53 protein-coding genes, 1 tRNA gene and 1 pseudogene are annotated in these 57671 nt (G+C 39.1%); 26 read left to right on the top strand and 29 right to left on the bottom strand.

What is annotated here, in order from left to right:
- Positions 1–80 precede the first annotated feature (80 nt).
- Entirely contained in the window at positions 81–488 is a 408-nt protein-coding gene (locus PR767_RS03065) for a DUF2628 domain-containing protein (RefSeq protein ID WP_272519869.1), read from the bottom strand.
- Between the two features lie 177 nt (positions 489–665).
- Entirely contained in the window at positions 666–1046 is a 381-nt protein-coding gene (locus tag PR767_RS03060) for a DUF1992 domain-containing protein (protein WP_004907989.1), read from the bottom strand.
- Between the two features lie 457 nt (positions 1047–1503).
- On the opposite strand from PR767_RS03060, the gene PR767_RS03055 reads away from it, so the two are divergent.
- A complete protein-coding gene (locus PR767_RS03055; RefSeq protein ID WP_004907990.1) occupies positions 1504–3075 on the top strand; it encodes an AbgT family transporter in 1572 nt (523 codons plus the stop codon).
- 95 nt (positions 3076–3170) lie between these two features.
- Here PR767_RS03055 and PR767_RS03050 read toward each other — a convergent pair whose 3' ends face one another.
- On the bottom strand, positions 3171–3377 hold the full coding sequence (locus PR767_RS03050; RefSeq protein WP_004907993.1) for a DUF2628 domain-containing protein: 207 nt from the start codon (positions 3375–3377) through the stop codon (positions 3171–3173).
- 760 nt (positions 3378–4137) lie between these two features.
- Here PR767_RS03050 and PR767_RS03045 point away from each other — a divergent pair.
- The 6 genes from PR767_RS03045 to PR767_RS03020 all read left to right on the top strand — a co-directional run bounded on the left by PR767_RS03045 (position 4138) and on the right by PR767_RS03020 (position 10237).
- Positions 4138–4440, top strand: a complete 303-nt coding sequence (locus PR767_RS03045) for a helix-turn-helix domain-containing protein (RefSeq protein ID WP_109912636.1) — start codon at positions 4138–4140, stop codon at positions 4438–4440.
- Between the two features lie 209 nt (positions 4441–4649).
- Positions 4650–5183 carry a fimbrial protein gene (locus PR767_RS03040; protein ID WP_004907996.1) on the top strand — a complete coding sequence of 178 codons (534 nt, stop codon included), beginning with the start codon at positions 4650–4652 and terminating at the stop codon, positions 5181–5183.
- Positions 5184–5314: 131 nt separating this feature from the next.
- Positions 5315–7795 carry a fimbria/pilus outer membrane usher protein gene (locus tag PR767_RS03035; protein WP_272519868.1) on the top strand — a complete coding sequence of 827 codons (2481 nt, stop codon included), beginning with the start codon at positions 5315–5317 and terminating at the stop codon, positions 7793–7795.
- Between the two features lie 6 nt (positions 7796–7801).
- Positions 7802–8527: a fimbrial biogenesis chaperone gene (locus PR767_RS03030; protein ID WP_117162577.1), complete on the top strand. Its 726-nt coding sequence runs from the start codon at positions 7802–7804 to the stop codon at positions 8525–8527.
- A 3-nt stretch (positions 8528–8530) separates the two neighbouring features.
- Complete coding sequence (locus PR767_RS03025) at positions 8531–9514, top strand: fimbrial protein (RefSeq protein WP_109912633.1); 984 nt, start codon at positions 8531–8533, stop codon at positions 9512–9514.
- A gap of 69 nt (positions 9515–9583) precedes the next feature.
- Positions 9584–10237: a response regulator transcription factor gene (locus PR767_RS03020; RefSeq protein WP_004908004.1), complete on the top strand. Its 654-nt coding sequence runs from the start codon at positions 9584–9586 to the stop codon at positions 10235–10237.
- Here the strand turns inward: PR767_RS03020 and PR767_RS03015 are convergent.
- The 7 genes from PR767_RS03015 to aspA form a co-directional block, all read right to left on the bottom strand.
- Positions 10215–13418 carry an ATP-binding protein gene (locus tag PR767_RS03015; protein ID WP_272519867.1) on the bottom strand — a complete coding sequence of 1068 codons (3204 nt, stop codon included), beginning with the start codon at positions 13416–13418 and terminating at the stop codon, positions 10215–10217. The two genes, PR767_RS03020 and PR767_RS03015, sit on opposite strands and share 23 nt — an antisense overlap.
- Before the next feature lie 90 nt (positions 13419–13508).
- The gene (locus PR767_RS03010) at positions 13509–13850 is read right to left on the bottom strand and encodes a helix-turn-helix domain-containing protein (protein WP_241016812.1); all 342 of its coding nucleotides are present in this window, start codon (positions 13848–13850) and stop codon (positions 13509–13511) included.
- Positions 13851–14630: 780 nt separating this feature from the next.
- Positions 14631–14706 (bottom strand) — tRNA-Phe (locus PR767_RS03005).
- 126 nt (positions 14707–14832) lie between these two features.
- A complete protein-coding gene (gene dicD / locus PR767_RS03000; RefSeq protein WP_410479550.1) occupies positions 14833–15405 on the bottom strand; it encodes a division control transcriptional repressor DicD in 573 nt (190 codons plus the stop codon).
- Between the two features lie 220 nt (positions 15406–15625).
- Complete coding sequence (locus tag PR767_RS02995) at positions 15626–15919, bottom strand: helix-turn-helix domain-containing protein (protein ID WP_004908080.1); 294 nt, start codon at positions 15917–15919, stop codon at positions 15626–15628.
- Positions 15920–16553: 634 nt separating this feature from the next.
- A complete protein-coding gene (locus tag PR767_RS02990; protein WP_004258703.1) occupies positions 16554–17876 on the bottom strand; it encodes an anaerobic C4-dicarboxylate transporter in 1323 nt (440 codons plus the stop codon).
- A 144-nt stretch (positions 17877–18020) separates the two neighbouring features.
- Positions 18021–19445, bottom strand: coding sequence for an aspartate ammonia-lyase (aspA, locus tag PR767_RS02985; protein WP_004908081.1), 1425 nt, complete (start codon positions 19443–19445; stop codon positions 18021–18023).
- Positions 19446–19881: 436 nt separating this feature from the next.
- Between aspA and PR767_RS02980 the strand changes: the two genes are divergently transcribed.
- From PR767_RS02980 to PR767_RS02965, 4 genes are all read left to right on the top strand, one after another.
- Positions 19882–20397 carry an FxsA family protein gene (locus PR767_RS02980; protein ID WP_004908083.1) on the top strand — a complete coding sequence of 172 codons (516 nt, stop codon included), beginning with the start codon at positions 19882–19884 and terminating at the stop codon, positions 20395–20397.
- Between the two features lie 163 nt (positions 20398–20560).
- Positions 20561–20854, top strand: a complete 294-nt coding sequence (locus PR767_RS02975) for a co-chaperone GroES (protein WP_004908085.1) — start codon at positions 20561–20563, stop codon at positions 20852–20854.
- A 51-nt stretch (positions 20855–20905) separates the two neighbouring features.
- Positions 20906–22549: a chaperonin GroEL gene (gene groL, locus PR767_RS02970; protein WP_109911639.1), complete on the top strand. Its 1644-nt coding sequence runs from the start codon at positions 20906–20908 to the stop codon at positions 22547–22549.
- A 418-nt stretch (positions 22550–22967) separates the two neighbouring features.
- A complete protein-coding gene (locus PR767_RS02965) occupies positions 22968–23312 on the top strand; it encodes a DUF4156 domain-containing protein (RefSeq protein WP_004908089.1) in 345 nt (114 codons plus the stop codon).
- Between the two features lie 44 nt (positions 23313–23356).
- Here the strand turns inward: PR767_RS02965 and epmB are convergent, their stop codons facing one another.
- On the bottom strand, positions 23357–24385 hold the full coding sequence (epmB, locus tag PR767_RS02960) for an EF-P beta-lysylation protein EpmB (protein WP_004908091.1): 1029 nt from the start codon (positions 24383–24385) through the stop codon (positions 23357–23359).
- A 43-nt stretch (positions 24386–24428) separates the two neighbouring features.
- Here epmB and efp point away from each other — a divergent pair, with 43 nt between their 5' ends.
- Positions 24429–24995: an elongation factor P gene (gene efp, locus PR767_RS02955; protein WP_004258667.1), complete on the top strand. Its 567-nt coding sequence runs from the start codon at positions 24429–24431 to the stop codon at positions 24993–24995.
- Between the two features lie 78 nt (positions 24996–25073).
- On the opposite strand, the gene PR767_RS02950 is transcribed toward efp, so the two are convergent.
- The 3 genes from PR767_RS02950 to PR767_RS02940 form a co-directional block, all read right to left on the bottom strand.
- Positions 25074–25271: a YbdD/YjiX family protein gene (locus PR767_RS02950; protein WP_004908094.1), complete on the bottom strand. Its 198-nt coding sequence runs from the start codon at positions 25269–25271 to the stop codon at positions 25074–25076.
- A gap of 248 nt (positions 25272–25519) precedes the next feature.
- Positions 25520–27613, bottom strand: coding sequence for a pyruvate/proton symporter CstA (gene cstA, locus PR767_RS02945; protein WP_004908095.1), 2094 nt, complete (start codon positions 27611–27613; stop codon positions 25520–25522).
- A gap of 339 nt (positions 27614–27952) precedes the next feature.
- Positions 27953–28861, bottom strand: coding sequence for an EamA family transporter (locus PR767_RS02940; RefSeq protein WP_109911641.1), 909 nt, complete (start codon positions 28859–28861; stop codon positions 27953–27955).
- A 269-nt stretch (positions 28862–29130) separates the two neighbouring features.
- On the opposite strand from PR767_RS02940, the gene sugE reads away from it, so the two are divergent.
- Positions 29131–29445, top strand: coding sequence for a quaternary ammonium compound efflux SMR transporter SugE (sugE, locus tag PR767_RS02935; RefSeq protein WP_110731655.1), 315 nt, complete (start codon positions 29131–29133; stop codon positions 29443–29445).
- A 111-nt stretch (positions 29446–29556) separates the two neighbouring features.
- Here the strand turns inward: sugE and PR767_RS02930 are convergent, their stop codons facing one another.
- Positions 29557–29766, bottom strand: a complete 210-nt coding sequence (locus PR767_RS02930; RefSeq protein ID WP_004908101.1) for a helix-turn-helix domain-containing protein — start codon at positions 29764–29766, stop codon at positions 29557–29559.
- A 206-nt stretch (positions 29767–29972) separates the two neighbouring features.
- Between PR767_RS02930 and PR767_RS02925 the strand changes: the two genes are divergently transcribed.
- From PR767_RS02925 to PR767_RS02905, 5 genes are all read left to right on the top strand, one after another.
- Positions 29973–30734, top strand: coding sequence for a hypothetical protein (locus PR767_RS02925; RefSeq protein WP_272519866.1), 762 nt, complete (start codon positions 29973–29975; stop codon positions 30732–30734).
- A gap of 39 nt (positions 30735–30773) precedes the next feature.
- A complete protein-coding gene (locus tag PR767_RS02920; RefSeq protein ID WP_272519865.1) occupies positions 30774–31967 on the top strand; it encodes an MFS transporter in 1194 nt (397 codons plus the stop codon).
- Between the two features lie 15 nt (positions 31968–31982).
- Positions 31983–32747: a helix-turn-helix transcriptional regulator gene (locus PR767_RS02915; protein ID WP_109911644.1), complete on the top strand. Its 765-nt coding sequence runs from the start codon at positions 31983–31985 to the stop codon at positions 32745–32747.
- A gap of 162 nt (positions 32748–32909) precedes the next feature.
- A complete protein-coding gene (locus PR767_RS02910) occupies positions 32910–33692 on the top strand; it encodes a helix-turn-helix transcriptional regulator (protein WP_272519864.1) in 783 nt (260 codons plus the stop codon).
- Between the two features lie 51 nt (positions 33693–33743).
- Positions 33744–34928, top strand: a complete 1185-nt coding sequence (locus PR767_RS02905) for an MFS transporter (RefSeq protein ID WP_272519863.1) — start codon at positions 33744–33746, stop codon at positions 34926–34928.
- Between the two features lie 139 nt (positions 34929–35067).
- Here PR767_RS02905 and PR767_RS02900 read toward each other — a convergent pair whose 3' ends face one another.
- The gene (locus tag PR767_RS02900) at positions 35068–35649 is read right to left on the bottom strand and encodes a TetR/AcrR family transcriptional regulator (protein WP_272519862.1); all 582 of its coding nucleotides are present in this window, start codon (positions 35647–35649) and stop codon (positions 35068–35070) included.
- 77 nt (positions 35650–35726) lie between these two features.
- Positions 35727–36923 carry a Tet(A)/Tet(B)/Tet(C) family tetracycline efflux MFS transporter gene (tet, locus tag PR767_RS02895; RefSeq protein WP_123382255.1) on the bottom strand — a complete coding sequence of 399 codons (1197 nt, stop codon included), beginning with the start codon at positions 36921–36923 and terminating at the stop codon, positions 35727–35729.
- Between the two features lie 81 nt (positions 36924–37004).
- Between tet and tetR the strand changes: the two genes are divergently transcribed.
- Entirely contained in the window at positions 37005–37604 is a 600-nt protein-coding gene (gene tetR / locus PR767_RS02890) for a tetracycline resistance transcriptional repressor TetR (RefSeq protein ID WP_210845093.1), read from the top strand.
- A gap of 63 nt (positions 37605–37667) precedes the next feature.
- On the opposite strand, the gene frdD is transcribed toward tetR, so the two are convergent.
- The 4 genes from frdD to frdA are packed head-to-tail and all read right to left on the bottom strand — an operon-like array spanning position 37668 to position 40970.
- Positions 37668–38021, bottom strand: a complete 354-nt coding sequence (gene frdD / locus PR767_RS02885) for a fumarate reductase subunit FrdD (RefSeq protein ID WP_004258620.1) — start codon at positions 38019–38021, stop codon at positions 37668–37670.
- Positions 38022–38036: 15 nt separating this feature from the next.
- A complete protein-coding gene (frdC, locus tag PR767_RS02880) occupies positions 38037–38432 on the bottom strand; it encodes a fumarate reductase subunit FrdC (RefSeq protein ID WP_109911650.1) in 396 nt (131 codons plus the stop codon).
- A 14-nt stretch (positions 38433–38446) separates the two neighbouring features.
- A complete protein-coding gene (locus PR767_RS02875) occupies positions 38447–39181 on the bottom strand; it encodes a succinate dehydrogenase/fumarate reductase iron-sulfur subunit (RefSeq protein WP_272519861.1) in 735 nt (244 codons plus the stop codon).
- A complete protein-coding gene (gene frdA, locus PR767_RS02870) occupies positions 39174–40970 on the bottom strand; it encodes a fumarate reductase (quinol) flavoprotein subunit (protein ID WP_004258614.1) in 1797 nt (598 codons plus the stop codon). The genes PR767_RS02875 and frdA overlap by 8 nt, the downstream gene beginning before the upstream one ends.
- 803 nt (positions 40971–41773) lie before the next feature.
- Here frdA and epmA point away from each other — a divergent pair.
- Complete coding sequence (gene epmA, locus PR767_RS02865) at positions 41774–42751, top strand: elongation factor P--(R)-beta-lysine ligase (protein WP_004908119.1); 978 nt, start codon at positions 41774–41776, stop codon at positions 42749–42751.
- 99 nt (positions 42752–42850) lie between these two features.
- Here the strand turns inward: epmA and glpQ are convergent, their stop codons facing one another.
- The gene (gene glpQ, locus PR767_RS02860; RefSeq protein WP_004908121.1) at positions 42851–43924 is read right to left on the bottom strand and encodes a glycerophosphodiester phosphodiesterase; all 1074 of its coding nucleotides are present in this window, start codon (positions 43922–43924) and stop codon (positions 42851–42853) included.
- Between the two features lie 103 nt (positions 43925–44027).
- Positions 44028–45377, bottom strand: coding sequence for a glycerol-3-phosphate transporter (glpT, locus tag PR767_RS02855; protein ID WP_109911651.1), 1350 nt, complete (start codon positions 45375–45377; stop codon positions 44028–44030).
- Between the two features lie 438 nt (positions 45378–45815).
- Here glpT and glpA point away from each other — a divergent pair, with 438 nt between their 5' ends.
- Genes glpA through glpC form a run of 3 tightly spaced genes read left to right on the top strand, consistent with a single transcriptional unit; the run spans position 45816 to position 49946 of the window.
- Entirely contained in the window at positions 45816–47471 is a 1656-nt protein-coding gene (gene glpA / locus PR767_RS02850) for an anaerobic glycerol-3-phosphate dehydrogenase subunit A (protein WP_109911652.1), read from the top strand.
- Positions 47461–48756 (top strand): glycerol-3-phosphate dehydrogenase subunit GlpB, encoded by a 1296-nt coding sequence (gene glpB / locus PR767_RS02845; protein ID WP_272519860.1) that lies wholly within the window; start codon positions 47461–47463, stop codon positions 48754–48756. The genes glpA and glpB overlap by 11 nt, the downstream gene beginning before the upstream one ends.
- Entirely contained in the window at positions 48753–49946 is a 1194-nt protein-coding gene (gene glpC, locus PR767_RS02840; protein WP_109911654.1) for an anaerobic glycerol-3-phosphate dehydrogenase subunit GlpC, read from the top strand. The genes glpB and glpC overlap by 4 nt, the downstream gene beginning before the upstream one ends.
- A 91-nt stretch (positions 49947–50037) precedes the next feature.
- On the opposite strand, the gene PR767_RS02835 is transcribed toward glpC, so the two are convergent.
- Positions 50038–50706 carry a 7-cyano-7-deazaguanine/7-aminomethyl-7-deazaguanine transporter gene (locus PR767_RS02835; protein ID WP_004908130.1) on the bottom strand — a complete coding sequence of 223 codons (669 nt, stop codon included), beginning with the start codon at positions 50704–50706 and terminating at the stop codon, positions 50038–50040.
- Positions 50707–50874: 168 nt separating this feature from the next.
- Between PR767_RS02835 and tusA the strand changes: the two genes are divergently transcribed.
- Entirely contained in the window at positions 50875–51123 is a 249-nt protein-coding gene (gene tusA, locus PR767_RS02830) for a sulfurtransferase TusA (protein ID WP_004908132.1), read from the top strand.
- Positions 51124–51173: 50 nt separating this feature from the next.
- Here the strand turns inward: tusA and PR767_RS02825 are convergent, their stop codons facing one another.
- The 3 genes from PR767_RS02825 to PR767_RS02815 form a co-directional block, all read right to left on the bottom strand.
- The gene (locus PR767_RS02825; RefSeq protein WP_117162569.1) at positions 51174–52100 is read right to left on the bottom strand and encodes an Rpn family recombination-promoting nuclease/putative transposase; all 927 of its coding nucleotides are present in this window, start codon (positions 52098–52100) and stop codon (positions 51174–51176) included.
- A 198-nt stretch (positions 52101–52298) separates the two neighbouring features.
- The gene (locus PR767_RS02820; protein ID WP_272519859.1) at positions 52299–54698 is read right to left on the bottom strand and encodes a zinc/cadmium/mercury/lead-transporting ATPase; all 2400 of its coding nucleotides are present in this window, start codon (positions 54696–54698) and stop codon (positions 52299–52301) included.
- A 158-nt stretch (positions 54699–54856) separates the two neighbouring features.
- The gene (locus PR767_RS02815) at positions 54857–55486 is read right to left on the bottom strand and encodes a lysoplasmalogenase (protein ID WP_004908138.1); all 630 of its coding nucleotides are present in this window, start codon (positions 55484–55486) and stop codon (positions 54857–54859) included.
- A 121-nt stretch (positions 55487–55607) separates the two neighbouring features.
- Here PR767_RS02815 and PR767_RS02810 point away from each other — a divergent pair, with 121 nt between their 5' ends.
- Positions 55608–55961 (top strand): DUF2500 domain-containing protein, encoded by a 354-nt coding sequence (locus PR767_RS02810; protein ID WP_109911656.1) that lies wholly within the window; start codon positions 55608–55610, stop codon positions 55959–55961.
- A gap of 5 nt (positions 55962–55966) precedes the next feature.
- On the opposite strand, the gene PR767_RS02805 is transcribed toward PR767_RS02810, so the two are convergent.
- Both PR767_RS02805 and rsmD read right to left on the bottom strand, forming a co-directional pair.
- A complete protein-coding gene (locus tag PR767_RS02805; protein ID WP_004908141.1) occupies positions 55967–56263 on the bottom strand; it encodes a DUF1145 family protein in 297 nt (98 codons plus the stop codon).
- 10 nt (positions 56264–56273) lie between these two features.
- Positions 56274–56855 carry a 16S rRNA (guanine(966)-N(2))-methyltransferase gene (gene rsmD / locus PR767_RS02800; protein WP_164529175.1) on the bottom strand — a complete coding sequence of 194 codons (582 nt, stop codon included), beginning with the start codon at positions 56853–56855 and terminating at the stop codon, positions 56274–56276.
- 276 nt (positions 56856–57131) lie between these two features.
- On the opposite strand from rsmD, the pseudogene PR767_RS02795 reads away from it, so the two are divergent.
- A pseudogene (locus PR767_RS02795) lies at positions 57132–57671 on the top strand (signal recognition particle-docking protein FtsY); the annotation flags it as partial.

Below are 57671 nucleotides of genomic sequence, written 5' to 3'. Positions count from 1 at the left end.
TTATTCAGGGGGACGTTTGCTATCAGATAAAAATTAGCCGCCTTGCCAACAGCCAATTTTTATCATCTTACTACTTAGAGTTAGAGCATGCGGATCCCTTCAAATGGGTTCCAATTATCCAATCCTTTGGTTTCTTTAATATAATAAGCATAGTTGGCAATCATGGCCCACATTGCTGACATACCGACAGATACCCCGGTATAAACTGCATTTGGGATAGTTCCACCAATCATAAAATCAATAATATTCAAAACCAGACCAATCCCAATAGTGATACCAAGCATCACTAACCCTTTTTTCCAAAGTCCTAAAATCAGGAAATAAATAATACCGAAGAAGAAAGCAAAAATGTTCATATTAATGAGAATACGCTCACCGAAAGAGGCGGCTTTTAACGCAGCTTTGAATTCAGGTGTATTAGGTGCACCATGCTTATCAAAGAAATCAAAACGTTTTTGCCATTTACTAGAATATTGTTTCTGTTCCATCTTTATCCCTTGTCTATTAATAATAAAGTCGAGGTTGATAATACTGAGATGTTCACATAAATATAGGGGGAAATAGTCTTAATATGATTATTGCGGAGCTTTCTTAAAAAAGTGTTAAGAAACTATAGAAAATGGCAAATTACTCGTATATTTACTCGGTTACTATTTGATATAAGTTTATTTGCTATTTGGTTTATTATTTATTTGCTCAGAAATTGAATCTGCATAATTACCATGTAAAAAATCGGTATTGACATTGGCTTGCTTGAGCTTTAATTCAAGCAAAGCCAGCTGTTTACTCATTGATGTATAATTTGGGTCATCCACTGATAGGCTTTGTAACATGTGGCTAAGTGTCAGTGCATCTTTTCTTTGCTGTAATTCTGCGGGTAAATAACCTGAATTTTTCAATATCCGATACCCAGCCCTGAGTTCAGGCGGAACCAGGCTATCATCTTCAAGCTGCAAAGCTTTACCTTCCCCTGCTAAATTTGTAAGTTCTCCTCTGCTTAGTGCTTCTTGTATGTGGCGTTCAGCCCAAAGGTCGATAACTGACATTATAGAGGCTCCATGAGTTAATTTTCTGACATTATAACCTTCCATGACAGTGTAAATAAAGTTGGCATATTATGCTTTATTAGGCTTGTTATTCCGAGTTATAAGTAAGGTTTTATCGAGTATTGATAAATAAGGGTTTTCCGATTTATATAAAATAAAACTGCTAAAAAATGATATTTAATTAGTGATAAATGACGAAAAAAAGCCATAGATAATATGAAAATTGTTATGTTGACCACACTTATCGAAATTAATTTACCAAAATTATTTTGGTTGTAATTATCCTCTTTGGCTAAATTAATAATATTAATAGCTAATAAAAATAAGTTAGTCCTAATTATGTTGAATTTTATGTCTGATTTGTGTCGATTTTGTTGATTTGGAATTATCTATTTGTAAATAGCTAAAAGCAAAAACATTGTGTAATGTCCGTTTTTCTTGTTTATAAGGAGAAAATATGGAACAAAAAAAGCAAGAGGGAAGCCGTTTTTTAAGAACGGTTGAGTGGCTAGGCAATGCTCTACCACATCCTGTTATTTTATTTATTATTTTAATTGCGATTTTATTAGTTTCCTCAGCAATTGGTCAGTACTTCGGTGTAAGTGTGCCAGACCCTCGTCCAGAAGGTGCAAAAGGGCGCGCAGAAGATGGTATTATTCATATTGTGAGTTTATTGGATGCCGAAGGGATCCGAAAAATTATTGCGAATGTCGTCACCAATTTTACAGGCTTTGCACCGTTAGGAACGGTACTCGTCGCATTATTAGGGGTAGGGATTGCTGAACGAGCAGGTTTACTTTCCGCTGCCATGCGTTTGGTTGTCACCAAAGCCCCTCGAAAATTAACCACAATGGCGATCGTGTTTGCTGGGATCATGTCAAATACCGCGGCAGAGTTAGGTTATGTGGTACTTATTCCGCTCGCAGCTATCATTTTTCATTCATTAGGTCGTCACCCTTTAGCCGGCCTTGCTGCGGCATTTGCTGGTGTTTCCGGAGGTTATTCAGCAAACTTATTATTAGGCACGGTTGACCCGTTATTGTCGGGTATCACTCAACAAGCCGCACAAATCATTGATCCAACTTATATCGTGGGCGCAGAAGCAAACTGGTACTTTATGTTTGCCAGTACGTTTTTAATCACTATTTTAGGTTATTTGATCACTGAAAAAATTGTTGAGCCACAACTTGGCCCATACACCGGCGGTGCAGTAGATGATGATGAAAATAGCCTCTATGCCTCGGCAAATGTCACTCCGTTAGAGAAAAAAGCCTTATTTTGGGCATCTGTGACTTTTTGGGGATTGGCAGCACTTTTGGCGTTAATGGTAGTACCAGAAAATGGAATATTACGTAACCAAGACACTGGGTTAGTGAGTAACTCACCGTTCTTAAAAGGGATAGTGGTCTTTATTTTTGTCTTCTTTGCTGTCCCCGGTATTGTGTATGGCTATATTGCTAAAACCATGCGCTCTGATAAGGATATCGTGGATGCAATGGCTGGCGCAATGAGCACGCTTGGCTTATATTTGGTTATTATTTTCTTTGCTGCGCAATTTGTGGCTTTCTTTGGTTGGACAAACATCGGGCAAGTTATTGCGGTTAAAGGTGCCAACTTCTTAAATAGTATTGACCTTCATGGTGGTGTACTGTTTATTGGCTTTATTCTTATCTGCGCATTTATTAACTTAATGATTGGCTCTGCATCCGCACAATGGGCTGTCACAGCACCTATCTTCGTACCTATGTTGATGTTGGCGGGCTACGCGCCAGAAACTATTCAAGCCGCGTATCGTATCGGTGACTCGGTCACGAACATTATTACGCCGATGATGAGTTACTTTGGCTTAATTATGGCGATTGTTGTGAAATATAAGAAGGATGCAGGAATAGGAACATTAGTTTCAATGATGTTGCCATATTCAATCATTTTCCTGATCGGCTGGTCATTATTCTTTATTGTCTGGGTATTTGTGTTGGGCATCCCTGTCGGCCCTGGCTCACCAATTTATTTCACGCCAGGAAGTTAAGTACAGTTTATTTTCTTTATATAAAACTACAAAAGCTGCTTATTAAGGCAGCTTTTTCTATGCAAAAAATTGAGTAAAAAATTAGTGTTACCAGCTTATATCATACGTATCCCTTTAAATGGGTTCCAGCCACCTAATCCTTTGGTTTCTTTTAAATAATATGTGTAGTTAGCGGCCATTGACCAAATCACCGAAATACCGACAGATAATCCAGTAAATGCCCCATCAGGAATTAAGCCTCCAGTCATAGCATCAATAATGGAGAGAAGTCCGCCAAAACCAATCGTTATACCTAATAACACTAAGCTTTTTTCCAAAGTCCCAGAATTAAAAAATAGATAATGCCAAAAAGAAAGCAAAGAAGTTCATATTAACTAAGAAGCGCCCACCAAAAGGCTCTGCTTTTAATGCTGCTTCAAATTCAGGTGTACTTGGCGCACCATGTTTGTCAAAGAATTCAAAACGTTTCTGCTATTTTTGCGAATATCGTTTTTGTTCCATTTTTTTATCCCACTATGAGTAACTAATAAAAACGCTGTGGATAGTAACGAAATATTAAAAGAATATAGGTATGAATAATCTTAATAATTTCAATAGGTAGGGCATATTAGTTAAGGGCTTAATAAAACCTCAAGAAAGTTTATAGTCTTAAAGTTTCTTATTTTTCAGGTACGGTATCACTAAATCTTGGTGATATAAAATGCCATCAAAAAGAAAATGTTAACGTTTGGTTAATCGATAACATTTCACATTGAAGATTTGTTAGATAAAAAAACTGTATTTTTAGGATGTGTGAGATAAGTAACTATATTTAGTGATGGTGTTTACCCGAAAAATGACGAGTTCGCTAGATAATGTTTCATAAACCTTACTTATATTAAGGGTAAATCATATATTAATAGTCAAAAATCAGAGATTTTAATAAATAAAATTAATGTTTGGTTTTATTTATTACTCGTATGTGAGTTTGTTATTTTTATTTTATTTAATTAGTATTGCTCGCAGTTAGTTATTCTTATGTTATTCAGTATCTACTTTGTATTTTTCAGAAAGGAAATAAAAATGGCAGCTAGATATCCTATTGCCAAAATAGTAGGGAGCAGAATAAAGAAGCTTAGAAGGGAGTATGGGCTAACGGGAACTGAAGTGGCAATGGCTTTGAATGTTAGTCAACAACAGTTTTCTCGCTATGAACGAGGTATTAACAGAATAGATATCGATTCATTAGTTATGATTGCAGACTTCCTTAAAGTCAGTGTTCATTATTTCCTTGAAGATATAGAACAATCAAATAGCTGGACCTCTGAATATAATTCATTATTGAGTCATGGTTTTTATTCAAAAAATAAAAAAAACGAAGGTTAGTGCTTGTTTTAAGGATCTCCTTATATTTACGGTTCATGTTAGTAGTTATATTACTTCACATGTTATCGGACATCTCAAGTCATTAAAATAATGATACGAATAAAGTTAACTGAATTCTAGTTATATCAATAATACTATTGGTATGGCTGTGTACCAACTAAGGTATTTCCTTAGTATATATTAATAATATCATGAAATAAGGGTTTAAAATGAAAAAGACGCTATTAGCATCTTCAATTATCGCATTAACATTCACTGCTGCATCAACTTCATTCGCTGCGGATGTAGGAAGTGGTACTATTGAATTTAATGGTACAGTGAATACTGGTGCTTGTACTATTGCACCTTCTTCTGTTAATAAAGAAGTTCAATTAGGTTCTGTTCCAGCGGCATCATTACAAACAGCTGGTTCACAAGGTCCAAATGTTGATTTTACATTAGAATTAACAGATTGTATTTTGGACCCTACTGCAAGTGGTACTGATTATTCTAAAGTAACAGTTAAATTCACGGGCCAAATGGATGCTGCAGGCACCTTATGGGCAAATACTGGTACTGCTACCAATGTTGGTGTGTTATTCCAAAATGCAAGTGGAACAAATCTAAAAACAAATGATACTGTTGAGCAAAGCTTAAATGCAGGGACAAATGTTATTAATTTATCTGCTCGTATGCAGGCATTAGGTGCAGCTACAGCCGGTTCTGTTAAATCTACAGTCGCTTACGTTTTAGATTACCAATAAGTATTAATATAAAAATATTAAAAAAACAATAAATCTTATATTTGCTGATTATGCTGTGTATAGCAATTGCTTCACAGCATTTTCAGTTATATGAGTTCATTCAATAAATCCATTATAGAATATTGCGGCTAATGAAAAAGAACAATTTTAATAAAAACATAGTGACTAGTTTAATATCTAGTTTATTGTTTTACACTTACTATGTTAATGCGGATTCTGTTCAATTTAATGAAGACGCATTATCTATTTTGGGTAATACTAATATAGATCTAAGTGCATTTGAGAAAAATAAAATTAGTGAAGGTTCTTATTTTTCTAATGTATCGGTAAATGGTCGAAGAATTAATTATTTTGATCAAATAAATTTTTTAAAAAAAGATGAAAAGATACAACCTTGTATTTCTAGAAGCTTAGTAGAAGTTATTGGGTTAAAAGAAGATTTTATTAAAGAAGTGCCTACATGGGAAAATGGTCAGTGTTATGATCTTACATCACAGGATCAAAACATTCAGGCTAGATTCGATGATGAAAAGCAAGAGTTAATGCTTTCAATACCTCAAGCTTACTTTCAGTATTCTGATGACAATTGGGTTCCACCTATGCAGCGGGAAGTTGGGGTTAATGCGCTCGTCTTGGATTACAACCTTGTTGAAAACTATATTAAATATAAGAATACTCGAGATATTAATAATTTTAGCTCATTCGGTTCTGTTGGTGCGAATGTAGGGCGTTGGCGTGTCCGCAGTAATTATCAATACCAAAAAGATTTTAATGATAATAAAAATGATAATTTTAAATGGGTACAAACTTATTTATTTACAGATTTACCTAGCTTATCTGCAAAATTTTTTGCGGGTAAATATTATACAGTAAGCAATGTATTTGATTCTGTACGTTTTAACGGTATTAGTGTCTTTACTGATGAGAACATGTTACCGGCTTCTCTAAGAGGGTATGCACCGAGTGTCACAGGAACCGCGACAAGTAATGCGACGGTTACTATCTCGCAAAATGGACGTATCTTGAATCAAATGAAAGTAGCACCAGGGCCTTTTTCAATTGATAATTTAAGTTCCTCTTTATCGGGGGCTCTTGATGTTAAAATTACAGAGGAAGACGGCTCTGTACGTGAGTACCAAGTTTCCTCGACTAATATTCCATTTTTAACACGCCCAGGCATGGTGCAATATAAACTAAATGCAGGTCGGTTAGACCCAATGGGATATAAAAACATTAATGATGATTTTATATCAACTGAAGCCTCTTGGGGGATCCTCAACAATTTGTCTATTTTTGGTGGTGTTTTCGCAACCTCTAATGATGAATACCATGCCTATAATGCGGGTGTTGGGGTAAATATGGAACGCTTTGGTGCAATATCTTTTGATATTACACAGTCGAGAAACCAACTACAGGATGTCGCTTTACATACTGGTGAAAGTTACCGTATTAATTATGCAAAACGTTTTTCAAATTCGAGTCGACTGGATTTAACAGGGTATCAGTTTTCTAACGAAGGCTTTATGTCAGTGAATGACTATATTAGTTTAAAAGAAACTCCGTTAACACCACATTATCGGCAGAAAAATGTATTTACGACTTCTTTTACACAACAACTCCCTGATATACAGGCTGATATAAGTTTAAGTTACTCACGGGAAAGCTATTGGAAAGAATCAAAAAATAACAATACTCTTAATTTATCGTTTAATAAAACAATTAACACAAGTTTTATAAATAATGCGATTTTATCATTATCGGTCGGTGAAAGTAGTTACGTAAAAGGTAAGCGCTCTAAGCAAGCATACCTTTCGTTAAGCGTCCCATTTGGTGGTGAAAGAAATTCTCGGATTCAATACTTTAGTTCTTATAATGATATTGATAAGAAATATAATAGTAATATTAATTACAATTCTAAAATTAATGATAATAACGTTAGTTTAGGTTTATCAAGTAAAGACTTTTTTGAAAATGCAACAATGAATGCATCCGTTTATCGTGACACGCAATATGGTACTGCACAACTAACGGGTTCCTATGGCGAAGACTACCATACATTAAGTGGTTCTCTAGACGGCTCTTTGACCATTACCAGTCAAGGCCCAGTCTTACACCGACGAGTTTATGATAACCAAGCTCGTATGGTTATTGATACAGATAAGGCTAAAGGGGTATCAATTAATAAAAATGAATCAGTCACGAATGGGTTTGGTTTAGCCGCAATTAGTAATGTTCCAACCTATTATAGGTCGACCCAGTATGTGGATCTTAATAATGTACCAGACAATGTCAGCATTGATGACAGCGTGATTGAATCAAATTTAACTGATGGTGCGGTTGGTTATTCAAAACTCAATACATTAGTGGGTGAAAAAGCGTTAGTCACAATTAAATTCCCTGACGGCAATACGCCTCCATTTGGTGCTTTAGTTTATGGCTCTGATAATAAAAATGTATTGGGAATGATTGCAGAGGAAGGGCAAGTTTATTTAACGGGCTTCCAGCCAGACCAACAATTAATAGTTAAATGGAGTGGTGACCAGTCATGTCGAATTATGCTAGGTAAACAAAGTCATTTAACCAGTAAAAATATAACCTGTAATAAAGAATAGAAAATTATGAAAAAACTTAAATTAATAATGAGTGCTTTAATTTTAATTAGCACATACACACATGCATCAATTTCTGTTGACCGTACTCGCGTTATTTATGATGAAGCAAGTAAAGGTGTTAGCGTTGTGATTGAAAATATTGATAAAAAAGATCCTTATTTAGTCCAGTCATGGATCGAAAATGAAAATGGCGAAAAAATTTCAGAACCACTGATTGCTTTGCCTTTATTACAACGTGTTGAAGCAAATCAAAAGAAGCAGGTTAGAATTAGTTTATCAAAAAATGATGTGAAAATACCGAACAACCAAGAGTCATTATTTTATTTTAATGTCTTGGGTATTCCACCGAAAACTAAGCTAGAAAATGCAGTTGAAATTGTTATTCAATCACGTTTTAAATTATTTTATCGCCCGAGTGAATTGAAAAAATACCCTAATAATGATTGGCAAAAAGAGTTGAAAGCGGAGAAAGTGGGAAAATCATTAAAATTAACTAACCCGACTCCCTATCACATTGTCGTGATTAATGTTAATGATAATGAATCTAAAGTTCCTGATTTTAAAGAAATTGTTGTGAAGCCAAATAGCAATGCAACATATTTACTATCAGATAAACAAGTGAAATCACCAAAAATGATTGTGACTTATATTGATGATTATGGAACACCAAACTTATTGAAATATACATGTAATACAACTTGTTCCTTGTCAAATGAAAAGGATAAGAGGTAAGTTATGTTAATTTTGAAAAAAATAAATGCATTCGCTATATTATCTTTATTTTTGCTAAGTTTTCAATCAGTAGCTGCAGTTAATAATTGTGTACCGAGTTCAGGAGCTACATCTATAGAACAAGAATTAACCTTTGATATTGCAAATAGTAGTGCTTCAATTCCAAATGGTACCTTATTGACATCAGCAATGAGCTCATATATATCAATGAGATGTGAGTTTACTGGTTCATCAAGTACAACTAATGCTGTTTACTTTAAAAATACAATGCCGAATGCAATTAAAACATTGTTGATTAATAGTGGTGTCAGTGTGACACAACAAAATGCAATTTCATCGCCTAATCCAGTAACGATAACTAACCCAACTGTTCCAAATATTTATTTAGGGTATTGGAGTCAACCAGAGACAGGAATTACACGTAATATTGCTTTCATGTATAACTTCTATGTTTACAAGGGGGCTAATGCTCTTAAACCTTTTGATACTGGGTTATTTTTATTAGGAACTCATGTGGATTATTTAGGCAAGGATTTAGGCGGACCAACTTATGTGCGAATTAAAGGTAACTTAACCTTACTCTGCCCTGCGCCGGCGGTGAATATTACGGCTTCTAATGGGGGGAGTGTAAACTTTGACACGATTTCACCTAAACAAATGAATGCGGGAGATGTGGTTAGCCGAACTTTTAATTTAGGTATGTCAGTGCCACAGGACTGCGAAACAGGGCTGAATATATCAGTTCGTTTTGAACCAAATAATAATACGGTGCTAGGCGGAAAATATCTTGATATGGGTAATGGATTACAAACACTATTAACCCGTAATTCAACTGATATTAACTATAATGAAAGTTACAGTATTGGCGAAATCATGCCACAATCACCGATTAGTGTCCCTTTTACTGCGACATTAAGCAAGATTGCAGGCAGCACCATCGCTTCAGGTCCGTTTTCTAAAACAGTTCGAGTTGTTGTTTCATATTAAGAGTGTTAATTGACATTTTTTCTATGGTGTTATATTGAATATACATATTCTGATGCTGAGTATTATTAAATGAAAAAACTCAAATTAGTATTAGTTGATGATCATCCCATTGTGCTTTCAGGTTTGAAAGATACACTTTCTCAATCAATGAATCTAGAAATTTTAGGTGCCTACACTCAGGATGCTGAACTATTTTCTTTTTTGAAAAAAAATGAGGTTGATGTGATCTTAACTGATTATATGATGCCTAATAATACCCAATCTAGCGATGGCCAGAATTATATTCAATTTTTACGTCGTCAATACCCAAATATTGCTGTGATTGTATTAACGATGGTTTCTAACCCAATGATTATACAAATGTTATATGATTCAGGGGTGAGCGCGGTGGTGTCAAAAGAGGCACCATTAAGCGACTTGATGAAGGCTATCACATTAGCGGGGCAAGGCCGCCAATATCGTATTCCTGTTGCAGATATGACAACGACATTAAAAAGCCGTAATGCGATAACATTAAATGATAGGGTAAAGACATTATCACCTCGTGAACTTGAGGTATTGCGACTTTTTGTTCAAGGTAAGCCTATTGTTGATATTGCTAAGCAATTAAACCGCAGTGATAAAACTATCAGCTTACAGAAAAATGCCGCAATGCGTAAATTGGGTGTTGATAATAATCAAGCGTTAATCAGTTATTGCCTTACACACCATTTATTTGACTGATTTTTTTTATCCAATTAGCTAATTGATTGCAAATATTCTGGTTAACCTGAGTATCAATGTGTGTTGATGCCTGTGAATCTAATGTTGCCTCAAACTCACGAAGCTCATTAGCTAATTCACGTTGTTCAACACTAATTAATGCGCCACGGATACGGTGGGATAACTGCTTTATTTCATCAGTATTATTATCTTCGACAGCTCGGCAAAATTGAGCAATATCGGTAATAAAATGATGAATAATTTTTTCTCTATCCTCTCCATTTAGTGGGTTAATCATTTTTAGGGGTGCCGTTTCTAAAGTTGAGGAGGAGTAAATCGGGAATAAACGGTTGAATAATTGAATTAAGGTTTCTAGCTCTATAGGTTTTACAAGCCATGAATCCATTCCAGATTCTAGACATCGCTCTTCTTCTTCTTTTAATCCATTCGCAGTAACACCAATAATTGGACATGTTTCGCCTTCACTGCGTAGCTGTTGTGCAAGCTCATAACCATTACGATAAGGCATATTAACGTCTGTAAGGATGATATCGACAATTTCGTTATCCCAAATTACCAATGCTTCTTCACCATCATTGGCAATAAATACCTTACAACCGAGTAATTCAAGCTGCTCTTGTAGAACAACTTGGTTAATGGGGTTATCTTCAGCAATTAAAACGCGAAGCGGATATTTATGCATATGAGTTTGTATACGAGATGTTGGACAAATAAGGGGTAACTGTTCTTTATTATTTTGTAGTAAGAATAACTGCTGATTTAATTCGGATAGTCGAAAATTCATCTCAGGGCTTACCCATTGTTGTCCATCCCAATGAGTCGGCAGAGGAAACGATGGAATTAATATGCCGACAGCAATAACGGATGAGGTATCTATGGGGAGGCTATTTTCTGTGAAATAAACATTAGCTCCCCACCGTTTTAGCCATTGCGTTATATTTTCAGTCAATAATGGGTTTGGGGTTTGTAACCATATATTGGTGTTTTTTAGCGGCAGCCAATGTGGTTGCTGTATATCGAGAGCTAAAGGTAGTGTTACGAGAAACGAGCTACCAACCCCAGTTTCACTTTGTAAGCTTATTTGCCCATCCATCAATTTGATAAGTTTAGAGCAAATAAATAGGCCTAAGCCAGTACCGCCATAGGCATGAATTTCTGAATGAGCTTGATAAAATGGCTCAAATAATTTTATTTGTTGTTCAGGGCTAATTCCAACACCGGTATCACTGACACGTATTAATATATTATTATTACTTCTTTTAAGTTCAATAGTAACCGTACCCTTGTGGGTAAATTTAATTGCATTACTGAGTAAATTACCTAAGATTTGTTGCAGTCGAGCAGAGTCACCAATTCTATTTGCTTGCACACTTGGGTCAATAATAGCAAATAGGAGTAACCCTTTTTGCTGAGCAATACCTTGATATAGCTGAACAGTTTGTTGTACTAATTCTAATAAATCAAATGGCTGATTATGAATTTGAATTTGATTAGCTTCTATTTTACTAATATCTAAAATATCGCCAATTAATTGCATAAGTAATTGGGACGTTGTTGATATTCTCTCAATAAAATGAGCTTGTTGAGATGAAAGAGAAGTATTTGCGAGTAATTCTAACGTGCCGATTAGGCCATAAAGTGGGGTTCGTATTTCATGACTCATTGTTGCTAAGAATGTTGATTTAGCTCGGTTGGCTTCTTCTGCAAGCCGCTTAGCATCATCAAGTTGTTTTTCAGTTTCTGCTTGGATGGTAATATCAGTAAATGCACATAAAATAACAGGACGCTGTTGGTAATAAGTTGCTGTACTCACAACATAGAGGACATGCTCCCCTGATTTTAAAGTTGTTTTAACATGTTCTGTGTCAGAAAGAACCTTGACGAGTAATTCATTATATTCATTTGAGTCGTGGGGAGTAGATGTATTGGTTATTTTTAGCCAGTAACGAGCTAACTCATTTGCGAAGCGTAACTGCTGGGTTTCTTTATCTATTACACATAAGCCGATAGGGATTGTTGCGATAAGCGCTTGGTTGAATTCTTCATTTTCTAAGATGGCTTGCTGGGAGTCTATTGCGGGTTGTAATATTTTTCGTTGGTACCAGCGGTGATATCCCCATCCACAAAATAAACTAAAGAAAAGAGCGATAACTAAACTGATAGGAAACCACAGATTGTCTTCAAAAAAAGCAGCATAACTAATTCTATAATATCCAGTCCATTCATCAGTTTTAGACGAAAGCTTAAGAACCAGACCATCTTTGGTATAAAAAATACCTTCTAATGCTTCTTCCTCAGGTGCTTGGGTTGTTCCAAGTAGCTGACCATATTTTGTATGAATCAGCCAAAATTGATGTGTGAGTGTGGGGTTTAACATTCGTTCCAGCACACTTAACCTAGCTTGGCTTAACATACTGACCGCATAAATATTTTTAGGGGAAATATGAGCATTTTGCCATAAATGTTCATCAAAACCGGCTGGAATAATCCCGATGAGAATATTATCAAAAGGCACTGGGCGTAGCCAAATAATTTGTTTTAAGTCAGTCGGTTGCGATTCTGAAAACTGGGCATGGATAGCCGGTAAATTTTTCCTGACGTTATCAATAACGGAATAATATAAATTTGGAGATATCGATTCATTTCCTAACACAGTGCCAACAGAAGGCACACTAATACTAATTTGGTCGTGCTCATTGACAAAAAATACAGCGGCTGCTGGGAAATAGGATCCACCCCAAAACGTGGAATAATAATCAGCTAAATAAGCCCCCAGAGAAAATAATATGCTGGGCACTTTGGTGCATTCTAAACTTTTATCACAAGCTAGCGTGAATGGCATTGCGACTAAAGATTCTTTACCTTCTAGTAGGTGTAATGATAGTTTGGTTGGTAGTGATTGCTCTTGTATTGCATAAGTTCGGCTTTCAACTAGCTCTGATAGGTCTTGGTTTTGTTTATTTAACGATCTTAAAAATTTCTCTTGCTCATTGATATAGCCTATTAGTGACCTAAAATCGACCTCTAACCGCTTAGTTTCTTGTTGGACAATGCGTTCTGCGCTCCAAAATAATGTTGCTATTAGGATAAACAACAGAGGGAAGGCGACAGTGAGTATGCTGTTTGTGCGTCCTGATGTGCGAGTTATCCTTGAAAATGCAGTCGGAGAAGGGGTAGGCATAGTGCTGTTCTCATCGATTATAGGCAAACTCCATAATTTTCATAATAATATAAAATAAACAAATTAAACAATATTTCTTTATGCCAAAGGTTAGACAATTGCTGAATTATAATAGTCTTTCAAATCATCTAATTCCCAACCAAAACCATTTAAATTAGTGATATGGTGTGAAAGTTTAGGATGATGGCTAACGATATAGAATAGCCTATGGTAAAAATCTGGGAAGTTAATACCGAGTATAAGAATAAATTTAAACAATACATCTACGGTTAATGCATTTTCACCTCGTTCATAACGGGATAATTGCTGTTGGCTAATACCTAGCTCTTTCGCAATGCTCTCACCGCTAATTCCTAACTCTTGTCGGTATTCTTGTAGGCATTTACCAACTAGCTGGCTGATATAATAAGTTGTATCTTTTTTCTTTTTCATGTGGAAACTTGACCCTAGTATCATTGATTCATAAAACTATTTTTATCTTTAAGAGTAAATTATGGCAAAAATAAAATTTTAGAATATAAGGTATTCCTTAATTAAAAATAATATTAAGTCATTTATTTCAGGTTCATATGCAGAGTCTTATTTTAAACATTATAGTTATTTTTTTATTTTAGAGAACTATTTTTGTTACTTAACAGTATGTTAAGTATTTATTGTGAATTGCTCGGTAAGGTTTAGTTGGCTTTATTGCATTAAGGCTTGGTTACATTCTCATTACAAATTATTATTATTTATTGTTTAATATTGTATTTGATTATTTTTTTAGCTCAATAGATGGGAATAAAAAATGATATTATGGTTTTTTAGTGGTTTATTTGAATAACTATTAATATAAAAACTTATTTTTAGGTTTTTAAATGAGACAACAGGCCAGTAAATACACGTAATAAGAGTGTGCGATCGCCATTTAATGGATAAAATGAGAAAAGGGTGAGAATAATAATCTAGTTATAAACCTTAGTGTTTGGCTTTTTCTAGTTTCCCCCTAATTATTTAGCATAAGTTAAGCCAATTAACTTTGGTTTATGGTTATTTTTATATCTATATTCTGTCTATAGGCTTATTACTCATAGCTTGCAAACAGAGAGCATAGAGAAATAGGTGTTTAGAGGAGAGTAAAGGCCATTCCGTGTCTTTAGCCTAGTTAGCTAAGTATGAGTGTTTGAAAATACAAAAGCAAAAACCCGCCTTTTGGGCGGGTTCTTTAAATAGTGGTGCCCGGACTCGGAATCGAACCAAGGACACGGGGATTTTCAATCCCCTGCTCTACCGACTGAGCTATCCGGGCAACGGGGCGCATTAAACCGTATTCAGCCGTTTGCGTCAATGCATTTTTAATAAAAAAACACTTTTTTTTACTGAGTGTTTTCTTTTTCAACAAAAGGTGTGTGTTTAGTATGCGTTAATTGGTTTTTTAGCTTAACGCTCCTTTTTTACGGCACAGTGCGATTGTCAGGATATCCTCAGAAAGGTGTTGTGCAATCTCGACATCTTGAATGTCCCTTTGTACTAATAAGCGGTTTAAACAGCCTTCGAGCACTAATTCCATTTGGTTAGCAACTAATTCCGAGTCTTCAATATCTAGCTCATCTAATAGGCTTTTTGTGAAATGAAACGAATTATCTTTTTGTAGGCGGCTTAATTGGTGGATAGGGTGTTCTGCATCTGGATAATAATTACATGCAGAAATGAATAAACAGCCCGGAAAACGCCCTTCACTGACTTTTTCAGACAATTGTTGGTAACGAGCCATTAATTTTTGTTGCGGGGTTAGGGATTCATCTAGCAAGGTTTGGCGCTGCCATACTTCAATTTGCTGGCTATGATAGCGCAAGCAATCATAAACAAGAGCTTCATCGTCTGGCCAAAACTGCCGAATAGTAGAGAAATCAGATTCAATTTCGCTGAGTAAATTTTCTGTAGATGCGGATAACCCTTGGATTTCCAATTGATTTAACGCATGACTTAAAATAATTTCACGTTGGATAGGCATTGTTAACTCCATCACAATAATGTCTGATTTTTCTCCATCATAACAATGTTCAATTGTGAATTATAGCGGTTTGCAGTGCTATCATGAGGCGCCGTTTCTGAGGTGAAATAAAATCAAATAAGAAATTGAATGGGTATTTTAAAGTGGGGAGTTTTAAGCACACAGGAGGGGGAAGAACCCCCCTGGAACGAACTTCATGGGTTTATATCGGGCTTTAATTGATCAATTTAGCTTCTAACGCTGCATCGATATAGTAATACTGAAAGACTTTTTTCATAAAGTCATCGATGTCATGTTTTCGCAATTCGAGAGCTTGTAAAATGTCCAAAAGACCTTGGATAGTAATGGCATTTTTACCTCTTTCATAACGGGAAACTTGCTGCTGGCTGATTCTTAGGCGAGAAGCTAATTGTGCACCAGTTAAACCAACCACTTTTCTGCGGTGCTTTAAAAAGGTTCCAATATAAACGGTTACATTTGTGTTTTTATTTCGTTGAGTATTTAGCATACCTCCTCCAAATATATAAATTTTGTTAAAATAAATTATTTTTGCTATTGAAAAGTTCTTGATATTTAATTCGTATTACTCCGAGTAATTAAATTATCATTATCAGATTTTTCGGGTGTTATTAAACAAGGATGAGTTAATGATTACCAATATTTATGGCGGATTGATTTTAAATTTTTGATAGATTATTTCTATCTTTGGTGCCTTCAATTCATGTGTCAAGAAAGATGGGTTAGCATTACTACCTATTCAGGAGTAAATATCAGAGCTTTATTCTGATTTTTATTTATTTTTATTTTATTCTTGAATCTATATTCCATCTGGTAATTGTAAGGAAAAAATGAGATAACTTATTATTGCGTAATTGTAGTCATTATTTGTTACAATTATATGTATAGCCTTAATATATATTATTAGAAAAATTCTTATTTTGATTTGTTTATAATCTAAAGTAATATATTTAAATACATATTATTAAAAAATAGTTTGAGTTTTTTATCTAAATGGTTATTGTATTTTTATAATTGCCTACGTGACTTTATATGGGATAACAAAAATAATATGTTATAGGTAGGTATAAAGAACCCGTGCTATTTGCACGGGCCTGTATAAGATTAATTTTAATTAATATAAACTATAGGATCATACCGCCAAATAAGAAGCCGAATGAAACAGCTAATGCGACAGCGATAGTGCCTGGAATAAAGAATGGGTGGTTAAAGACGAATCGGCCAATACGCGTTGTCCCTGTGTCATCCATCTGTACTGCTGCAACCAGTGTTGGGTAGGTAGGCAGAATAAATAGGCCAGAAACCGCAGAGAATGATGCGATAGCAGTTAATGGGCTAACATTCAGCGCTAATGCCATTGGCATCAGAGCTTTCGCTGTTGCGGCTTGTGAGTATAGTAAAGCGGAGCAGAAGAAGAATATAACTGCTAACATCCAAGAATGTTCATGAATTAAATCCCCCGCAGTTTCTTTGATCCAGTCAATGTTGTGCTGTACGAAAGTATCACCTAACCAAGCCACACCTAAAATACAAATACATGCGCTCATACCTGCTTTAAAGGTACTTGAGTTCAAGATAGCATCAGTATTTACACGGCAGAAAATAGTGATTAATGTCGCCACAGTCAGCATGATAATCAAAATTGCATTTGTGGTGTTCATTAATGGTGTTTCAACAATCCCTAAGCTTGGGCTGTTAATGATGGCATAGCAGACAACGCCAACAACCCCAAGCAAGAACAGCAGTACAGAAGACTTAGCGCCCGCTTTGATTTCTTTAACTTGGCTACCACGCAGTTCAACTAAACCTTCAGCTAAACGTTTTTGGTAGATAGGATCATCAGATAATTTAGAGTTAAACGTCCACGAGATGATGAATGACATCAAAATGATAGCAAGGAATGTCGCAGGTAATAGAACACTTAGAAGCGAGATATAGCTGACTGTGTTACCTGCACCCACCATTGCTGGGTTTTCCATGACGGATGCCATGTAAACCACTGCCGCAGAAATTGGTGATGCTGTAATACCTATCTGTGCTGCAACGACCGCAGTCGATAATGGACGACAAGGTTTTACACCTTGTTCTTTAGCGACTTCTGCGATAACAGGCAGTGTTGCTAACGAGATATTACCTGTCCCTGCGAAAAGTGTCAGAAAGTAGGTAACAATAGGTGCAAGGATGGTGATGTACTTAGGATTACGACGCAGTAATTTTTCGGTTTGGGCAACTAAATAGTCCAGACCTCCAGCAATTTGCATTGCAGAGATAGCGGCAATAACAGCCATGATAATTGAGATAACGTCAAATGGAATGGTTCCTGGTTTTACGCCAATAGCTGCGAGTACCAGTACACCAAGGCCACCGGCAAAGCCGATACCTATCCCACCTAAACGGGCCCCCAAAAAGATGGCCAGCAGAACAATAATAAATTCTACGGCTAACATAGTGTTTACTCCTCGACAAAATGAAAATTAAAATTATGAAACTGTTATGTTAATTATTTGTGTGTGTATTAATCAAAAAAGGCACGCTTTCTGTTGAGAGGCGTGCCTTTATTTTTAAGTATTATTTATGATAAACATAAATTTTTAGTCATCAAAGCGTTTTGCTTTATAAGCTGGGTGTTTTAAGTTCTCAACAGAGAAAATATCATCCAGTTCTGCTTCAGTCAGTAAACCGCGTTCTAAAACAACTTCGCGTACGCTCTTACCCGTTTCAGCACAGATTTTACCCACGATATCACCATTATGGTGACCAATGAATGGGTTCAGATAAGTGACGATACCGATGGAGTTAAATACAAATGCTTCACAGATTTCTTTGTTCACAGTAATGCCGCTAATACATTTTTCTTGCAGGTTACGACATGCGTTGCTCATCAGAGAGATAGACTCGAACATCGCTTGGCCAATCGCTGGTTCCATTACATTTAATTGTAATTGACCTGCTTCAGCAGCCATCGTTACACAGATATCATTACCAATAACTTTGAAACATGCTTGGTTGACGACTTCAGGAATAACAGGGTTAACTTTTGCTGGCATGATAGACGAACCAGCTTGTAACTCAGGTAAGTTGATTTCTTTAAGGCCAGCACGAGGACCTGAAGATAGCAGACGTAAGTCGTTACAAATTTTAGACAGTTTCATCGCTAGACGTTTTAAGCCTGCATGAACAGTGATGTAAGCACCACAGTCAGAGGTTGCTTCGATTAAGTCTTCTGCTGGAACGCATGGTAAACCAGTTACTTCTGCTAATTTTTTAACTGCAAGTTCTGAGTAACCAGGAGCAGTATTCAGGCCTGTACCAATAGCAGTTGCGCCCAAGTTAACTTCGAGCAGTAATTCAATGCTGCGTTTTAAGTTTTTCTCTTCTTCTTTTAAGAGAGTAGCGAAAGCATGGAATTCTTGGCCGACAGTCATTGGAACGGCATCCTGCAGCTGGGTACGACCCATTTTCAGAATGTCTTTGTATTCTTCAGCTTTAGCTTCAAAGCCTTTTTTCAGGTATTCAACAGACTCAATTAACTTCAATATAGAATTATACACTGCGATACGGAACCCTGTAGGGTATGCATCGTTAGTGGATTGACTTTTGTTCAGGTGGTCATTTGGATTTAAGAATTCATACTCACCTTTTTTATGACCCATCAGTTCAAGACCGATGTTTGCTAGAACCTCGTTGGTATTCATGTTCAGTGATGTGCCCGCACCACCTTGGAATACGTCAACCGGGAATTGGTCCATGCATTTGCCTTCATTTAGAACAACGTCACACGCTTTGATGATGGTATCCGCGATATTACGTGGAATAGTGTGCTGTTCTTTGTTGGCTAAAGCCGCCGCTTTTTTAACCATAACCATGCCACGAATAAATTCTGGGACATCGTTAATGGTGCGGTCGCTGATATAAAAGTTTTCAATCGCACGCAGAGTATGAACACCATAATAGGCATCAGCTGGAACTTCTTTTTTACCTAACAGGTCTTCTTCGATACGAGTATTGTTTGACATGAGAACCTTCTTAATTAGATTACAGTTACTGTCCGTTTATGCGCTTTAAAAATCGATACTTCGTAAAACAAAATTCACAGGTGATTAATATTGCAAAGTAAAACTTTACAAGCAATTAACACCGTCTACTACGTTGTCAGCATTATGATCTACTGATTTATGGGTAGATGATATGCTTTTAATCATCTATTGCCTTGAACCTAGATCACTATATAGTTTGATTTATGCAACAGATTTCACGTTGTGTGATATTCATCACAGATAAGTACCATTAATGAAAAAAATCTGTGAGTTGAAAAGCGTTATATCTGCCCCAATTATTATGGCTATACTAAAGAAAAAAGCGAATATTGATAGTTGTCTCTTAGATGCAGTTCACAAAGGTTTCCCTAGGGGCGTAAAATAATCGATAGCTTATTGAAATAAAGGAGAACTTGTGCGCTGGTTACCACTCATTCTGATATGTATTCTCGTTTACATTGAATCCGTCATTTTTGTGCGGGTTGCATCTGAAGTTGGTGTTTTAATGACGTTAATTTTAGTCGTTTTGACATCCTGCTTAGGTGTGTCACTTGTGAAAAATCAAGGCATGAAAAATGTACTGCAAATCCAACAAAAGTTAGCATCAGGTGAAAGCCCTGCAGCTGAAATGATCAAGAGCGTTGCATTGGTCTTAGCGGGTTTCTTGTTGATTGTGCCTGGGTTCTTTACGGATTTTATTGGTTTACTGTTATTACTACCGCCAATTCAAAAGCTTATTGTAATGCGCTTAATTCCTCATATTCGTTTCTACCAACCAGGTGCTGGTTTTAACCAAACGGGAAATGGCGGCTTTCAACGTGGCGATACTTTTGAGGGGGAATTCCAACGTAAGCAAGACGATCCTTCTTTTACAATCGATAATTCAGATAAAACAGATTCGTCAGATAAAGACGATCGCCCTAAACCATAAAACCATCCTATTTATGGGGAGATAAAAATGAAAAATTTTTTATCTCCCCCCTTGAAGTCCCTCTTCTTCGCCCCAATCTGCTCAAACATGGTACTAGTTTATTTAAGACATGCTGGTATCGTCCTTTTACCTAGTATGGACTTTATTTATAGGAGAACTATTAATGAAAATTCGTCCATTGCATGACCGTGTTATCGTTAAACGTAAAGAAGTTGAATCAAAATCTGCAGGCGGGATCGTTCTGACGGGTACTGCTGCAAGCAAATCAACTCGTGGTGAAGTTCTTGCAGTTGGCAACGGCCGCATCCTCGAAAATGGTGAAATCAAAGCACTGGATGTGAAAGTTGGCGATATCGTAATCTTTAACGATGGTTATGGCGTGAAAGCTGAAAAAATCGACAATGAAGAAGTCCTGATTATGTCCGAAAGTGACATTCTGGCAATTGTTGAAGCGTAATTTTCACTTAAAACTTCTCAACGAACGAAAAGAATTTGAAGGAAAGAGATAATGGCAGCTAAAGACGTTAAATTTGGTAGTGATGCACGTACGAAAATGCTTCGTGGTGTGAATGTTCTGGCAGACGCAGTAAAAGTGACTTTAGGTCCTAAAGGCCGTAACGTAGTTTTAGATAAATCTTTTGGCTCACCAGTTATCACCAAAGATGGTGTTTCAGTTGCACGTGAAATCGAATTAGAAGACAAATTCGAAAACATGGGCGCTCAGATGGTGAAAGAAGTTGCTTCTAAAGCTAACGACGCTGCAGGTGACGGTACTACAACGGCAACTGTACTAGCTCAAGCTATCATTACTGAAGGCTTAAAAGCGGTTGCTGCGGGTATGAATCCAATGGACCTGAAACGCGGTATCGACAAAGCAGTTGTTGCTGCTGTTGAAGAACTGAAAGCACTGTCAGTTCCTTGTTCAGACACTAAATCAATCGCACAGGTTGGTACAATTTCTGCAAACTCCGACGAAACCGTGGGTAAATTAATTGCAGAAGCGATGGATAAAGTCGGTAAAGAAGGCGTTATCACAGTTGAAGAAGGTACTGGTCTGGAAGACGAGCTGGATGTGGTTGAAGGTATGCAATTTGACCGCGGTTACCTGTCTCCTTACTTTATCAACAAACCAGAAACTGGTGCTGTTGAGTTAGAAAACCCATTCATCCTGTTAGTTGACAAAAAAGTTTCTAACATCCGTGAATTACTGCCAGTATTAGAAGGCGTTGCTAAGGCAAGCAAACCACTGTTAATCATCGCTGAAGATGTTGAAGGTGAAGCACTGGCAACTCTGGTTGTTAACACCATGCGTGGTATTGTTAAAGTTGCAGCGGTTAAAGCACCCGGCTTCGGTGACCGTCGTAAAGCAATGCTACAAGATATCGCAATTCTGACCAATGGTACTGTTATCTCTGAAGAGATCGGTATGGAGTTAGAAAAAGCGACATTAGAAGATTTAGGTCAAGCAAAGCGTATCGTTATCAACAAAGACACAACCACTATCATTGATGGTGTGGGTGAAGAGTCTGCGATTGCAAACCGTGTTACTCAAATTCGTCAACAAATCGAAGAATCTTCTTCAGATTACGACCGTGAAAAACTGCAAGAGCGCGTTGCTAAATTAGCAGGCGGTGTCGCAGTAATTAAAGTGGGCGCAGCAACTGAAGTTGAAATGAAAGAAAAACGTGCTCGTGTTGACGATGCTCTGCATGCAACTCGTGCCGCTGTCGAAGAAGGTGTTGTTGCTGGTGGTGGTACTGCACTGGTTCGCGTTGCAGCGAAACTGGAAGCACTGACTGGTGAAAACGAAGAACAAAACGTAGGTATTCGTGTTGCTCTGCGTGCGATGGAAGCGCCAATGCGTCAAATCGTTACTAACGCAGGTGAAGAAGCCTCTGTTGTTGTTAACAACGTGAAAGCAGCAAAAGGTAACGAAGGTTACAACGCGGCGACTGACACTTATGGCGATATGATCGACATGGGTATCTTAGACCCAACTAAAGTAACGCGTTCTGCTCTGCAATTCGCAGCGTCTATCGCAGGTCTGATGATCACAACTGAAGCGATGATCACTGATCTGCCAAAATCAGATGCACCTGACTTAGGTGCTGCTGGTATGGGCGGCATGGGTGGAATGGGCGGTATGATGTAAGCCAGTTGGCGACATCAAGCTCAAGTAGTTACTAACTAGGTTAGGGCTACCCACCATAAGACCGGCATCGTTATATTTCTAGCGGTGCCGGTTTTTTTATTGATTTTTAATTAATAAATAACCATTAATTATTGATGAAGGTAATATATCAAAACAAGATACAATTAATGCGTTATATGATTTATTTTTGCGTCAATGTTGCTTCGCAGGTTATATTTAACGTAAGGTAAGTGGTTTGAATTAGCAAAGAATAGAGCAGGTTCTTGATTAATTTGTGGTAGACTCTATTCGGCTGGTGATGTGCGGCAATTATGACGCTGTATGTTAATCACCTCCTAGATATTTCAATTAGTAGGCTATTGGAACTAAAGAGATTTTCAAACCAGCTGCAAAAACACAATGAAAAATGAGGGAAAACATGCGAATTAAAGTCTTGCTTGGTGCTGCTGCATTATTGCTTTTAGCAGGTTGTTCAACAACAACTAATTTGACTGCGGCAGGCTCACAAGTTCGTTTTGTTGAGAATCAACCTGGAAGTGATTGCCAACTTCTCGGTCAGGTTGCAGGGACTCAAAGCAACTGGTTGAGTGGTGTCAACAATGAATCTAGCTCAATGCGCAGCGCAGCAAATGATTTACGTAATAAAGCAGCGGCGATGGGCGGTAACGTGATTTTTGGTGCATCAAGTCCAAGTGAAACCGTGTTATCTAGCTTCATTCCATTAGATAGCAAAATGGTTGGCCAAGTTTATAAGTGCCCCTAAAATGAATTCATAGCGCCCAAATAATTGTTTGGGCGTTTTGCTTTCTAGTTCTGTCTTAAGTTAAGGTCAAGCAGTGTTTTACTTGGCTCTCCCCCTATTTCCCGAGCGAGCTTAGGTACAAGGTACCCAGAGACCTTACTCAGTAATTGCTGTATCAATTGTCTAGCTTCGGTATCACTCACTAAAAAGTGCGCAGCGCCTTGAACTTTATCTAATACATGTAAGTAATAAGGTAAAATACCTGCATCAAATAAGGCATTACTTAAATTCATCAGAGCCGTCACGTTGTCATTAACTTGGCGCAGTAATACGCTTTGGTTTAATAATGTCACACCTGATAGTTTTAGTTTTTGTATTGCCTTGGTGAATGGCTCGTCAATTTCGTTAGCATGATTAACGTGTGTAACCATAATGACCTGTAACCTAGAGCTAGCAAGACGTTTACAGAGCGTATCTGTAATGCGTTCTGGTATCACCACAGGCAAACGAGTATGAATTCTAAGGCGTTTTATATGAGGAATCGCCTCTAATTGGCTGATGAGCCAATCAAGTTCATGGTCTTTTGCCATCAACGGATCACCACCTGAGAAGATGATTTCATTGAGTTCGGTGTGGTTTTTTATATAATCCACAGCCATCAACCAGTTATTTTTATTTCCTTTGTTGTCTTCGTAAGGAAAATGCCGGCGAAAACAGTAGCGACAGTTGACTGCGCAGCCACCTTTTACCAGCAGTAATGCGCGGTTGTGGTATTTATGCAATAAACTTGGAATTTCATTATCCTGCTCTTCTAGTGGGTCAGTAGAAAAACCTGGATGTATATCAAACTCTGCTTTTGCAGTTAATACCTGCAATAGCAGAGGGTCTAGTGGATCACCTTTTTTCATGCGGGAAATAAAGGGCACTGGAACGCGTAAAGGAAATAATTTACGTGCCTCACTGCCTTCTTTCGATAAAAGATGATTTTCTAGGTTAAGTATTTGCAGCAATTCATCTGGATTAGTGATTGCTTCAGCAAGTTGTTGTATCCAGACTTCTCTGGATGAGGTATTTTGAGTTACAATATCGACCATTTTTTGGCTATGCCATTTTTAGTTTATAAATTAGAGGATCACCATGGCTACTTATAGTACCAATGAATTCCGCTCAGGTCTTAAAATCATGTTAGATGGCGAGCCTTGTGTCGTTTTAGAAAGTGAATTCGTCAAACCGGGTAAAGGTCAAGCATTCGCACGTGTGCGTATCCGTAAACTGATTTCTAACAAACTGTTGGAAAAAACATTTAAGTCTACTGACTCTGTTGAAGGTGCAGATGTCATGGATATGAACTTAACTTACCTATACAACGACGGTGAGTTCTGGCATTTCATGAACAACGAAACTTTTGAACAGTTAGCAGCGGACGAAAAAACCGTTGGCGATAACGCGAAATGGTTAGTTGACCAAGCAGAATGTATTTTAACACTGTGGGACGGCCGTCCTATCGCGGTAACTCCACCTAACTTTGTTGAGTTAGAAATTACCGATACTGACCCAGGCCTGAAAGGGGATACCGCAGGTACAGGTGGTAAACCTGCAACACTGAGCACTGGCGCAGTGGTTAAGGTTCCTCTGTTTGTTCAGATCGGTGAAGTTATCCGTGTTGATACTCGTTCAGGTGAGTATGTTTCACGCGTAAAATAACGGTTGATCCTATACTGAATCGTTAAAAATAAAAAGCCGTGGTACTCGACCACGGCTTTTTTTGTCTATTTTAAGTGATTAACAGCACTTAAACCCACCTTTGCCACCGTAACGTGCGTCTTGACGCTCTTTGAAAAATTCTTCATAGGTCATAGGCGTTTGGTCAGGGTGTGTTCTTTGCATATGAGCGACATAGTTGTCGTAATCGGGAACGCCAACCATCATTTTTGCCGCTTGGCCTAGGTAGCGGGCCGCTTTTCCCAGTTCTCCAAACATAAATCCTCGTCATATTTTGTGTTGTAGCGGTGTTGGCTTCACTTGTTAACCCTAGTCACATACTGTTATGTATGCTCCTAGTTTCTCCTTCATACTTCACGCTGTTGCTGCGTTGGCTTCATCCGCTAACCCTAGTCACATACTGGAGTATGCTCCTAGGGATTATCTTCTTTGCCGCCTTGCTCCAACGTGAATTATTTTGGAGAAAGAGTATATGTCCTAAACAGTGACAAGCTTTTCCGCGAAAATCAATGATGGCGCGTATTTGCCACGATTTCTTCATAGTTGGCTGGCATGGGTTCATATGGTACTTCATTCGCAGTTGGTTGGTCAGATTTTAATGCCTTCAACGCGGTGCGGATGGAGAATAGAGCCAGTAATACCACGACAATCATAAAGAAAATAGTTAACCCTGCATCTAAGCGGTTATTGAAAATTAACTGAGTTAATTGAGACTCTGTATATTGAACAGGAATATTGCCGCTATCAATCATCGCTTGGAATTTATTTGCTACAGCTAAGAAACCGACGCGGGCATCTTCACTGAAGGTTTTTTCCCAGCCTGCAGTCATCGTGCAGATTAACAGCCATGCTGTTGGTACTAAAGCGACCCATGCATATCTTTGGCGCTTCATTTTGAACAGTACCACAGCACACAGCATTAATGCCATACCTGCTAACATTTGGTTCGCGATACCAAACAATGGCCACAAGGTGTTAATACCACCAAGTGGGTCGACAACGCCTTGGTGGAGGAAATAACCCCAAGCTAGCACACACAGTGCAGTTGCTATCAAGTTGGCGGGTAGCGAATCCGTACGTTTCAAAGATGGAGACACCACTCCCAGTAAATCTTGTAGCATAAAACGTGCTGCTCGGGTTCCTGCATCCACCGCGGTTAAAATAAATAATGCTTCAAATAATATGGCAAAGTGGTACCAGAATGCCACATTCATCAAGCCGCCAAGCGCACCGTGAAGAATATACGCCATCCCAACTGCCAGTGTTGGCGCACCGCCTGCCCGTGAAATAATACTGGTTTCACCCACGTCATTCGCAATGCTGTTGAGCTGCTCAGGAGTGATTTGGAAGCCCCAACTACTGACAACTTGGGCCGCAGAGGCGACCACATCTTGCGTACCTGCGGGAGCTAACATCGCCATGGGACTATTCATGGCAAAATAAACACCCGGGTCAATCACACAAGCGGCAACCAATGCCATAATTGCTACGAAAGATTCCATTAACATGCCACCATAGCCAATAAAGCAAGCTTGGTTTTCATTAGCCAACATTTTTGGTGTGGTGCCTGATGAAATCAGTGCATGGAAGCCAGAAACGGCGCCACAAGCAATCGTAATAAATAAGAATGGAAACAAATCACCTGCCCAAACTGGGCCTGTACCATCAATATATTTCGTTAACGATGGCATCTGTAAGTTTGGATTGAGAATTAAAATACCAATTGCCAATCCAATGATAGTCCCGATTTTTAAAAAGGTTGATAGATAGTCGCGGGGAGCGAGTAATAGCCAAACTGGCAAAACGGCAGCAACAAAGCCATAACCGACTAACATCCAAGTGAGTTGAACACCTGTATAGTCAAAGTAAGGTGCCCAAGTTTCGCTTTCAGCAACCCAACCCCCTGAGATAATTGCAAATACAAGAAAAACTAGCCCAATAATAGAAACTTCACCAATGCGTCCTGGGCGGATATAACGGGTATAAATACCCATAAAAATCGCTAAAGGAATAGTAAAGGCAACCGTATAAGTTCCCCATGGGCTATGAGTGAGGGCTTTTACGACAATCATGGCAAGTACGGCTAAGATGATTACCATAATCATAAAACAAGCGATTAAAGCCAGCACCCCTGCGGTATTGCCCATTTCTTCTTTGACTAATTCACCCAGTGAGCGGCCATCTCGACGTGTTGAGACAAACAGCACCATAAAATCTTGTACGGCACCAGCTAGCACAACCCCAGCGAGTAGCCACAGCATACCGGGTAAATAGCCCATTTGCGCGGCAAGAACAGGGCCAACCAGTGGGCCGGCGCCTGCGATAGCGGCAAAATGGTGACCAAATAATACTTTTTTATCTGTTGGTACGTAATCTAAGCCATCATTATGACGAATTGCAGGCGTCATTCGAGTTGCATCGACTTGGAGTACTTTTTTAGCAATAAAAAGCCCGTAATAGCGGTATGCAATCAGATAAATACATACGGCAGCGACAACGATCCACAAGGCATTGATTTGTTCGCCACGATATAAAGCGATGTAGCCAAGTGAAAAAGCACCGAGCAGAGCGAGCACAATCCAAATAAATTGTTTACCCATAGCCATCCCCATCTGTTCAATGAATGATATTTGTTATTTATTTAAGTGAAACTGAGGAAGATATAGCCATAGTTAAGTTAAAGAAAAAGTAGCTAAAACGAGACACCTAATTGAAATTTGAGATAAATTTAATAATTGTTGTCAGTATCACTAATTTAGGATTATTTATTGGATTTTATCTGGTTTTGAGCTAGCGATTATTTGATGAATTGGTTTTTTATCTGGGTTTTTGATGTTTTTTAGTGATAATGTCTGTTGCGATGTTTTTGTTGATACGAGAATGGTTAAAGAAAAGAAAATAATCGGAAGCTAAAAAACTCCCGACTATTAATTGGTTAACTAGGCTCGTCTTAATTGTTGGATTATTTTTTTACCAAAAAGCGTGGTAATTAGGCCAAACATGATCAAAACGAGGCCAGCAACTTGTACGCCATTTATATGCTCTCCAAGGAATAAAGCACTGCTGCTTAAACCAAAGACTGGAACCAACAATGAAAAAGGAGCAACACGCCAAGCTTCATAACGGCCGAGCAGGACTCCCCAAAGCCCATAGCCGACAAATGTTGATAAATAAGCTAAATAGATAATGACACCAAAGACTGACCAATTAAAGCCTGATAGTCCTTCAACAATGGCTTCTTCACCTTCTAAAACCCATGAACTAATCAAAAAGGGAATGATTGGGATCAGCGCGCTCCAACTGACCAATGATAGGGCACTGCATTTCTCAGCACCTTCCTGTTTCATTATGATTCTATTGGTAATGTTGCCGCAAGCCCATGATAAACCAGCAATTAAAGTAAATACTAACCCGAGTAATGGAATATCATCTAGCCCACCGACGGTGGCGCCATTGGCTAAAACCGTTAGCCCTGCAATCGCGATAAACATACCAAGAAAGTGAGTCGGCTGTAATGATTCTTTTAAAATCATTGCGCCGAGCAATAAGGTAAAAAAGGCCTGAGATTGCAAGATAACAGAGGTAATCCCCGCTGGCATCCCCACTCTAATCGCGCAAAATAAGAAGGCAAATTGACCAAAGCTGATGGTGAGCCCATAGAGAAGCAATAATTTGAACGGAATTTTGGGGCGCTTAAAAATAAAAATAGCAGGAAAGGCTACAAACATGAAACGTAATGCGCCTAATAATAACGGCGGAAGTGCGGTAACGCCGAGTTTAATGATAACGAAGTTAACCCCCCAAATTACGACTACACAAAGGGCGAGTAAGATGTCTCTGAGACTCATGCTATTTTCTCGATGAACTTGCCAGATTAGACATCTACTTTACATGTGTATAATTTTGAGTGCGATGGTTATGATGCTTAATAATAAAAAACGGTATAAAAAGGTTAAGTTTTATGGTTGATTTGCGCTTATTTGTTATTTTTCGTTGCTTAAGTCTGGGTCTGTGAATATTTATAATGTATTCATACATCATACGTATTCAGGACGGCCTGAATCAACGTCATTTAAATATGGGGACGACCCCGAGTAATTAACGGGAGCAAGCAATCATGGCTTGGATCGTTCTTTTTTTTGCAGGTTTATGCGAAGTGGTATGGGCTGTAGGTTTAAAATATACTCATGGTTTTACCCGTTTAACACCGAGTATTATTACTGTTGTCGCTATTATTACCAGTATGGGGTTGTTAGCCTACGCCATGCGTGATTTACCGGTCGGCACGGCTTATGCCATTTGGACGGGGATTGGGGCTGTGGGCACAGCAATTGTTGGGATTATTTTCCTTGGTGAGTCAGCAAATATGTTCCGCTTGTTAAGCCTTGCTTTGATTATTACCGGGTTAATTGGTTTAAAAGTATCAAGTTAATTTTCAAATTAATTATTATTTAATTAAAAATGAATAATAAGCGGGAGACAGAGAAAGTTACCCGCTTTATCTTCTTGATATTTTATTGGCATAAAGAAAACTATTCTTATGTTATTTTTCGTTATAACGCGATGGCCAAATTTCAGATGGTGCAACACCCAAAAACTCGGCAATAATACGCTCTCCTTTAGGCCAACGTCTTGACAAGGCGTTATTTAATGTTGATGAGTTTAACCCTGCTGAACGTGATATTTGTGAAAGAGAAGAACCTTTTTTCTTTATCGCTGCAATAATATCAGCTGAATGCCAATCTTGTTTCATACGATCTCCAATAGTGAATATATAAATATAATTGAAATTATTTAAGTTAGCTGGAACTAAATTTAGATATCAAGATAAAAAAATAATTCTTAATTTTAAATCCCTTTAAATTTTGGTCTTTGAATATTTATTTTTATGTGCTAAAGATATGGGTTAAACGCTTTTATTATCTTTATTTTTATTTAAATAACTATAAGGTGATTTTTATGGATATAGAAAACAATAAGATGGAAAAAATAAGCACTAGAGTAAAGTTAGATCTTTGCAATTATTTTAATTGGAATGATATTGATATCCATTATACGATTATTAATGTTGATGAGGAAAAGATATACACATTATCTAGTAATTATGAGTGGCAGTTAATTTATTGGCATCATGATATGGATTTATCATTAAAAGAACGGTTATTCTCTGAGGTGCAATATTGGAGTAATTATTCAGATGCATACCAGAAAATATTAACCAAACTCGATAAAGGAAATAAAAAAATTGATATTTGTAATAGGTACAATAATTTATTTGAGATATTTTCACTCAATGGAAACCATAAAGTCTCATATGAGTACTTACTTTCATTATATCAATGGCGTTCAATAGTTTCTGATTATGCATATGAAAAATGGTCTGAAAATAAAACGGTTGCATTACCGTTACGCCAAAAAATTGAATTAGATGAACCTGTACCTATTATTTGTAGAAGTAAGGAAACCCCTAATTTTATACGTTTTGGTCAGTTATCATTTTCAAACAAAGAAGCATTAACCATCCGCTTGTTGCTTTCCCACCGAAATATCAAGGAAATTAGCCGTATTCAAGGCTGTTCGGAAGAGGTGGAATATATAAGAGTTAAAAACATCAAGAAAAAATTAAACTGTGAAATGGTCTCTCAAAAGGAATGCTTTTCGGTAATGGAAGGTCACGGCATTACATTAACAAGTTTAGAAAAATTAATGCCTATTAATTAATTTAACTATTGGTTTTCTATAGGGACATGGGATCATTTTATGAAATGGAAATTACGTTTTGGTGCTGTCGCAGGGCATACCTTAGAATTTTATGATGTTGCAATTTTTGCTGCAATTTCATCATATTTAAGTGCAGAATTAACCCGCCTAGGTTATCAGCAAGCAACGGAGCTGGTGTGGGGGATTTTTGCTTTACGTTTTCTTATTCGGCCATTAGGGGGGTATGTAATTGGCCGTTATGCGGATAAAGTCGGTAAAAAACCGGCAATGATTTTGGTCAGCATTCTTACCGGTAGTGCCACATTGTGTATGGCATTTCTGCCTATTGAATTATTAGGGATATATACACCTTTAGCCATCCTATTTCTTCAAATGTTGCTATCTTTTAGTTTTGCGGGTGAAAGCCCATCACTGTCTACCTATTTATATAAAGATTCTAAACCCCAAGAACGAGGTCGAATTTCAGCGTTGTTAACTGGAAGTGCGGTTGTTGGCGTTATTGGCTCGTTAGGAATTGTGTTAATTCTTGAAAATATATTACCCCCTGAAACCATGCAAAGAGTGGGATGGAGAATACCACTGCTATTAGGTTTAGGTAATATACTGATCTGTTTCTGGTTTCGCTATCGCTTACCAGACCAACCAATTGAATATGATGGGCGCCAGAAAATAGATTGGCTTAAGGCATTTAATATCTTACTGGTTGTTATTCCTGGTTCGGTTATTTTTTATACCTTAAATTTTTCATCTTCGTTTTTACTTAAGGAGCTAGAACTAGAAGAATTTAAAAGCATATATTCAATGATATCATCAACGTTATTATTGGTTTTAATGGCAATAGTTGGTTGGCTAACAGATAAATACAGCTACTCTGAGCGGGTGTTTAACTTAGGGGTAAAGCTCGCTGCGATATTATCAATTCCTATTTATTACCTAATGTCTACTAAGGTTTTATCATTAGTACTTATCTCCCAATCGTCAATTATTATTATTTCAGCGATGGTGTTATGCAATTGGAATTATGCGATGGCAAAACCAGCCAATGGGCAAGTTACGACGTTAAGTATGGGGTATAACCTTGCATCGACGATTATAGGTGGGTTAACGCCATTAATTATCAATTACTTAGTCCTCATTGATGTTTCCTTGGTGGGTGTTTTTGTTTCATTGAGCTCGTTAACGCTATTTGCGTCATTTTTATTGAATAAAAAACAAAGGTTATTAACTGCTTAAATTTAAGGGGGATGTATGAATATTGAAAATAAACACTTAGAACTGTCTTGTTCTGGTTTTGGTGATAAGTTTTTAAAATATTTCGATTGGAATGATATGGATGTGACTTACAGTAGAGTGGATGTAACAAATAACGTGGTAAAAGTTATTTCAAATCACTATGAGTGGGTTTTAATGTTTTGGGATGATGACCTAGATAAAAAAGTAAAGGAACGATTAACCCCCGGTATTCAATATTGGAATAATTACTCTGCCGCATTCCAAAAAACATTATCTAAAACAGATAAGAAAGAAATGAAGGTGGATTTTTGTACCCAATATGGTGGTATATATGAAATTACCTCAATAAATTCAAGGAAAAAATTTACAAGTAATGAATTATTAGAACTCTATAAATTAAGAGCAGTTATTTCTGATTACTCCCAACATGCCTGGAAAGATAATGAAAATATTATTTTACCACTTAGGGCTGACATAAGCTTATCTCAAAAAATTGAAGATAATAACCGAGATATTTTAGATGCTCACCACTACATGCGTTTTGGTAATATTCGTTTTACCCGTAAAGAAATGATGACTATCCGATTACTATTATCACATTGCCGGGTAAAGGAAATTAGTTATATCCAAGGTTGTTCGGAAGCGACTGAAAATAAACGTATTCAACGTATTAAGGAAAAATTAGGTTGCTCTTATACTTCACCTAGCGGTTTATTTCAGGCATTAAAAGAAAATGGCATTACCCTTGCTTGTCTGGAGTCTCTGGTAAGTTACCCTTAATTTAAAATATCTATTTTAACGTATTGAATTATTAACCAAATTGAGAGTAGGGATGTGGAGCCTTTAATTCATTAACTTCCAGATACTAATAAGTATACTGTTTTTTAAAAGTATTAATTTTAATCTAATAATTTAAAAAAATAATCAAATTAAGGATAGTGTATGGATATAGAAAATAATTTATTAGAAAAATCCTGTTCTAATTTAACAAGCCTTTTTTCAAAGTATTTTGATTGGAATGATATAGATTTGTCCATAACCAGAGTTGATCTTAGTAATAAGCAAGTGAGTATTATGTCAAATAATTACGAATGGCTGCTCATATATTGGAATGCTGATTTAGATTTACGTTTAAGTGAACGGTTATCTCCAGGGATTCAATACTGGAGTAATTACTCAGAAAGCTTTATAAACACATTAGCAAAAACTAAAAAAAGAAAATTGAAAATTGATTTTTGTGCGAAGTATGGAAACATGTATGACATTGTCTCCATTAATTCTAGGAGGATAATTTCACTCAACGATATGATATCACTTTATAAGTGTAGGCCAACGATTATAGATTTTGCGTATGAATCATGGAAAAAAGGCAAAGATAATTATGCTATTTTACCCTTGCGCGAGGAAATTAAGTTTCCACAGAATAGAGTTTATAAGCTTAGTGAACAAGAGCTTGAACCTTTAGATATTCATCCTTATATGCGTTTTGGTAATATTCGTTTTACTCGTAAAGAAATAATTAGTATTCGATTGTTATTATCACATTGTCGTGTAAAAGAAATCAGTTATATCCAAGGTTGTTCGGAAGCGACTGAAAATAAACGTATCCAACGTATTAAGGAAAAATTAGGTTGCTCTTATACTTCACCTAGCGGCTTATTTCAGGCATTAAAAGAAAATGGCATTACCCTTGCTTGCTTGGAGTCTCTGGTGAGTTATCCTTAAAGGTCAGAATATTTTGCTACAAGGAAAGTCATTAATAGAAAAGGGACAAAAATGAAATGGAAATTCAGGTTTGGTGCGGTTGCTGGTAATGCTTTGGAATACTATGATATTGCAGTTTTTGCAGCTATATCTACTTATTTAAGTATTGAATTAACTAAATTAGGTTATTCTCAAGCGACAGAAATGGTATGGGGTATCTTTGCATTACGTTTTTTAATCCGCCCTTTAGGCGGATATGTTATCGGCCGCTATGCTGATACGGTAGGAAAAAAGTCAGCCCTAGTATTAACAAGCTTGATAACCGGTACGGCAACATTAATGATGGCACTGTTACCCATTGAATTATTAGGGAACTATACGCCATTAGTGATATTAATTTTACAATTGGCTCTTTCTTTTAGCTTCGCAGGTGAATTTCCCTCTCTAATTACATATTTATTTAAGGATTTAGATGGAAATATTCGATCTAGAGTTTCGTCAATTATTGTTGGTAGTTCTTTGTGTGGGGTCATTGCATCATTAGCTATCGTTTTCATACTAAAGAATACGTTATCTGAATATACTATGCAGTCAATTGGCTGGAGAATTCCATTGTTAATTGGTTTGGTTAATATTTTTATTAGCTTTTGGTTTAGAGCTAAATTACCTAATTATAAAAATGAATTAAACAGAAAAATAATGTTCAGTTGGTACCGTGTTTTTTTGGTATTCTTATTTACCATTCCAGGTACTGTCACTTTTTACTCTCAAAGTTTGTCAACCTCACTAATTATTCAACAATTAAAGATAGATGAGATAAAAAATTATTATGAAATATTTTCATCCGGTTTATTGCTAGTTTTTATGATGATATGCGGTTGGCTAACAGACAAGTATAGTTCGGCTAAATCTGTTTTTGATATGGGCGTTAAAGGGATGGTGTTGTTTTCAGCGCCACTTTATTTTTTATTACAAATAGATAGTTTGCTTCTAGTCTTTTTTACTCAAGTTGTTATGTCCGCATACTCAGCGATGATATTGTGTAATTTATCAGCGGTACTGATGGGCAAATCTAATGGGCAGGCAACAATATTAGGTGTTGGTTATAATAGCGCAGCTGCCTCTATCGGTGGGATCACCCCTCTGATTGTCAGTTATTTAGGTCACTTTAACCTAGGTTATGTTGGGCTATTTATTGCGGTTTGTGGGCTTTTTTACTTTGTATCTGCTTGTTTGCCAAAACCAAACCCTGCTTAGTGTTAACCATGATTTAATCCCCCCGTTAGGGGGGAAATCATCATAAATTATAGAGCTATAGTAATAGAAAATAAGATTGCCACCCTATTGGGTATACAAAAATTTTGCGGATGAAAAATAAAACCCAGTATTAAATGTGTTATTTGATGAGTTGGCTGAAACGTTGGTATAGGATCTCGCCCAGAGTATGTTGATCATACTCAGTACTATTGGCTAAATTATCAACAGCAGCATGCATGGAGTGATAAATTATTGTCGCCATCAATTCATGTGGCAATTCTGGCCATGCTTTGTTTTGCTCACCAAAAGCTAAAATAGCTTTAATCTGTTCAACTGCACGGGTTTCATGATCATTACTGCGGCCGTGGTATTCGTCATGAAATAGCATGTCGTGAATATTTTGTTTTTCAACATAGTATTTGACGCTATTTTCACACCACGATTTCAGCTTGGCAGTGGCACTTTTTTGTGAATCTAAAGCAGATTGAATGTAGCCTAAATACCAGTCCATGTAGCGTGTGCGTAAGGCTTCCATAATGTCATTTTTGGATTGGAAGTAGTGATAAAAAGTACCTTTTGCGACATCGGCAGCGATGACAATTTCACTGACAGTTGTATTGACAAACCCTTTAGAAAGAAAGAGTTTTTCCGCTGCATTCATCAGGTCATCTAACCTTTCTTCCGCAGGTTTCGTTCTTGGCTTTTTAGGTGGTGTTGTCATTGAGTTTTTCTCTTAATGTTCTTTTCACAACAAAGGTTATTCAGGCATCATAGCATTTAAATGAGTTACCCTAACATTTAGCCTGCCGATAGTTTTATTTCTTTTGTTTCTAAAGCTTTTTTAGCACAAAAAAGTAAATAAATGACGATAAGTAACGCATAAAGCATAGCCCCAATCATCCACACCCAACCGTCCCATATCAGCAATGTTTGGCCAAAAATAACGCTAAATAGTAATGGGCCAATTACCCCTGTGGCATTGGTTAAACTCACTAATACTCCTTGTAATTTACCTTGATTAGCGTGATTGACGTGAGCTGACATCAACCCTTGTAGTGCTGGTAATGCAATACTACCACCGGCGAGTAAGATTAATGTAGGGTAAATCATCCAACCTTCGGTGAGTAATGACAAAATAATAAATGCGCTTCCGTCTGCGACAAAGCCGACAATGATTGTTACCTTTTCATTGAATTTTTTGGCAATGGCTCCAGCAATAAAAGCTTGGAATAGGGCATGCATAACGCCTAAGCCCGCCAAAGATAACCCAACTTGCACACTATTCCATTGGAAGCGATTTTCGGTAAATAGCACCCAGGTTGTTGCAGGGATCTGACCAATTAACTGTGCCATAAAAAAGACAAAAAGTAGCAAAATAATGGGTTTTATCAGCTGTATGAAGGGAACTGACAGCTCTACAGTTTCATTTTGATCATTCTGTATGGCATTTTTATTTTTAAAAATAAGCCAGATCACGACAAAAGAGCACGCATTCAAAATAGCCGCAATAACAAAAGGTAAATGTGGGGAAAATTGCCCTGCAAAACCCCCAATCGCAGGGCCGGCGATTAACCCCACGCCAAATGCTGCGCCTAATCGCCCAAACCACTTAGTGCGTTCTTGTGGGGCAGTGTTGTCGGCAATAACAGAAGCCGCTACGGCGCCTGTTGCGCCAGTGATCCCTGAAATTAAACGGCCTAAATACAGCATCCAAAGTGAGCTCGATAAAGCCAATAAACTGTAGTCCAGTACGGCTCCTGCAAGGGAGATCAACAAAATAGGCTTGCGACCGAATTTATCAGACCATCTGCCCAGTATTGGGGCAAAAAATACCTGCATGATGGAGTACAAAGCCAGCAAGATACCGTAATGATTTGCCAAGTTTTCTAGCGTCACATACTCGCGGAGTAAGGCAGGTAAAACAGGCATGATCAAACCGATCCCCATAGCATCAAGGGCGGTGATCGTTAATGCAGTGATCGCAAATTTATTCATTATTCATTTCTCTATCATTGATAGATTTGGAATGTATCCCTATCAGTGATAGAGTGTCAATAGAAAATTAAGGGGAAAGCGATGGCAAGATTGGATAAAGAAACCATTATTACGGCTGCACTAGATTTGCTGAATGAAGTGGGAATGGAAGGACTGACAACGCGAAAATTGGCTCAAAAGCTCGGGGTTGAGCAACCCACACTGTATTGGCATGTAAAGAACAAGCGCACATTGTTGGATGCATTATCGGTTGAAATGCTAAAACGACATCATGACCATCCATTACCTGTTGAAGGTGAAACGTGGCGGGAGTTCTTGCGCCATAATGCACTAAGTTTTCGTCGAGCCTTACTTAGCTACCGTGATGGGGCAAAGGTACATTTAGGCACGCGGCCTAGTGCAGAGCAATACGCCACGGTGGAAAAACAATTGCAGTTTATGATTGATAGCGGTTTTTCATTAAAAAGTGGCCTTTACGCAGTGAGTGCAGTGGGGCACTTTACATTAGGTTCAGTACTTGAGCAGCAAGAACATTTGGCAGCAATGGGTGAGAGAGATGTTGAACAAGACGGAGCGATGCCATTGTTATTAAAAGAAGCTATTCAAATCATGGATAATGATGATGGAACAGAAGCATTTTTGTTTGGTTTAGAATCACTTATTCGAGGCTTTAAGCCCTAAAAAAGAAAAGGTATGACAATGTGCTGTCATACCTTTTATTAAAATAATGTGTGATTGCATTATTTACAGAGTAAATACACCAATAATTGCAATTACACTAATGATTGCTGAGCCACCGTAGAAAACCCATTTTGTCGCAGGGACATGGATTTTAAAGTCGTGCAGCGTATGGTGGATACGGTGCATACCACACCAAACTGGCAAAATAATCATCAGTAATAAGAAAACGCGGCCGATAAAGCTTTGGCTAAATGCCATAATGCGCTCATAGCTCAGCATTTCTGGTGCCACACCGAGAGGAATTAAAATTCCTAACAGAATGATGATTGCAGGGCCAATTACAGCACTCCACATACCACCTGCACCAAATAACCCCCAGAAAATCGGCTCATCGGAACGTTTAGGCGTTAGATTCATCAGATTCTCCTTAGATTAAAATAACAATGCGATTGCTAAGATTGCTGCCGTAACAACAATCGTAAGAGCCCAGAAGCCTTTAACGATAGGCTCCTCAGACATTTTCTTATCTTTTACAATAATACTGACGGCTTTTGGTGCAAGTTTGAACCACGTTGTGGTGTGCAATAATGTTGCCGCCAAAGTAATAATGTTAATGATAAGAATGATTGGGTTGCTTAAGAACCCAACAAAGCCAGCCCATGATTCTGGACCGCTTTTCAGCGCAAATACCCCATACAGGACTAAAATACTGAACCAGACCTGAAGGACGGAGGTACTTTCACGCATGATGTAAAAGCGGTAAAAACCCAGCTTTTGCCACCAATCACCCTTCATTTCTCTGACATAGGGTTTACGTTTCGTAGTCATGACTTCAATTCTCCTTATCGTGGCTTCAGCATGGCGATAACAAAGTCTTGCGCGCTGGCAACTTTCCCTTGTTGGATCGCACCCGCAGGGTCAACATGCTTAGGACAGACTTCAGAACAGTAGCCTACAAACGTACAGCTCCAGACACCATTGTCACCGTTTAATAAGGTCATGCGTTCTTTCGCACCATGGTCTCGGTTATCTAAATTGTAGCGCTCTGCCAATGTGATCGCGGCTGGGCCGATGAACTCTGGGTTCAGTCCAAATTGTGGGCAAGCTGCATAGCACAGACCACAGTTGATACAGCCTGAAAATTGATGGTATTTGGCCATCTGTGCAGGCGTTTGCTTATTTGGGCCTTCAGAAGGTTTACGGTCATTACCGATAATATACGGTTTGATCGCTTCTAAACGCTCAATAAAGTTAGTCATATCAACAACAAGGTCGCGCTCGATTGGGAAGTTACCTAATGGCTCAACTTTCATACCTTGCGGGTATTCACGCAGGAATGTTTTACACGCCAGTTTAGGTACTTTATCCACCATCATGCCGCAAGAACCACAAATCGCCATACGACAAGACCAACGGTAAGACAGGTCTGGAGCGAGGTTATCTTTGATATAGCCTAACGCATCTAACAAAGAAGTTTGCTCGTCGTAAGGGACATCATACGTCACCAAATGGGGCTCACTATCCGTTTCCGGATTGTAACGCATGATCTCCATTTTTAGGTGTTTCATATCATCCATTAGCTTGCTCCTTCTTCGCCTTATCTTGAGCTTCAGCTTCGGCACCGTAAACACGTTTAGCTGGCTGAGATTTCGTGATTTTCACGTCACTGTACTCTAAACGAGGGGAGCCCTCTGGGTTATAGAATGCCAAAGTATGTTTAAGGAAATTAACATCATCACGCTCAGTACAGCCTTCATCGAGACGTTGGTGTGCACCACGTGATTCTTTACGGTTGATTGCAGAGTGAGCCATACATTCCGCCACATCAAGGCCAAAGCCTAATTCAATGGTGTACAGTAGGTCAGTATTAAATACGCTGCTATGGTCGGTAATTTCGACGTGTTTGAAGCGTTCTTTCAGCTCAGCAATTTTATCAACGGTTTTTTGCATTAATTCGGGGGTACGGTAGATACCGCAGCCTTCTTCCATTGAAATACCCATTTCGTCGCGGATCTTCGACCAGCTCTCTTTCCCTTTTTGGTTCATGAGTTTGCTGAGGTCAGCTTCGATATCACGAGTACGGGCTTCGATAGCATTTGCATTGGCTGGTGTTGCTTCAGCAGCATGGCGAGCGGCTTCTTCACCTGCCAGACGACCAAATACAACTAATTCAGCTAATGAGTTAGAACCTAAACGGTTTGCACCGTGCAAGCCAACAGAAGAACACTCACCGACAGCAAATAGGCCTTTGATGCGTGTTTCTGTGCGTTGATCCGTTTCGATACCACCCATGGTGTAGTGAGCGGTTGGGCGAACAGGAATTGGGTCTGTTACTGGGTCAACACCTACGTAGGCTTTCGCCAATTCACAAATAAATGGTAAACGCTCATGCAGTTTTTCTGCGCCAAGGTGACGTAGATCCAGATAGACGACATCACCACGGTGAGTGCTGATCGTACGGCCTGCACGCCATTCGTGCCAGAACGCTTGGGAAACTTTGTCACGTGGACCCAGTTCCATATATTTATTTTCAGGTTTACCCAGTGGAGTTTCAGGCCCCATTCCGTAGTCTTGCAGGTAGCGATAGCCGTCTTTATTGACAAGGATCCCGCCCTCACCACGACAACCTTCGGTCATTAAGATACCTGAACCCGGTAACCCAGTTGGGTGATATTGAACAAATTCCATATCACGCAGCGGCACGCCATGGCGGAATGCGATACCCATACCATCACCGGTTACAATACCGCCATTGGTATTGTAGCGATAAACGCGTCCAGCACCGCCAGTTGCCATCACGATGGCATTAGCACGGATCTGGACTTTTGTTCCTTCCATCATATTTAACGCGACAAGACCACGGACTTGGCCTTCATCAACAATGATATCGAGAACAAAATGTTCGTCAAAACGTTGAATTTGTGGATATTTTAATGAAGTTTGGAACAGGGTATGGAGCATGTGGAAGCCAGTTTTATCAGCAGCAAACCACGTACGCTCAATTTTCATTCCACCAAAACGGCGAACGTTAACTGAACCATCTGGTTTACGGCTCCACGGGCAGCCCCATAGCTCTAGTTGGGTCATTTCTGTTGGGCAGTGTTCGACAAAATAGTCGACAACATCTTGCTCACACAGCCAGTCCCCACCAGCTACAGTATCATTAAAATGATAGTCATAGGAGTCATGAGCCTGAGTAACTGCTGCTGATCCCCCCTCTGCGGCCACAGTGTGACTACGCATTGGGTATACTTTTGAGACCAGAGCAATCTTGATATTGGGATTTGCTTCAGCGGCAGCAATTGCTGCACGTAAGCCTGCGCCCCCGGCCCCGATAATCGCTAAATCGGCATTGAAGGTTTGCACTGCGCTTCTCCATTGTTCAAGTGTAAAATTGATAAATTCTTTTAAATACTTTTGATAATTAGCTACGTCATTTTCAGTTCAACTTAAAGCTAAACTACGAAATATCTGTTTTTTAATAGTAAATAATATAATAGCTAATAATGACTTATCATGCTGTGAATTATAGCGAATAGTCCTCAAGATAAATTTGATATAGAGGGGTGTTTTGGCCAAATTTAGCGATAAAGTGTGAGATAGATCTTCTTTTTATAAATTGTTTTTACATTACTGGATTTTCTAGGCTGTTAACACCGAATAAAAAGGAATTTCAAATGATTATCATTAAATTTACATAGACTTTTAGTGTATAAAACCAAGTGAATTACTCAGGTTTTATCAATAATAAGTGATTAATACTATTATTATAGCTGAAGAGTTTAATTCATATTGAATGCTAATTTGCGAGGAGTCTCACTATTTATTATTTAGAATAAATTTAATTTTGAACAGAAAATTTTAAAATAGATTGAGAAAGCGAATCGTTTCGCTTTTTTAGTAACAGATATGTCACATAATATAAGAATTAATCATGTTTCTGGCTACTTTCATTACTCTTCCCACCTCTGTAGGATAAAGCTAAAAGTAAAGGCTTTGCCTAATCGTATAAAGCAAGAGATAATCAGGCTATCTCTACTTACTCATCATCATGCCGACAGTTGCAAGTATTTACGTTCAGATAAATATGCATTATCAGTGTAAATGCATTGTGTGTTGCCTGTGAGGTGGGTACACTGCACGACTAAGTTTATTTTGGAGTCATCTTAATGAGTGATATAGCGAATTGGCAGCCAACCGCCCCCATCGCTAACCTGTTACAGCGCGCAAAAATAATTGCGGAAATCAGACGTTTTTTTACTGATCGTTGTGTACTTGAAGTCGAAACCCCCGCAATGAGTCAGGCAACAGTCACTGACATTCATCTTGTTCCATTTGAAACGCGTTTTGTGGGCCCTGGTGCAGCGCAAGGTATTAATTTATATTTAATGACCAGCCCTGAATACCACATGAAACGTTTATTAGCGGCCGGTAGTGGTCCTATCTATCAGTTAGGTCGTAGCTTTAGAAATGAAGAAGCAGGGCGACATCATAACCCTGAATTTACCATGTTAGAGTGGTACCGCCCGCATTTTGATATGTATCGCTTGATCAATGAAGTGGATGACCTACTGCAACAAGTTTTAGAATGTGAGAGTGCAGAGCTACTTTCATACCAACAAGCGTTTTTACGCTATTTGGATATTGACCCGTTATCTGCTGAAAAAAGTGAATTACGTGAGGTTGCAGCCCGTTTAGATTTGAGCAATATCGCGGATCAGGAAGAAGATAAAGATACCTTACTTCAACTGCTATTTACCATGGGCGTTGAGCCTCATATTGGTAAAGAAAAGCCTGCAGTCGTGTATCATTTCCCTGCAACCCAAGCGTCTCTTGCCGTAATTAGCACGGAAGATCATCGTGTTGCTGAGCGTTTTGAGGTGTATTATAAGGGAATGGAACTAGCAAATGGTTTCCATGAACTCACTGATGCAAGCGAACAACGCCAGCGATTTGAACAAGACAACCGTAAGCGAGCGGCAATGGGGCTACCTACTGCACCTATTGATGAGCACTTGCTCGCGGCTTTAGAGCATGGTTTACCTGATTGTTCTGGTGTCGCTGTTGGGGTTGATAGGCTGATTATGATTGCTTTAAATGCAGATAAAATCAGTGATGTGATCGCATTCCCTGTCACTATCGCGTAATTTATTTTCAAAACCGATTAGACTTGCTGCCAAACATAATATGTTTGTCAGCAGTCTGAATGCAGCCAAATGGCTGCATTCTTATTTTGTCCCAGAAAACTATTTTTGTTTCTGCTGTTCTAAGAACTTAACCCCTAAGTCAGGGAAGTCTGTGAAGGCGCCATCGACATCGGCTTGGTTATAAATAATGTCATAAAGCTGTTGCCCATCTTTGGCGTATTTTGGCAGCTTATCAACACGGATAGTGAACGGATGCACTGCCATTTTGTTATCATGAGCTTCTTTAACCATGCCATTCACTTTGATATTAGTTGGCGTGGATTCTTCACTAATTAGCATATGATAGTCAGGGCCAATGCCATCTGCATAGGTTGCAATTTCTTTCATTGCACCCGGTTTCATCATCCAATCATAATTGTAATTAACCCAAGTTCCGTCAGGTTTTTGCTCTTGAGTTTCGTTCCAATCGGTGTAAGCAATCAATTGAATTAATTTAAGATCTATCCCCATTTCTGGCATCAAAGTATTTTTGATACGTTTTAGGTCATTAGGGTCAAATGACTGTAGATAAACGTTGGAATCCTTGGTGGTATAGCCATACTCTTTAAGGACTTCGAGTGTTTTTTTGGTGATATCTTTGCCTTCTTGTAAGTGGAACCAAGGGGCTTTAATTTCTGGGTAGATACCAATATTTTTACCCGTTGATTTGTTTAGTCCTTGAACAAATTCAATCTCTTCTTGGAAGGTATGAACGCGGAAGTCTGATTTGCCCATTGGGAAGCGGTTCGGATAGCTTTGCACTTTTTTACCATCAACAATATCAAATCCTTCTGTAAAATTGAGTGATTTGATTTCATCAAGGGTAAAGTCAATCGCATAGTAACGGCCATCTTTACGGGCGCGATCAGGGAAACGTTCAGCAACATCTGTCACGCGATCGAGATAATGGTCATGTAAGACCACGAGCTCGTTATCTTTCGTCATAACTAAATCTTGCTCAAGAAAATCAGCACCTTGTGCGTAAGCCATTGCTTTTGCAGGTAGGGTATGTTCCGGTAAGTAACCACTTGCACCACGATGTGCAATGACAACTTTACTTGAAGCTTGAGCTACAGCAGACACTGACATCACTAAAACCATACTAGCCACCAATGTTTTTAATGGAAAGCTCATGATTATATCTCCTTGGCACTTTATTTGGGTAAAAAAATGGGCTACATCATTTTTTGATATAGCCCACGAGTCTAGCGATTAACAATGAACATTTGATGAATGTTTATTGTGAGTTTGCTAATTCACGTTTATGTTTGCTTTCGCTCAACATCACGATAAACAGTAGAACAACGGCCAGTGCTGAACCACCGATCATGACTGCGAAGCCACCGTCCCAACCGAAGTAGTCTACGGTATAACCAACGATAGCACTTGCTGCTACAGAACCACCGAGGTAGCCGAACAAGCCTGTGAATCCTGCGGCTGTACCTGCTGCTTTTTTCGGTGCAAGTTCAAGGGCGTGCAAACCAATCAACATAACAGGACCATAGATTAGGAAACCGATGATCAACATACATGCCATATCAACATTTGGGTTACCAGCTGGGTTCATCCAGAACACGATAGTTGCAATGGTTACCAGAACCATGAAGAACACACCAGTGGCTCCACGGTTACCACGGAAGACTTTATCCGACATCCAACCACACAGTAACGTACCTGGGATACCTGCGTATTCATATAAGAAGTAAGCCCATGAAGATTTGTCCATTGCGAAGTGTTTAACTTCACGCAGGTAAGTTGGAGACCAGTCCAAAACACCATAACGCAGTAAGTAAACGAACACGTTAGCAATCGCAATCATCCATAATAGTTTGTTAGGGAAAACATACTTCATGAAGATTTCTTTTGCAGTTAACTCTTGCTCATCTGATGCTTTATAGTCAGTTGGATAGTCGTTTTTGTACTCTTCAATTGGAGGAAGACCACAAGACTGCGGGGTGTCGCGCATTAATGCAAATGCAATGATTGCAACAAGGATAGCAGCCAATGCAGGCATATACAGCGCAGCTTTCCAGTCGTTAAACCATGCCATACCTAACATGAACAGTAATGGAGGGATACCACCACCGACGTTGTGCGCACAGTTCCAAACCGAAACGATACCGCCACGTTCTTTTTGTGACCACCAGTGAACCATGGTACGTCCACAAGGAGGCCAACCCATACCTTGGAACCAACCACAAAGGAACAGTAATACGAACATTACCATGATGCTCGATGTTGCCCATGGCACGAAGCCCATGACTAACATCACCGCGGAGGCGAGAATCAAACCTGCTGGTAAGAAATAACGCGGGTTTGCACGGTCGGAAAACGACCCCATAATAAATTTAGAAAATCCGTAAGCAATTGAGATCCCTGATAATGCAAAACCAAGGTCACCTTTAGAGAAACCTTGTTCAACAAGATATGGCATCGCTAACGCAAAGTTCTTTCGGACTAGATAATACGCTGCGTAACCAAAGAAAATACCCATGAAGATCTGCCAGCGAAGCTTACGATAGACAGGATCTACCTTATCAGCTGGCAGCCTCTGTATATGAGGTGCTGGTTTAAAAATGCTTAACATATACGCCTCCGATGGCATGCTAATTTTTATTTACACTTCCATTCTCTACTTCAGAGAAATATTGAGTGTTTATTATTGGTGAAGTAACAAAAACGAAAATAATCGAGTAATTTAAGAGTCTTTATTTTCTTAATTGCTCTAAATTGTAGTCGTTAAAAAACAATTTATCTGTAATCCAACGCACAATTATTGATTTTGTTTATGAGGTTGCATAGTAAATGACATTTGTGAATGGAATGGAACTAGAAATGTTAATTATTTTGTGATTTTCATCACGATTTTGCTCTTTAAAACACTGGGAATGGATCTATTGCTTTCGTTTTTGTTCCTTATCAAACATTGATCGCGTTTCTGGACTATATTTAATAATAGATTATAAAAATAGAACCTATACTTATCTATTATAGAAACGTTTATTATTAATGTGAGGAATGCGACATGAATGGCTCATCTGTGACTGAAACGGATGTCATCATTATTGGTGGTGGCGCAACAGGTGCAGGGGTCGCTCGTGACTGCGCTCGCCGAGGTCTAAGAACCGTTTTACTCGAAAGGCATGATATTGCGACTGGTGCGACCGGGCGTAACCATGGATTACTTCATAGTGGCGCGCGCTATGCAGTCACTGATGGTGAGTCTGCCAGAGAATGTATAGAAGAGAACAAGATTTTAAAGCGTATCGCGCATCACTGTATTGAGCGAACAGATGGTTTGTTTATTACCCTCCCTGAAGACAGCTTAGAGTATCAGCAACAATTCATTACGGCTTGCCAAACTGCAGGCATTGATGCGACGGCGATTGACCCTAAAGAGGCGATTCGTCTTGAACCTTCCGTTAACCCACATCTAATCGGTGCGGTTCGTGTTCCTGATGGCACGGTTGACCCATTTCGTTTGACTGCAGCAAATATGTTAGATGCCAGAGAGCATGGCGCGAAAGTGTTAACTTATCACGAAGTCATTGGTTTGATTCGTGACAGTGATACTGTACGTGGCGTGACGGTTTATGATCACCATGCCAAAAAACAGTATGATATTTATGCAGAAATTGTCGTTAATGCAGGCGGGATTTGGGGACAAAAAATCGCAGAGTATGGCGAATTAAAAATTAAAATGTTCCCTGCAAAAGGGGCATTATTAATTTTAGGTCACCGCTTGAATAACATGGTGATAAACCGCTGCCGTAAACCTGCAGATGCCGATATTTTGGTTCCCGGCGATACGATTTCCCTGATTGGCACCACATCGACTCATATTGAATATGATCAAATTGATAATATGTATGTCACCCCTGAAGAGGTGGATATTCTTATTCGCGAAGGTTCAATGCTGTCTCCTGCACTTGCGACAACGCGTATTTTACGTGCGTATGCAGGGGTTCGACCATTAGTTGCCAGTGATGATGACCCATCAGGGCGTAATGTGAGCCGTGGTATTGTGTTGTTAGACCACGCTAAACGTGATGGCTTAGAAGGTTTCATCACCATTACGGGTGGCAAGTTGATGACTTATCGCCTGATGGCGGAATGGGCTACAGATAAAGTTTGCGAAAAACTGGGTCATAGCGCCAAATGTACAACCGCAGAAGCGCCGTTACCGGGCTCGCAGCACAGCGCAGAAGAAGCCTTACGTAACGTTGTTTCTATTCCTGCTCCTATTCGTGGCTCAGCGGTTTACCGTCATGGCGATAGAGCTTCTGCCATTCTCAGTACGGATAGGCTCGATAAAAGTTTAGTTTGTGAGTGTGAAGCCGTTACTGCTGGTGAAGTACGTTATGCTGTTAATTCATTGACGGTCAATAACTTGCTTGATTTAAGGCGTCGTACCCGAGTGGGGATGGGAACTTGCCAAGGTGAATTATGTGCTTGCCGGGCTGCAGGCTTACTCAATCGTTTTAATGTCACAACACCTCATGAAACAGAGCAACAACTGGGCCACTTCCTGAATGAGCGATGGAAAGGTGTACGTCCAATTGCTTGGGGGGATGCACTGCGTGAAAGTGAATTTACCAGTTGGGTATATCATGGATTATGTGGCATGAACGAAGCGACACTAGGTAAGGGTGCACAGAAGGAGGCTGATAATGAAATATGATGCTGTGGTAATGGGCGGCGGCCTAGCCGGGTTACTTTGTGGTATTCGTTTAACACAATCAGGCCTGTCTTGTGCAATTGTTAGCGCCGGGCAAAATGCGCTGCATTTTTCTTCAGGTTCATTAGATTTACTTACACACTTACCGGATGGGCAAGTTGTTGAAAAGCCATTAGAAATGTTAAATGCTTTACAAGCGCAGGCTCCGACTCACCCTTATAGTATTATTGGTCAGGATCAGGTTAGCGAATTGGCGAATCTGGCTCAATCCTTATTACAACAAAGTGGCGTTCGTTTAAAAGGCAGCAGTAAAGAAAATCATTATCGCATTACACCTTTAGGCCATAAACGCATGACGTGGCTTAGCCCTGAGTCTGTCCCAACGGTGGGTTTACACCAAAAAATGGCAATGGGGAAAATTGCAGTTGTTGGTATCGAAGGGTTTTTAGATTTCCAACCACAAATGGTGGCGGATGAACTACAGCGTGATGGGATAGAAGCCAGTTCTCATTATGTTCATTTACCTTTACTTGACCGTTTGAGAGAAAATCCGAGTGAATTTAGGGCAATTAATGTCGCTCGTTGGTTGGATAGGCCGGAGAATATGGCGCAAATGGTTGAAGAAATTCTCCCGTTAGTGGCTGATGCCGACACCATATTCATGCCTGCTTGTGTAGGACTTGATAGTGATGAGCCATTAATTGAGTTACAAAAACGGTTAGGTAAACCCTTATTCTTACTGCCGACTTTACCGCCATCATTATTAGGTATTCGTTTACATGAGTTGCTATTGCGTCAATTTCGTCGCCAAGGCGGTATTGTGATGCCTGGTGATAAAGTCACTTCAGTGAATTGTATCGATGGGGTAATTGATTCGGTACAAACTCGCAATCATGGTGATATCTCTTTAAAAGCTAAGCATTTCGTTCTAGCGGCAGGGAGTTTTTTCAATAATGGGTTGGTAGCCGAATTTGACCGTGTCTATGAGCCTTTGATGCAATTGGATCTGTGTGAAATTTCAGAACGTGCAAAATGGACCAATAAAGAGTTTTTCGCTTCCCAGCCTTATATGGCTTTTGGCGTGAAAACCGATGAAAAACTACGCGCACAAAAAGAGGGAAAAGCCATTTCTAATCTTTATGTAGCAGGTGCCGTATTAGGCGGTTTTGATCCTCTTACTCAAGGTTGTGGTGCGGGCGTATCAATGATTAGCGCATTATATGTAGCGAATCAAATAATCAATGAAATGAGTAAAAATAAAGCGATGCAGGCGGAGGTGGCGCAATGAGTATTCAAGATGCAAGCTTTGAAAGCTGTATTAAATGCACTGTGTGTACTACTTATTGCCCTGTTGCAAAGGTTAACCCTCTGTACCCTGGTCCTAAACAAGCGGGGCCTGACGGTGAGCGTTTACGTTTAAAAGACCCAATGTTATATGACGAGGCACTTAAATATTGTACTAACTGTAAGCGTTGTGAAGTGGCTTGCCCATCTGATGTAAAAATCGGTGATATTATCGCACGCGCACGTAATACTTATAGCCAGCAAAAACCTAAAATTCGTGATGCAATATTAAGCCACACGGATTTAATGGGCTCGTTATCGACACCATTTGCACCCGTGGTGAATACCATTACAGGGTTAAAACCGGTTCGTCAAATTCTTGATAAAGCATTGAAAATCGACCATCGCCGTGAATTACCTAAATATTCGTTTGGGACTTTCCGTCGTTGGTATGCAAAACAAGCTGCTGAACAAGCCAAATATGAAGAACAAGTTGCATTCTTCCATGGTTGCTATGTGAACTATAACCATCCTCAACTTGGGAAAGACCTGATCAAAGTCTTCAATGGGATGAATATTGGCGTTCAATTACTTAAACGCGAAAAATGTTGCGGTGTTGCGTTAATTGCCAATGGGTTCATGAAACAAGCGAAACGCCAAGCGAATGTTAATCTTGAATCATTACAAGAAACGATTCTTGAGAAACATGTACCTGTGGTGGCGACATCATCAACCTGTACCTTTACTATCCGTGATGAATATACCCATGTTTTAGACGTCGACACTTCAGCGATGCGTGACAACATTGAGCTGGCAACACGTTATATCTATCGCCTACTTGAAGAAGGGCGTGAATTGAAGCTCAAACACACACCGTTAAAAGTGGCCTATCACACACCATGCCACATGGAAAAAATGGGTTGGACTTCCTACACGTTAGAGTTAATTAAACGTGTACCAGGTGTTGAGCTGATTGTGCTGGATTCACAATGTTGTGGTATTGCTGGAACATATGGTTTCAAAAAAGAAAACTATGAAGTTTCTCAAGGGATTGGCGCAGGATTATTCCGCCAAATCGAAGAAAGTGGCGCTGATATGGTGATTACTGACTGTGAAACCTGTAAGTGGCAAATTGAGATGTCGACAAGTAAGAAGTGTGAGCACCCGATTTCACTCCTAGCAAGAGCGTTATAGCATGTAATTAATTGAATTGTAGGGTTGTTATTCTTTGTTTTAGCTCAGTTAAACTTATTTGGAGATAGCATTTAGCTATCTCCTTTTTTGTTTAGTGCTGATTGACTAACTGTTTTTTATCTGAGTTTGCAAAGAAATATTTCAAGATAAAATTCAAAAGCACACCATAAGCAGGTAAGAAAAATAGCATGCAAATAAGTAACTTGAAAACATAGTCAACTAACGCGATTTCGACCCAGTTTGCGGCCATAAAGGGGTCGCTACTGCGGAAAAATGCAATAAAGAAGAATGCGATAGTATCAATTAAGTTACCAAAGAACATAGCGCAGGCAGGTGCCACATACCAACGTGCATTTTGGCGCAACTTATTGAATACGCTGACATCTAATATTTGCCCAAGTACGTAAGCCATAAAGCTTGCCGCGGCGATACGAGCAACGAATAGGTTGAACTCAGATAAAGCGGTAAAACCTTGCCATTCACCTTGGAAAAACAACGCTGAAATAACGTAGGAAATCAGTAATGCAGGCAACATGACCGCAGTTATAATTCGGCGAGCCAGCGGTGCACCATAGATACGTACGGTTAAGTCAGTAGCAAGGAAAATAAATGGAAAAGTAAAAGCACCCCAAGTGGTATGGAAGCCAAAAATATTAATTGGCAACTGCACGAGGTAGTTACTAGAGGTAATGATTAAAATATGAAATAACGAAAGCCAAATTAACGCAGTGGCTTTTTGCTGCGCAGTAAAATTAAACATATTGTACCTTTTTAGTCACAATGGGGTGAGGGAACCCATGAAATACATCCCAACATTTGGGAACAGCGCATCATACGCTCGTTGCGCAACAAAAGCAAAACTGTTCATTTATCAATGAGCGTTTTATTATATAATCAGTCTATTGATTCCTTTTAGAAGTGTTTTTTAATGTCTGATTTATTTGCTAATCCAACGAAAACCCTTGATACGCTAGGGTTACGATGCCCAGAGCCTGTGATGTTAGTGCGCAAAACAGTTCGTAATATGGCTGATGGGGAAACGTTGTTAATTATTGCTGATGACCCAGCAACCACACGCGATATCCCAGGTTTCTGCCGCTTTATGGAGCATGATTTATTAGCGGTAGAGGCTGAGAATGCTCCGTATCGTTATTTGTTACGTAAAAAATCGAGTTAACCGCCATTAGCTAATTGCATTGTATCAATCCCTGCCAAAAGGCAGGGGGATTATTGTAGATTTAATACTTCCTGATGAGTTAACCCAGTGAGCTGACAGATAAGCTCAATACTTGTACCGAGTTGTAAACCTTTCAGAGCAACTTCATGTTGTTTTTTGTTTGCTCCAATATCTATGCCTCTATTTACACCAATATCTATGCCTTCTTGTATTCCTTGATTTTTTAATCGTTGCGCAATGTTCATAATCGCCTCTTGGTTATTTTCAATTTGATCAATAAGTTGGTTAACCACTATTTCAAAGTGAGGTGAATCCATAGTAATAAATAAGTAATTGAAAATAGTGATGATGTCATCGCTATGATGATAATTTTGATTCATCGCTTCAGCTAGCAACTGCGTGACTTTTTCTATGTTATCTCTTAAGTCCCTATGCTTCATCGCGAGTTCCATAACCGCAACTTTGCGATGGTTTACGAGTTCATTATCATCAATGACAGTAATATCGACGAGCGGAAATGGTTGACTATATAAGTTTGATGCAATTTCTGGCCACGGAAAACAGTGTGTCCACGGCTTAGCATATGGATAAGGCGTTACCTTTCCATGATAAAATAAAACTGGCACAACCAGGGGCAAATCATGATGGCCTTGTTGTAAATGTTGATTCATGGCAAGGAACGAATAATGCATCATCCGCCAACCCATTAGCTTATCGGGTGTTGATTGGTGTTCAACTAACATATAAATATAGCCTTCACCTTGCTGTGTCTCGACAGTGTAGAGCATATCCGAAAGACGAGTTCGTAGCTGGTTATCAATGAAAGAAGAATTTGTTATCGCTAATGTTTTGAAATCACATAATTGCTTAATATGGCTGGGTAAGTGAATATCAAAAAAGTCACGTGCATTATCAAGTTTAGACATAAACCCTTTAAATGCAGCGTCATGTGGCGTTGAACTGTGATTTTTTACCATACCCAATACCCGCTAATACCTTGCCAAAAGAGTGATTTTCAAAATGCATTTTAGCGGAATCTGGGGTTGATGGAGAAAAAGTTAGTCCTAATTCTTAAGTTAAAATTGTATTTAACGTATTGTAATAACAGTATTTATTGGAAAGGTTGTAAAAGAAAAAACGCCACTTATTGTGGCGTTTAAATCAGTTGATATAAATTACTTTTTCACTTGAGGTAATTTAACGCGTAATAGGCGCACTGCGTTTGCTGTTACGAGTGCTGTTGCACCGGAGTCAGCAAGAACGGCGACCCAAAGCCCGGTAATTCCCAACAAACTGGTGACGAGGAATACGGCTTTTAACCCTAAGGCAATCGCAATATTTTCACGAATGATTTTTCGTGTTGCGCGAGATAGCGCAATAATCTCTGCGAGCCCAGTTAAACGGTTATGAGTTAACGCGGCATCGGCAGTCTCTAATGCCACATCCGTACCACTGCCCATGGCAACACCGATACTAGACGCTTTCATTGCTGGAGCATCATTAATGCCATCACCGACCATCATCGTGCTGTGGTTTCGGTTAAGCTCCATAACCGCAGTGACTTTATCTTCCGGTAATAACCCTGCGCGGTATTCCATGCCTAATTGGCCTGCAATAGCACTTGCTGCTCGAGGGTTATCACCTGTCAGCATCACGGCATTCACGTTGAGCGCTTTTAGCATGCTCATCGTATCCGCAGCATCTTTGCGCAATGTATCTTGCAGTGCGGTTAAACCAATCACGCGGTTATTTTCGAGTGTGACAACAACGGTTTTCCCTTCTGCTTCTAAGGTTTCTACTTTACTTTGCCACTCACTGTTTAATGGCGTATCAAGGCGGTTTGGTGCGCTAACAAGGATATGTTTGTTATTAAGGTATCCTTCAATTCCTTTTCCTGCCAGTGCCTTACGCTCTTGCGCTTCAGTGACAGTCAAAGAAAGTTCTTCCGCTTTATTAACTACTGCTTTAGCAAGTGGGTGGTGAGAGCCAACTTCAACAGATGCGGTGATTTGTACTAATTCACTTTCTGACAAGCCTTCAACAGGGACTAAGTTAGTGACATGGGGTTTACCTTCTGTCAGTGTGCCCGTTTTGTCTAAAGCAATGGTCGTGATAGTTCCCAGTTGCTCCAATGCGGCTCCCCCTTTAATTAAAGCACCGCGCCGTGTAGCAGTTGCTAATGCGGAGGTGATTGCTGCAGGGGTTGAAATCACTAATGCACAAGGGCAACCAATCAATAACAGTGTTAACCCGCGATAAATCCATGTTTCCCATGGTGCGCTGAAGAAAATAGGTGGAATAACAATCACTAATGCGGAAATCAGCATGATGATTGGTGTGTATACACGGCTAAAGCGATCAATAAAACGTTCTATTGGTGCGCGACGTTCTTCTGCTTCTTCAATCAGCTGTAAAATGCGGTCAATCGCATTTTGACCCTGTTCTGATACCACCTGCATTTGAACGGCTCTATCAACAGATAAGCAACCTGCAGCCACTTTATCTCCAACATTACGTTCGACAGGTACAGATTCACCCGTTAATGCACTTTCATCAAAGCTGGCAAAACCAGATACTAACACGGCATCGGTAGGTAAACGCCCACCTGGTGCGATTTCGATAATGTCCCCGGGACGTAACTGCGCAACAGGAATAGTTGTTTTTTGCCCATTTTTGATTAAAACGGCATCTTCTGGAACCAGTGCCATTAAGGCGCTAACACCTCGTCTGGCCCTTCCGGCAGAATAAGATTCCAACATTTCGCCTAACATAAACAGTAAGATAACCATTGCGGCTTCTTCTGTTGCTTGAATAAAGATTGCGCCTATTGCGGCAACCGTCATCAATGTTTCGATGGCAAAAGGTGAACCCGTTCGCATTAAGCGTAATGATTTACGGGCAATTGGGTATAACCCAAACAGGGTGGTTAAAATAAAGGCAATATTACCCAACTGTGGATTGATAAATTCAATCCCCCAACTAATAGCCATTAAAATCGCTAAAATAATGACGGGCTTAGCTTCACTAATTAAGCTTGGTGGAGCTGCTGCCGCACTATTGCTACCGACTTCAAGTAATTCATAACCCGCAGTTTCAACGGTAGAGCGAACTGCCACACTAATATCTGTGTTGGCATCAACCACAAGTTTTTCTGTGGCAAATAATACTTTGGCTTGTTTTACTTCACTGATTTGCTTAACTGCAGTTTCAATTTTATTTGCGCAACTTGGGCAATCCATACCACGGATTATCCAGCTAAAGCGCTGGCTAGCCGCTTGGGTAGGCTCAACTTCATTCGCGACATCCGGAGTTAAACCACAGCTATTACCATGCTGGTGGTTATGTCCCTTATGATGATTGTCATTTACTGCATGCTCATGTGCAGAATGGCCCCCGATATGATGATGAGCTTCTTCATCGTCATCAGGGTTTTTCTTCACTGCACTGTGCTCGGAAGTATGTGAGTCGTTACTCACTTTTTTGTCATTTTCAGCGATAGCAGATGAGCAAGTACTGTTACTAGAGCAACAAGAACTGCTATGTACATGATTTTCTTTATGAGAGTGTGAGTGCATAAGCGCCCCCTTATCAAACAATGATTCGTTTTATCATTCATTGTTGATAAGTCTACACTCTGGAGTCTACTCCAGAGTCAAACCAAAAAGGGGGAGCCAATTGATAAAATTCTCAAATAGCACTTTTAGTCAATTGGCTTAGTCTTTGCGGGTAGTAATTACAAGTAAATTGCCCGCACAATAAAGAACTGCCCAAGGAAATAGAGCGCTGCAACAACAGCTTTTGAAGCTTTAAATGGAAGACGGAATCGAGCAATTAGCCAAACACAGTTAGAAAGAAATAGCAGAGATGCACCAACCATGATTGAAAAATTATATTCACGGCCGAGACCAAAATATTGGTCACCAGCAACCCATGCCATAATCATACACATTATTAGTGATGCAAAAACAATGGCTTGAAGATTTTCAAGTTTGCCCCAAATAAACACTAAAGTAATGGCAGCGACAATCAGAGGGGCGGCTAGCCAAGGTAGATAGAGCCCGAAATTTAGCTGCATTCCAAAGCTGATGGTGTAAATCAAATAACTTAAGAACATCAATGCGACAGAAGCTAGTAAGTGCTCACTTGAAAGCATACGAGAAAGATCTGCAACAAGAGAAACTAGCAATCCAGCAAGAATGAGGTAGTTTTGCAGGTTAAGATCATCGGAACTCCACCCCCAAAGTAATAAAAGCAGCAGTGTGATCGGGCGAAATAACCAACGTTGCCACCCAGGTCCTCGGTAGGCGGCATCGACATATAACCAACCAGAAAAGAGTACTGCGAGGAATGGCCAACTAATCATATACACATCCTTATATGTTCAATGAATGACACGGCAGTGGTCTGGCAACTTAGAAACGTGTCCTGTTTAGTTAAATAAGATAAACTATCATGACGGATTTTTTAAGTGAAAAGCATACATTATGAACAAGCCCATACTATTGATCATTGTTTTAGCGGTTATTGCGGTTCTTGCTACTAAGCGTTTTTTTGACCAACGCAAGCAAAATGAAATTAATGATAACTCTTTGCTGGTGAGCTATTTGGTCAAGGTGGATAACAAAAAGGATTACCCTTATCCTAATATGCGTTCTCGTGAACGAGATGTTGTTTCCCCTGAAACCTTCCGCTATGAAATTTATTTCAAAACGCGCTCAAGCGGCGAAATTATCAAAACGATTGTGACAGAAGAACAATACCAAAGCGTAGCGTTAGGCAGTGAAGGAAAACTCACGATGCAAGGAACTCGGTTTATTCGTTTCGAGCCTGCATCATAAAGTTTTTACTGGTCTGATTGCCTTTTCTTTGCTTCTTCTAAAGCGGCTTTGGTTTTTTTCTGCATGGCTAACATTTCGAATACGCCAAAAAAGAAAATGCGTAGTTGAACTAAACCAGAGATTTTTTCCCCTTTAGGAAGCGTTGCTTTTAGGAAAATAGTTTGCAGTGCATGCATAAATACCATGAACACCATTGCAATATCCATGAAATATTTCAATGGCTTAGGGAATGGATGGACGAGGTTAAAGACCATAAAACCCCAAACGCAAATCATGAGCAGGCGTCCAATATTGATAAACATGTTTTTGTCCCTAAAGTGAAGTTCGAATAAAAAGGCGATATGCGACTTGCCCAGCTATTTTTTCGCGATGAAGTTGCCAGTTAGCTGGAATGTCAGTAAGTGGTGACTCCGCTTCTGACTCAACGTATATCCAGCTTTCTTCAGCTAACCATTGATTTTTTTCTAACAATTGAATGGTTTCATTGAGCAGTCCTTTGCGAAATGGTGGGTCAATGAAAACGACATCAAAAGGTGTACCTGCTTGGCTTAAAAAATTTAGGCTGTTGTGATTCACTACGGTTGCGTTATCAGCTTGTAAGCGAGTTTTATTTTCAGTCAATAATTGGGCGTTGTGTTTATCGAGCTCAATAAAGGTGACTGTTTCTGCAAAACGAGAAAGTGCTTCAAAGCCCAGTGAGCCACTGCCTGCGAAGCAATCTAAGCAACGCGCATCTCGAATGATTGGCATCAACCAGTTAAATAACGTTTCTTTAATTCTGTCTGTAGTTGGGCGTAAGCCCTCACTATCACGAACTGGCAGCTTTCTTCCGCGCCATTTTCCACCGATAATACGAATTTGCCCTAAAGAGGGGGATTGTGGTTTTTTTGCCATAATGTTTATTGCTGCTTAACGGGTTTATGTACTTAAATTTGATTGTTACTATTGTATACCTGTCAGGCGATAAGTTGCAGTGTTGTTATCTCTGATTGGCCGTATTTCAATTATAGTGCTTCATTTTCACAGTTTTAACACGAAAATTCAGATTAAATTGGCAGGATTTTTCTTTCAGATATGTGTTGCTGAGCGATGAAATGGTAGACTGCATATAATTTTATTGCGATTTGATTATCGAGTGCCATATTTTTACCGCGAGGAGTGTAGTGGCAAATGGCTAAAGACAAGAAAAAAGGTTTTTTTTCATGGTTGGGGTTTGGGCGTAAAAATGAAGAAGAAACCCAGCAACAAGAGCAACAACAAACTCAACAAAATGATGTGGTTAATGACGTCGAAAACCAATCAACCCATGAAGCTGCGGTTGATGCCGCAACAGCCGAAGCGGAACGTCAACATCAAGCTGAGCAAGCTGCTATTAAAGCGGCAGAAGATGAAGCTCAGCGTCAGTATGAAGCACAACAAGCTGCGATTGATGCGGCAACCGAGCAAGCAGAACGTGAGCGGGAAGCTAAACTAGCAGAGCTTCAAGCTGCCGAAGAGCAAGCGGAACAAGCACGCCAAGAAGCCGAAGAGAAAAAACTGGCGGAAGAAAAAGCCGAGCGTGAACGCCAAGAAGCGGAAGCAATGCGTCTTGCTGAAGAAGAAATGGCACGTCAGCGTCAAGTTGAGTTAACTGCGATTCAAGCGGCAGAGGAAGCGGAAGAGCAGCGTCGCCAAGCAGAGTTAGCTGCAATTCAAGCCGCCGAAGAACAA

Source organism: Providencia sp. PROV223 (genome assembly GCF_028479245.1).
GTDB classification, from domain to species: Bacteria; Pseudomonadota; Gammaproteobacteria; order Enterobacterales; family Enterobacteriaceae; genus Providencia; species Providencia rettgeri.
Note: the sequence above shows the minus strand (reverse complement) of the source record. Positions and strands in the feature narration are given on the sequence as shown.

Bases quoted from the DNA above. Each gene is read 5' to 3' on its own strand.
- PR767_RS03065 (WP_272519869.1), bottom strand. From the start codon at position 488: ATGGAACAGAAACAATATTCTAGTAAATGGCAAAAACGTTTTGATTTC.
- PR767_RS03060 (WP_004907989.1), bottom strand. From the start codon at position 1,046: ATGTCAGTTATCGACCTTTGGGCTGAACGCCACATACAAGAAGCACTA.
- PR767_RS03055 (WP_004907990.1), top strand. From the start codon at position 1,504: ATGGAACAAAAAAAGCAAGAGGGAAGCCGTTTTTTAAGAACGGTTGAG.
- PR767_RS03045 (WP_109912636.1), top strand. From the start codon at position 4,138: ATGGCAGCTAGATATCCTATTGCCAAAATAGTAGGGAGCAGAATAAAG.
- PR767_RS03040 (WP_004907996.1), top strand. From the start codon at position 4,650: ATGAAAAAGACGCTATTAGCATCTTCAATTATCGCATTAACATTCACT.
- PR767_RS03035 (WP_272519868.1), top strand. From the start codon at position 5,315: ATGAAAAAGAACAATTTTAATAAAAACATAGTGACTAGTTTAATATCT.
- PR767_RS03030 (WP_117162577.1), top strand. From the start codon at position 7,802: ATGAAAAAACTTAAATTAATAATGAGTGCTTTAATTTTAATTAGCACA.
- PR767_RS03025 (WP_109912633.1), top strand. From the start codon at position 8,531: ATGTTAATTTTGAAAAAAATAAATGCATTCGCTATATTATCTTTATTT.
- PR767_RS03020 (WP_004908004.1), top strand. From the start codon at position 9,584: ATGAAAAAACTCAAATTAGTATTAGTTGATGATCATCCCATTGTGCTT.
- PR767_RS03015 (WP_272519867.1), bottom strand. From the start codon at position 13,418: ATGCCTACCCCTTCTCCGACTGCATTTTCAAGGATAACTCGCACATCA.
- PR767_RS03010 (WP_241016812.1), bottom strand. From the start codon at position 13,850: ATGAAAAAGAAAAAAGATACAACTTATTATATCAGCCAGCTAGTTGGT.
- PR767_RS02995 (WP_004908080.1), bottom strand. From the start codon at position 15,919: ATGCTAAATACTCAACGAAATAAAAACACAAATGTAACCGTTTATATT.
- PR767_RS02990 (WP_004258703.1), bottom strand. From the start codon at position 17,876: ATGTTAGCCGTAGAATTTATTATTGTTCTGCTGGCCATCTTTTTGGGG.
- aspA (WP_004908081.1), bottom strand. From the start codon at position 19,445: ATGTCAAACAATACTCGTATCGAAGAAGACCTGTTAGGTAAAAAAGAA.
- PR767_RS02975 (WP_004908085.1), top strand. From the start codon at position 20,561: ATGAAAATTCGTCCATTGCATGACCGTGTTATCGTTAAACGTAAAGAA.
- groL (WP_109911639.1), top strand. From the start codon at position 20,906: ATGGCAGCTAAAGACGTTAAATTTGGTAGTGATGCACGTACGAAAATG.
- PR767_RS02965 (WP_004908089.1), top strand. From the start codon at position 22,968: ATGCGAATTAAAGTCTTGCTTGGTGCTGCTGCATTATTGCTTTTAGCA.
- epmB (WP_004908091.1), bottom strand. From the start codon at position 24,385: ATGGTCGATATTGTAACTCAAAATACCTCATCCAGAGAAGTCTGGATA.
- efp (WP_004258667.1), top strand. From the start codon at position 24,429: ATGGCTACTTATAGTACCAATGAATTCCGCTCAGGTCTTAAAATCATG.
- PR767_RS02950 (WP_004908094.1), bottom strand. From the start codon at position 25,271: ATGTTTGGAGAACTGGGAAAAGCGGCCCGCTACCTAGGCCAAGCGGCA.
- cstA (WP_004908095.1), bottom strand. From the start codon at position 27,613: ATGGGTAAACAATTTATTTGGATTGTGCTCGCTCTGCTCGGTGCTTTT.
- PR767_RS02940 (WP_109911641.1), bottom strand. From the start codon at position 28,861: ATGAGTCTCAGAGACATCTTACTCGCCCTTTGTGTAGTCGTAATTTGG.
- sugE (WP_110731655.1), top strand. From the start codon at position 29,131: ATGGCTTGGATCGTTCTTTTTTTTGCAGGTTTATGCGAAGTGGTATGG.
- PR767_RS02930 (WP_004908101.1), bottom strand. From the start codon at position 29,766: ATGAAACAAGATTGGCATTCAGCTGATATTATTGCAGCGATAAAGAAA.
- PR767_RS02925 (WP_272519866.1), top strand. From the start codon at position 29,973: ATGGATATAGAAAACAATAAGATGGAAAAAATAAGCACTAGAGTAAAG.
- PR767_RS02920 (WP_272519865.1), top strand. From the start codon at position 30,774: ATGAAATGGAAATTACGTTTTGGTGCTGTCGCAGGGCATACCTTAGAA.
- PR767_RS02915 (WP_109911644.1), top strand. From the start codon at position 31,983: ATGAATATTGAAAATAAACACTTAGAACTGTCTTGTTCTGGTTTTGGT.
- PR767_RS02910 (WP_272519864.1), top strand. From the start codon at position 32,910: ATGGATATAGAAAATAATTTATTAGAAAAATCCTGTTCTAATTTAACA.
- PR767_RS02905 (WP_272519863.1), top strand. From the start codon at position 33,744: ATGAAATGGAAATTCAGGTTTGGTGCGGTTGCTGGTAATGCTTTGGAA.
- PR767_RS02900 (WP_272519862.1), bottom strand. From the start codon at position 35,649: ATGACAACACCACCTAAAAAGCCAAGAACGAAACCTGCGGAAGAAAGG.
- tet (WP_123382255.1), bottom strand. From the start codon at position 36,923: ATGAATAAATTTGCGATCACTGCATTAACGATCACCGCCCTTGATGCT.
- tetR (WP_210845093.1), top strand. From the start codon at position 37,005: ATGGCAAGATTGGATAAAGAAACCATTATTACGGCTGCACTAGATTTG.
- frdD (WP_004258620.1), bottom strand. From the start codon at position 38,021: ATGAATCTAACGCCTAAACGTTCCGATGAGCCGATTTTCTGGGGGTTA.
- frdC (WP_109911650.1), bottom strand. From the start codon at position 38,432: ATGACTACGAAACGTAAACCCTATGTCAGAGAAATGAAGGGTGATTGG.
- PR767_RS02875 (WP_272519861.1), bottom strand. From the start codon at position 39,181: ATGGATGATATGAAACACCTAAAAATGGAGATCATGCGTTACAATCCG.
- epmA (WP_004908119.1), top strand. From the start codon at position 41,774: ATGAGTGATATAGCGAATTGGCAGCCAACCGCCCCCATCGCTAACCTG.
- glpQ (WP_004908121.1), bottom strand. From the start codon at position 43,924: ATGAGCTTTCCATTAAAAACATTGGTGGCTAGTATGGTTTTAGTGATG.
- glpT (WP_109911651.1), bottom strand. From the start codon at position 45,377: ATGTTAAGCATTTTTAAACCAGCACCTCATATACAGAGGCTGCCAGCT.
- glpA (WP_109911652.1), top strand. From the start codon at position 45,816: ATGAATGGCTCATCTGTGACTGAAACGGATGTCATCATTATTGGTGGT.
- glpB (WP_272519860.1), top strand. From the start codon at position 47,461: ATGAAATATGATGCTGTGGTAATGGGCGGCGGCCTAGCCGGGTTACTT.
- glpC (WP_109911654.1), top strand. From the start codon at position 48,753: ATGAGTATTCAAGATGCAAGCTTTGAAAGCTGTATTAAATGCACTGTG.
- PR767_RS02835 (WP_004908130.1), bottom strand. From the start codon at position 50,706: ATGTTTAATTTTACTGCGCAGCAAAAAGCCACTGCGTTAATTTGGCTT.
- tusA (WP_004908132.1), top strand. From the start codon at position 50,875: ATGTCTGATTTATTTGCTAATCCAACGAAAACCCTTGATACGCTAGGG.
- PR767_RS02825 (WP_117162569.1), bottom strand. From the start codon at position 52,100: ATGGTAAAAAATCACAGTTCAACGCCACATGACGCTGCATTTAAAGGG.
- PR767_RS02820 (WP_272519859.1), bottom strand. From the start codon at position 54,698: ATGCACTCACACTCTCATAAAGAAAATCATGTACATAGCAGTTCTTGT.
- PR767_RS02815 (WP_004908138.1), bottom strand. From the start codon at position 55,486: ATGATTAGTTGGCCATTCCTCGCAGTACTCTTTTCTGGTTGGTTATAT.
- PR767_RS02810 (WP_109911656.1), top strand. From the start codon at position 55,608: ATGAACAAGCCCATACTATTGATCATTGTTTTAGCGGTTATTGCGGTT.
- PR767_RS02805 (WP_004908141.1), bottom strand. From the start codon at position 56,263: ATGTTTATCAATATTGGACGCCTGCTCATGATTTGCGTTTGGGGTTTT.
- rsmD (WP_164529175.1), bottom strand. From the start codon at position 56,855: ATGGCAAAAAAACCACAATCCCCCTCTTTAGGGCAAATTCGTATTATC.